Origin of the sequence: Acetobacter sacchari (assembly GCF_017377715.1) — a bacterium.
GTDB lineage: Bacteria > Pseudomonadota > Alphaproteobacteria > Acetobacterales > Acetobacteraceae > Acetobacter > Acetobacter sacchari.
Genome location: NZ_JAFVMF010000004.1, coordinates 57,068 through 114,497 on the forward strand (window position 1 = coordinate 57,068; position 57,430 = coordinate 114,497).

General features: G+C 62.3%; 48 protein-coding genes and 2 tRNA genes. 23 read left to right on the forward strand and 27 right to left on the reverse strand.

Annotated elements, in window-relative coordinates:
- Nucleotides 1-599 precede the first annotated feature (599 nt).
- Nucleotides 600-1,862: an adenosylmethionine--8-amino-7-oxononanoate transaminase gene (locus J2D73_RS04455; protein ID WP_207879801.1), complete on the forward strand. Its 1,263-nt coding sequence runs from the start codon at nt 600-602 to the stop codon at nt 1,860-1,862.
- A gap of 4 nt (nt 1,863-1,866) precedes the next feature.
- Here J2D73_RS04455 and J2D73_RS04460 read toward each other — a convergent pair whose 3' ends face one another.
- From J2D73_RS04460 to J2D73_RS04485, 6 genes are all read right to left on the reverse strand, one after another.
- Nucleotides 1,867-2,313 (reverse strand): molybdenum cofactor biosynthesis protein MoaE, encoded by a 447-nt coding sequence (locus J2D73_RS04460; RefSeq protein ID WP_207880054.1) that lies wholly within the window; start codon nt 2,311-2,313, stop codon nt 1,867-1,869.
- 69 nt (nt 2,314-2,382) lie between these two features.
- Nucleotides 2,383-2,637 (reverse strand): molybdopterin converting factor subunit 1, encoded by a 255-nt coding sequence (moaD, locus tag J2D73_RS04465; protein WP_207879803.1) that lies wholly within the window; start codon nt 2,635-2,637, stop codon nt 2,383-2,385.
- 54 nt (nt 2,638-2,691) lie between these two features.
- Entirely contained in the window at nt 2,692-3,282 is a 591-nt protein-coding gene (locus J2D73_RS04470; RefSeq protein WP_243429642.1) for a hypothetical protein, read from the reverse strand.
- Nucleotides 3,283-3,449: 167 nt separating this feature from the next.
- The gene (gene pgsA / locus J2D73_RS04475; RefSeq protein WP_207879805.1) at nt 3,450-4,052 is read right to left on the reverse strand and encodes a CDP-diacylglycerol--glycerol-3-phosphate 3-phosphatidyltransferase; all 603 of its coding nucleotides are present in this window, start codon (nt 4,050-4,052) and stop codon (nt 3,450-3,452) included.
- Nucleotides 4,053-4,152: 100 nt separating this feature from the next.
- Nucleotides 4,153-6,237 (reverse strand): excinuclease ABC subunit UvrC, encoded by a 2,085-nt coding sequence (gene uvrC, locus J2D73_RS04480; protein WP_207879807.1) that lies wholly within the window; start codon nt 6,235-6,237, stop codon nt 4,153-4,155.
- Between the two features lie 317 nt (nt 6,238-6,554).
- Nucleotides 6,555-7,601 carry a dipeptidase gene (locus J2D73_RS04485; protein ID WP_207879809.1) on the reverse strand — a complete coding sequence of 349 codons (1,047 nt, stop codon included), beginning with the start codon at nt 7,599-7,601 and terminating at the stop codon, nt 6,555-6,557.
- Nucleotides 7,602-7,812: 211 nt separating this feature from the next.
- Between J2D73_RS04485 and J2D73_RS04490 the strand changes: the two genes are divergently transcribed.
- The gene (locus J2D73_RS04490; RefSeq protein WP_207879811.1) at nt 7,813-8,607 is read left to right on the forward strand and encodes an exodeoxyribonuclease III; all 795 of its coding nucleotides are present in this window, start codon (nt 7,813-7,815) and stop codon (nt 8,605-8,607) included.
- 151 nt (nt 8,608-8,758) lie between these two features.
- Here J2D73_RS04490 and J2D73_RS04495 read toward each other — a convergent pair whose 3' ends face one another.
- Nucleotides 8,759-9,475, reverse strand: coding sequence for a response regulator transcription factor (locus J2D73_RS04495; protein WP_026398222.1), 717 nt, complete (start codon nt 9,473-9,475; stop codon nt 8,759-8,761).
- 30 nt (nt 9,476-9,505) lie between these two features.
- Nucleotides 9,506-9,694, reverse strand: a complete 189-nt coding sequence (locus J2D73_RS04500) for a hypothetical protein (RefSeq protein ID WP_026398223.1) — start codon at nt 9,692-9,694, stop codon at nt 9,506-9,508.
- Between the two features lie 28 nt (nt 9,695-9,722).
- Here J2D73_RS04500 and J2D73_RS04505 point away from each other — a divergent pair, with 28 nt between their 5' ends.
- Entirely contained in the window at nt 9,723-10,241 is a 519-nt protein-coding gene (locus tag J2D73_RS04505) for a L,D-transpeptidase family protein (protein WP_207879813.1), read from the forward strand.
- 301 nt (nt 10,242-10,542) lie between these two features.
- Here the strand turns inward: J2D73_RS04505 and J2D73_RS04510 are convergent, their stop codons facing one another.
- Nucleotides 10,543-12,417 (reverse strand): cation:proton antiporter, encoded by a 1,875-nt coding sequence (locus J2D73_RS04510; protein WP_207879815.1) that lies wholly within the window; start codon nt 12,415-12,417, stop codon nt 10,543-10,545.
- An 837-nt stretch (nt 12,418-13,254) separates the two neighbouring features.
- Between J2D73_RS04510 and J2D73_RS04515 the strand changes: the two genes are divergently transcribed.
- Nucleotides 13,255-13,545, forward strand: a complete 291-nt coding sequence (locus J2D73_RS04515) for a putative quinol monooxygenase (RefSeq protein WP_207879817.1) — start codon at nt 13,255-13,257, stop codon at nt 13,543-13,545.
- Between the two features lie 4 nt (nt 13,546-13,549).
- Nucleotides 13,550-14,758 carry an MFS transporter gene (locus J2D73_RS04520; RefSeq protein ID WP_207879819.1) on the forward strand — a complete coding sequence of 403 codons (1,209 nt, stop codon included), beginning with the start codon at nt 13,550-13,552 and terminating at the stop codon, nt 14,756-14,758.
- A 188-nt stretch (nt 14,759-14,946) separates the two neighbouring features.
- Here the strand turns inward: J2D73_RS04520 and J2D73_RS04525 are convergent, their stop codons facing one another.
- The gene (locus J2D73_RS04525) at nt 14,947-15,864 is read right to left on the reverse strand and encodes a LysR family transcriptional regulator (protein ID WP_207879824.1); all 918 of its coding nucleotides are present in this window, start codon (nt 15,862-15,864) and stop codon (nt 14,947-14,949) included.
- Between the two features lie 137 nt (nt 15,865-16,001).
- Here J2D73_RS04525 and J2D73_RS04530 point away from each other — a divergent pair, with 137 nt between their 5' ends.
- From J2D73_RS04530 to J2D73_RS04545, 4 genes are all read left to right on the forward strand, one after another.
- Complete coding sequence (locus J2D73_RS04530; protein WP_207879826.1) at nt 16,002-17,015, forward strand: alcohol dehydrogenase catalytic domain-containing protein; 1,014 nt, start codon at nt 16,002-16,004, stop codon at nt 17,013-17,015.
- Between the two features lies 1 nt (nt 17,016).
- On the forward strand, nt 17,017-18,126 hold the full coding sequence (locus J2D73_RS04535) for an NADH:flavin oxidoreductase/NADH oxidase (protein WP_207879828.1): 1,110 nt from the start codon (nt 17,017-17,019) through the stop codon (nt 18,124-18,126).
- A gap of 114 nt (nt 18,127-18,240) precedes the next feature.
- Entirely contained in the window at nt 18,241-18,777 is a 537-nt protein-coding gene (locus J2D73_RS04540; RefSeq protein ID WP_207879830.1) for an SRPBCC domain-containing protein, read from the forward strand.
- A 192-nt stretch (nt 18,778-18,969) separates the two neighbouring features.
- On the forward strand, nt 18,970-20,181 hold the full coding sequence (locus J2D73_RS04545; RefSeq protein WP_207879832.1) for an L-dopachrome tautomerase-related protein: 1,212 nt from the start codon (nt 18,970-18,972) through the stop codon (nt 20,179-20,181).
- A gap of 208 nt (nt 20,182-20,389) precedes the next feature.
- On the opposite strand, the gene J2D73_RS04550 is transcribed toward J2D73_RS04545, so the two are convergent.
- The 5 genes from J2D73_RS04550 to J2D73_RS04570 form a co-directional block, all read right to left on the reverse strand.
- On the reverse strand, nt 20,390-20,686 hold the full coding sequence (locus J2D73_RS04550; protein ID WP_207879834.1) for a helix-hairpin-helix domain-containing protein: 297 nt from the start codon (nt 20,684-20,686) through the stop codon (nt 20,390-20,392).
- A gap of 123 nt (nt 20,687-20,809) precedes the next feature.
- A complete protein-coding gene (exaC, locus tag J2D73_RS04555; RefSeq protein ID WP_279380893.1) occupies nt 20,810-22,321 on the reverse strand; it encodes an acetaldehyde dehydrogenase ExaC in 1,512 nt (503 codons plus the stop codon).
- 168 nt (nt 22,322-22,489) lie between these two features.
- Nucleotides 22,490-25,591 carry a hypothetical protein gene (locus J2D73_RS04560; RefSeq protein WP_207879838.1) on the reverse strand — a complete coding sequence of 1,034 codons (3,102 nt, stop codon included), beginning with the start codon at nt 25,589-25,591 and terminating at the stop codon, nt 22,490-22,492.
- A gap of 140 nt (nt 25,592-25,731) precedes the next feature.
- Entirely contained in the window at nt 25,732-26,385 is a 654-nt protein-coding gene (locus J2D73_RS04565; RefSeq protein ID WP_456304357.1) for a D-sedoheptulose 7-phosphate isomerase, read from the reverse strand.
- 222 nt (nt 26,386-26,607) lie between these two features.
- On the reverse strand, nt 26,608-28,833 hold the full coding sequence (locus tag J2D73_RS04570) for a glycosyltransferase (protein WP_207879840.1): 2,226 nt from the start codon (nt 28,831-28,833) through the stop codon (nt 26,608-26,610).
- A 264-nt stretch (nt 28,834-29,097) separates the two neighbouring features.
- Between J2D73_RS04570 and J2D73_RS04575 the strand changes: the two genes are divergently transcribed.
- Nucleotides 29,098-30,798: a glycosyltransferase family 4 protein gene (locus tag J2D73_RS04575; RefSeq protein ID WP_207879842.1), complete on the forward strand. Its 1,701-nt coding sequence runs from the start codon at nt 29,098-29,100 to the stop codon at nt 30,796-30,798.
- Nucleotides 30,795-32,342: a glycosyltransferase family 4 protein gene (locus tag J2D73_RS04580; RefSeq protein ID WP_207879844.1), complete on the forward strand. Its 1,548-nt coding sequence runs from the start codon at nt 30,795-30,797 to the stop codon at nt 32,340-32,342. The genes J2D73_RS04575 and J2D73_RS04580 overlap by 4 nt, the downstream gene beginning before the upstream one ends.
- Here the strand turns inward: J2D73_RS04580 and J2D73_RS04585 are convergent.
- Nucleotides 32,339-33,328 (reverse strand): adenosine kinase, encoded by a 990-nt coding sequence (locus J2D73_RS04585; protein WP_207879846.1) that lies wholly within the window; start codon nt 33,326-33,328, stop codon nt 32,339-32,341. The two genes, J2D73_RS04580 and J2D73_RS04585, sit on opposite strands and share 4 nt — an antisense overlap.
- 293 nt (nt 33,329-33,621) lie before the next feature.
- Here J2D73_RS04585 and J2D73_RS04590 point away from each other — a divergent pair, with 293 nt between their 5' ends.
- On the forward strand, nt 33,622-34,314 hold the full coding sequence (locus J2D73_RS04590; protein WP_243429643.1) for a bactofilin family protein: 693 nt from the start codon (nt 33,622-33,624) through the stop codon (nt 34,312-34,314).
- Between the two features lie 730 nt (nt 34,315-35,044).
- On the opposite strand, the gene J2D73_RS04595 is transcribed toward J2D73_RS04590, so the two are convergent.
- Both J2D73_RS04595 and rnd read right to left on the reverse strand, forming a co-directional pair.
- Complete coding sequence (locus J2D73_RS04595; RefSeq protein WP_207879850.1) at nt 35,045-35,818, reverse strand: GcrA family cell cycle regulator; 774 nt, start codon at nt 35,816-35,818, stop codon at nt 35,045-35,047.
- Between the two features lie 169 nt (nt 35,819-35,987).
- The gene (gene rnd, locus J2D73_RS04600; protein WP_207879852.1) at nt 35,988-37,190 is read right to left on the reverse strand and encodes a ribonuclease D; all 1,203 of its coding nucleotides are present in this window, start codon (nt 37,188-37,190) and stop codon (nt 35,988-35,990) included.
- Nucleotides 37,191-37,351: 161 nt separating this feature from the next.
- On the opposite strand from rnd, the gene queF reads away from it, so the two are divergent.
- The 3 genes from queF (at nt 37,352) to J2D73_RS04615 (ending at nt 41,303) form a co-directional block, all read left to right on the forward strand.
- Nucleotides 37,352-37,822, forward strand: a complete 471-nt coding sequence (gene queF / locus J2D73_RS04605) for a preQ(1) synthase (protein WP_207879854.1) — start codon at nt 37,352-37,354, stop codon at nt 37,820-37,822.
- Between the two features lie 639 nt (nt 37,823-38,461).
- Nucleotides 38,462-40,483 (forward strand): FAD-dependent oxidoreductase, encoded by a 2,022-nt coding sequence (locus tag J2D73_RS04610; RefSeq protein WP_207879856.1) that lies wholly within the window; start codon nt 38,462-38,464, stop codon nt 40,481-40,483.
- 292 nt (nt 40,484-40,775) lie between these two features.
- Nucleotides 40,776-41,303, forward strand: a complete 528-nt coding sequence (locus J2D73_RS04615; protein WP_207879858.1) for a PadR family transcriptional regulator — start codon at nt 40,776-40,778, stop codon at nt 41,301-41,303.
- A 38-nt stretch (nt 41,304-41,341) separates the two neighbouring features.
- Here J2D73_RS04615 and atpC read toward each other — a convergent pair whose 3' ends face one another.
- The 7 genes from atpC to J2D73_RS04650 all read right to left on the reverse strand — a co-directional run bounded on the left by atpC (nt 41,342) and on the right by J2D73_RS04650 (nt 48,213).
- Entirely contained in the window at nt 41,342-41,752 is a 411-nt protein-coding gene (gene atpC, locus J2D73_RS04620; RefSeq protein ID WP_207879860.1) for an ATP synthase F1 subunit epsilon, read from the reverse strand.
- Between the two features lie 25 nt (nt 41,753-41,777).
- Complete coding sequence (atpD, locus tag J2D73_RS04625; protein ID WP_207879862.1) at nt 41,778-43,250, reverse strand: F0F1 ATP synthase subunit beta; 1,473 nt, start codon at nt 43,248-43,250, stop codon at nt 41,778-41,780.
- A 51-nt stretch (nt 43,251-43,301) separates the two neighbouring features.
- Nucleotides 43,302-44,186 carry a F0F1 ATP synthase subunit gamma gene (locus J2D73_RS04630; RefSeq protein ID WP_207879864.1) on the reverse strand — a complete coding sequence of 295 codons (885 nt, stop codon included), beginning with the start codon at nt 44,184-44,186 and terminating at the stop codon, nt 43,302-43,304.
- A gap of 15 nt (nt 44,187-44,201) precedes the next feature.
- Nucleotides 44,202-45,737 carry a F0F1 ATP synthase subunit alpha gene (gene atpA, locus J2D73_RS04635; protein WP_207879866.1) on the reverse strand — a complete coding sequence of 512 codons (1,536 nt, stop codon included), beginning with the start codon at nt 45,735-45,737 and terminating at the stop codon, nt 44,202-44,204.
- The gene (locus J2D73_RS04640; RefSeq protein WP_207879868.1) at nt 45,737-46,330 is read right to left on the reverse strand and encodes a F0F1 ATP synthase subunit delta; all 594 of its coding nucleotides are present in this window, start codon (nt 46,328-46,330) and stop codon (nt 45,737-45,739) included. The genes atpA and J2D73_RS04640 overlap by 1 nt, the downstream gene beginning before the upstream one ends.
- 245 nt (nt 46,331-46,575) lie before the next feature.
- Nucleotides 46,576-48,018: an MFS transporter gene (locus J2D73_RS04645; RefSeq protein WP_207879870.1), complete on the reverse strand. Its 1,443-nt coding sequence runs from the start codon at nt 48,016-48,018 to the stop codon at nt 46,576-46,578.
- Nucleotides 48,019-48,139: 121 nt separating this feature from the next.
- Nucleotides 48,140-48,213 (reverse strand) — tRNA-Gly (locus tag J2D73_RS04650).
- 306 nt (nt 48,214-48,519) lie between these two features.
- Here J2D73_RS04650 and J2D73_RS04655 point away from each other — a divergent pair.
- The 3 genes from J2D73_RS04655 to nusG all read left to right on the forward strand — a co-directional run bounded on the left by J2D73_RS04655 (nt 48,520) and on the right by nusG (nt 49,492).
- Nucleotides 48,520-48,596, forward strand: a tRNA-Trp gene (locus tag J2D73_RS04655).
- Between the two features lie 161 nt (nt 48,597-48,757).
- Nucleotides 48,758-48,952, forward strand: a complete 195-nt coding sequence (gene secE, locus J2D73_RS04660) for a preprotein translocase subunit SecE (protein ID WP_026398248.1) — start codon at nt 48,758-48,760, stop codon at nt 48,950-48,952.
- Between the two features lie 9 nt (nt 48,953-48,961).
- Nucleotides 48,962-49,492, forward strand: a complete 531-nt coding sequence (gene nusG / locus J2D73_RS04665; protein WP_026398249.1) for a transcription termination/antitermination protein NusG — start codon at nt 48,962-48,964, stop codon at nt 49,490-49,492.
- A gap of 528 nt (nt 49,493-50,020) precedes the next feature.
- Here nusG and J2D73_RS04670 read toward each other — a convergent pair.
- Entirely contained in the window at nt 50,021-50,497 is a 477-nt protein-coding gene (locus tag J2D73_RS04670) for a DUF2501 domain-containing protein (protein ID WP_207879874.1), read from the reverse strand.
- A gap of 140 nt (nt 50,498-50,637) precedes the next feature.
- On the reverse strand, nt 50,638-52,185 hold the full coding sequence (gene zwf, locus J2D73_RS04675) for a glucose-6-phosphate dehydrogenase (protein WP_207879876.1): 1,548 nt from the start codon (nt 52,183-52,185) through the stop codon (nt 50,638-50,640).
- A gap of 266 nt (nt 52,186-52,451) precedes the next feature.
- Here zwf and J2D73_RS04680 point away from each other — a divergent pair, with 266 nt between their 5' ends.
- The 5 genes from J2D73_RS04680 to J2D73_RS04700 all read left to right on the forward strand — a co-directional run bounded on the left by J2D73_RS04680 (nt 52,452) and on the right by J2D73_RS04700 (nt 57,344).
- On the forward strand, nt 52,452-53,474 hold the full coding sequence (locus J2D73_RS04680) for an aspartate-semialdehyde dehydrogenase (protein ID WP_207880058.1): 1,023 nt from the start codon (nt 52,452-52,454) through the stop codon (nt 53,472-53,474).
- 256 nt (nt 53,475-53,730) lie between these two features.
- On the forward strand, nt 53,731-54,201 hold the full coding sequence (gene sdhC / locus J2D73_RS04685; RefSeq protein ID WP_026398253.1) for a succinate dehydrogenase, cytochrome b556 subunit: 471 nt from the start codon (nt 53,731-53,733) through the stop codon (nt 54,199-54,201).
- A gap of 4 nt (nt 54,202-54,205) precedes the next feature.
- Nucleotides 54,206-54,625 (forward strand): succinate dehydrogenase, hydrophobic membrane anchor protein, encoded by a 420-nt coding sequence (sdhD, locus tag J2D73_RS04690; protein ID WP_026398254.1) that lies wholly within the window; start codon nt 54,206-54,208, stop codon nt 54,623-54,625.
- A gap of 88 nt (nt 54,626-54,713) precedes the next feature.
- Nucleotides 54,714-56,525: a succinate dehydrogenase flavoprotein subunit gene (gene sdhA, locus J2D73_RS04695; RefSeq protein ID WP_026398255.1), complete on the forward strand. Its 1,812-nt coding sequence runs from the start codon at nt 54,714-54,716 to the stop codon at nt 56,523-56,525.
- 36 nt (nt 56,526-56,561) lie between these two features.
- Nucleotides 56,562-57,344, forward strand: coding sequence for a succinate dehydrogenase iron-sulfur subunit (locus J2D73_RS04700; protein ID WP_035376583.1), 783 nt, complete (start codon nt 56,562-56,564; stop codon nt 57,342-57,344).
- The last annotated feature ends 86 nt before the right edge of the window (nt 57,345-57,430 follow it).

Consider the following 57,430-nt stretch of genomic DNA (forward strand, 5'->3'; position numbering starts at 1 on the left):
AAAATGCACTTTTTACACGGTGATTTTTATAAAAAAAGACGCACGAATAGGACCATCCAACACGGAAGTCTTTTTTCTGACACTCGCATCGATCCAAGCGGAGCATCGCCCTCAAAAAAGCGTCTCAAACACGTCTAGGATAATCTGGCCCCTTAACAGACCTTGGTAAATGTCAGAGCCATTCTTCCTTACCGTGATCCATAGTCAACGCACTGATCCACTTCCTGTATCTGGATACCAGCCACATGGATGAATGGCCCGATCACATGCAGCGATCACATTCCGTATCGCAATTTTTAAGCAGGATGCCATTCTGACATCTCTCACCGCCGTGACGTTAAGTATGCAAAAAAGGGAGTGAGAAGGCCACCACGGCGCTGGTCTCATCAAACCGTCACACGCATTCAGCCCCTGACAACCAGCCGCGCACCACCCCTCGGTCAGCTCGCTCGCCAATTCGAGCATTCGAGCCGAATCACGCTCCCTAATTTAGGAACTGCCGGAACGCAGGTTAATGATGCTAGAGGGTCTCGACGCGCCTGTGCGGCGCAACCCGAGCGGTCACATGACCGCAGCCAGAACAAAAGGAAGACAAACCCGTGCCGTCATCGGAGTGGTATGAAACCGGCCTTCCACATATCTGGCTCCCCTACGCCCAGATGAAAACTGCGCCAGCTCCCCTACCCGCACGCTCGACCCAGGGCAGCGTCATAACGCTCCATGACGGAAGGGAACTCATCGACGGCGTCGCCGCATGGTGGACAGCCTGCCATGGATATAACCACCCCCATATCCGCGCCTGCGCCGAAGCACAGCTTGCGCGGATGCCGCATGTCATGTTCGGCGGCATGGTTCACGAGCCCGCGCTATGTCTGGCCGCACGGCTGGCCGCCATCTTGCCGGGAGACCTTGAGCGGGTCTTCTACACGGACTCAGGCTCCGTCGCGGTCGAAGTCGCGATGAAGATGGCGATCCAGTATCGCATCAACCGGGGTGAGCCGGAGCGGCGACGGCTGCTGGCCTTCAAGGGCGGCTATCATGGCGACACTCTGGCGACGATGGCGATCTGCGATCCTGAAGAAGGTATGCACCATCTGTTTTCCGGCGTGATGCCGGAGCAGGCCGTTATCGACCTACCCCGCGACGATGCGACCCGGGCAGCGTTCGAAAACTTCCTGCAGGCACATGCATCGACTCTTACCGCCATTGTCGTGGAGCCGCTGGTGCAGGGCGCGGGCGGCATGGTGTTTCATGACCCGGAGACACTGTCGTTCTTGCGAAGCGCGGCCGACCGGCATGGTCTGCTTTTGATTCTGGACGAAATATTCACCGGCTTCGGCCGCACGGGAACGATGTTCGCCTGTCAGCAGGCAAACATCGTTCCCGATATCGTCACCCTGTCCAAGGCGCTGACCGGTGGAACCATGGCCCTCGCCGCGACGGTTGCCCGGAGGCATGTCTACGAAGCGTTTCTCTCGGACGATCCTGAGAAGGCGCTGATGCACGGGCCAACCTTTATGGCGAACCCGCTCGCCTGCGCATGCGCGAACGCGTCTCTCGACCTGTTTGAACGGGAGCCGCGTCTGGAGCAGGTCGCGACCATCGCGGCTCAACTCAGCACGGCGCTGGAACCCTGTCGTACCTTGCCTGGCGTGCGCGACGTGCGTGTCATGGGCGCTATCGGCGTCGTGGAAATGGATCGTATCGCCGACCCAGCCAGTTTGCGGACGCGTTTTGCGGCGGAAGGCGCGTGGATCCGGCCGTTCAGGAATATCGTTTACCTGACGCCCGCATTCACAATCAGCGAACAGCAACTCGACTTTCTCGCGAACGCCATACGCCGTGTGCTGAAGGACGGGTAGACCTTCACCACCCAGCGGCGGCCGCGTCATCCTCGGCGCAGCTTTCTACCCAGACAGAACTACCGTCGGAGAACTCTTCCCGCTTCCAGAACGGCGCGCCCGTCTTGAGGCGGTCGATCAGAAAGCGTGTCGCATCCAGTGCTGCGGCCCGGTGCGCGGCGGAGGTCAATACGAGCACGATCGGCGCGCCGACAGGAAGACGCCCGACACGGTGGATAACCGTGCACCCCGCCAGATCGAAACGCGCGACAGCCTGCTCCGCCAAGTCGTTTAGCGCAGCCTCCGACATCCCAGGATAATGCTCCAGACACAGCGCCGTCAGGCCGCCCCCACCCCGCACCACGCCGAGGAATGAACCCAGGCCACCCACCTCGTCGCTGTCCGCAAGCAGGCGAGCAGTTTCAGCGCCCACATCGAACGTCTCCTCCTGAACGAGGACACGCACAACGATCTCACTTGTTTGCGGAGTGACAGTCATATCGCGTGCGCTCCCGAAACGTCAGGCGCGGCCTATCCCGCCCTAACCACCCGTCATTGGCGGAAACAGAGCCAGCTCGTCACCGTCAGTCAGGGGAGCATGCAAATCGGCCAGCGTCTTGTTAACCGCCACACGGATCGCACCCGGCCCCGCGAAAGCATCCGCCAGCGCAGGATCAACGCGGCCTTGCGCAGCGATCCATTCGCCCACGGTGGTGGCGTCATGCAGCGACGCGGTCTCGGACGATTTACCCAGCCGTTCGCGCAATGCTGCAAAATATAGGACGGTGACGCTCATGCGCCACTCTTAGCCAATCGCCTTCGGGTCGCCAACTGTGGCTGAGAGTCCTTCTTATGGCTGCTTCGCCGGGGTCGCCGTCGATTCCGCAGCCTTGGCGGGAGCGCCAGCCTTCTCCTTGTGAACTTCGCCGTTCTTCAACGTGGCGATCGAACCGTCGGGGTGAATGACGGTGGTCGTGCCGTCGCCATTCGGGATTTCAATGTTGGAGCCGGAGGCCTTGCCAGCGCCGTATTTGGCCGCCACGTCAGGCTCGCTGCTCGGCAGTCCGGCACCGGAGAAACTGGCGCCAGCGTCCGGAACGTCGTCGCCGATGGCCATATCGCCGCCATCATGCAGGTCGTGGCCGGGCACAACGCTGGAACGCTCGGACGCCACGTCCGAGAGCGACGGAAGAGGCTCGGGAGCGCCCGGCCAGATATTGCCATTTTGCGGAAGCATCGGCGTCTCCGCCGTGCTGTAGCCGCGTACGCGGCGCATGGTCTCGGAATCGCCGTGAGGCGCATTCGGATTCGCGCCCGGAAGCGTGGCTGTATCTGAAAGCCATTCGCCGAACCCGGAACAACCGCTCAACAGAAGAAGAAACCCAACAAGAGCGGCATTCCGCATCAGTTCTACCTCGCCGATATCGGTCCCGCGCGACATGAGCGTCACCTAACTATCGGGTCCTATTGATACCGTTGTCGCGTGATCAGGTAAATTACCGCTTAGCAGAAGAACGAAGTATTTGCGTTTTTACCAAGCCGTCAGGTTCCCGCGCAGCGAAAGAGCCTGCCTGCCCGGCACCACGCGGTCGCGTCGAAAGAGACTGGTTACCCTGCCGAATCGACAGCCCCCTTGGGCGTAGCGCGACCGACGTGACGCAATCCGGCGCTAAGGTAATCCCACCCGGTGATAAGCGTCAGGATCGCCGCGATCCAGAGCATCACCGCTCCGCACATCCCAACATGCAGCCACAGCATCCCCAGCAACTCTCCGGTGCTGTCCCCCGCCAGCAGAAAACCGATCGCAGTCATCTGAAAACCTGTCTTCCACTTGGCAAGACGTGTCACGGGAAGGCTGATGCGCGTCGCGGCAAGATATTCCCTCAACCCGCTGACAAGAATCTCCCGACACAGGATGACGATCGCTGGCCAGAGCGAGTCGAACGGAAGCCTGCCCATTCCGGCGAGCGTCATCAGCGACGCGCCGACAAGCAGTTTATCGGCGATCGGGTCCATCATTCGCCCCAGATCGGACTGCATCTTCCATGATCTGGCGAGTTGTCCGTCGAAATAGTCCGTGACCGCCGCCGCAATGAACAGAAGGCACGCAGCGGCGTCCGCGCCGGGCCGGGCCATCGCCACAAGGGCGACCAGAACCGGGATGGCGACGATCCGCGACAACGTGAGCAGGTTCGGCAGATCGGTGATCATGGCGGCAGGCTACTCCACTTCGCGTCTCCCCGGAACGGTAACTACCACAAAAGTGTTATTACAAAGGCTATGGAAGACGATTTCATCGCCCCGCGCTCCCTCACCCGCCGGTCCATCCGGGATGGAAATGACCGTAGATGGACCGGGCCGTTTCCCGGTTGATCCCCGGAGCGGCCTCCAGTTCGGTCAAACCCGCCTGACTGACGCCCCGCGCGGACCCGAACCGGTTCAGCAACGCCCGCTTTCGCGCGGCCCCGATGCCCGGAATGTCGTCCAGCTCCGACTTCACCAGCGCCTTGGACCGCCCGGCCCGGTGTGTTGTAATGGCGAAGCGATGCGCCTCGTCCCGCAGGCGCTGGAGATAGTAGAGCACCGGATCGCGTGGCTCGAACTGAAACGGCGGCTGGTCGTCGGTGTGAAACCATTCGCGCCCTGCGTCGCGATCTGGCCCCTTGGCGATCGCCACCAGCTTCACCCCCGAGACGCCCAGAGCGTCCAGCACGCTGCGAACGGCCGAGAACTGCCCCGCGCCGCCGTCGATCAGCAATACGTCGGGCCAGTCGGCGCCTGCGCCCGCAGGCCTGCCCGCGCTGGAGGGAGCCACTGACTTCGCCTCACTCACCACAGCATTGCTCGACGTCTTTGCTCGCGACGACAATCCCGGCGAAGCGTCCTCCGCCTCAGCTTCGCCTGCGACGTCCTCTCCCGACACCGCACCCGCCTTCTCCGCCGCCTCTCGCAAGGCGCGTCCAAACCGGCGTTCGAGCACTTCCCGCATCATCGCGAAATCGTCTCCGGGCGTGATCGGTCCCTTGATGCCGTATTTTCGGTAAGCGCGACGCTCGAAGCCCTCCGGGCCGCCCACGATCATCACGCCATAGGGGTTGGTCCCCATGATATGGCTGTTGTCGTAAACCTCGATCCGCAACGGCGGCGCGGACAGCCCGAACGCCTTCGCCACGCCCTCAAGCAGCTTCGCCTGACCGGCGCTTTCCGCCAACTTGCGCTCCAAAGCCTCCCGGGCGTTCGTTTCGGCGTGCTCGACGACCTCCCGCCGCTCGCCACGCTGCGGCCGCAGAATTTCCACCTTGCGGCCGCGCCGGATCGACAGGGCCTCCGCCAGAAGCGTTTCTTCCGGCATCTCGCAATTGACCAGAACAAGTGGCGGCGGCGGTTTGTCGTCGTAGAACTGCGCCAGAAACGCCTGCAGGATGTCGGCGTCGGTTTCGTCGCGCGTGTGCGCGGGGAAGAACGCCCGATTGCCGTTGTTGCGGCCGCCACGAATGAAGAACACCTGGATGCAGGCCTGTCCGGCGTCCTGCCAGACCGCAATCACGTCGCCGTCGCCGATCGACGCCGGGTTCACCACATTGGAATCCTGCATCTGCGCCAGTGCGCGAATGCGATCGCGCAACATGGCCGCGCGCTCGTAGTCGAGCGCCTCGGCCGCGCGCTCCATCTCCGCAGCGAACTCCGCCTTGATCTCCTTGTCGTTTCCCGACAGGAACTCCCGCGCCTGCGTCACCAGATGCGCGTAATCCTCCTGACTGATCCGGTCGACGCAGGGGGCCGAACATCGCTTGATCTGGAACAGCAGACATGGACGAGTCCGCGATGCGAACATCGAGTCCGTGCAGGTCCGCAGCAGGAACACCCGCTGCATGATCGCCACCGTCTGATTCACCGCCCATGCCGACGCAAACGGCCCCCAATAGCTGGCGCCCTTCTCCATTTTGCCGCGATGCTTGGCGATCTGCGGGAACGGATGCTGCTCCGTCAGCACCAGCCATGGGTATGTCTTGTCGTCGCGCAACAGGATGTTGAAGCGCGGCTTCATGCGCTTGATGTAGTTGGCCTCAAGCAGCAGGGCTTCGGCTTCGGTATGCGTCGTCACGATCTCCATCGCGACGGTTTCCGAAACCATCCTGCGTATTCGCTCGGGCAGGCGCGAAAGCTGCGTGTAGGACGTGACCCGCTTCTTCAGCGCGCGCGCCTTGCCGACGTAAAGCACCTCTCCAGTCGAGCCGATCATCCGGTAAACGCCGGGCGACAACGGCATTGTCTTCAGCGCTTCGGCGATGACCCCGACGCCGCGCTGAGTCGGCACGCCGCCCGTTTCCTCCACAGGAAGCGAGGCCTCCTGTTCATGCGTTTCCGTAGCGGAAAGATCGGAGGGTTCAGGCATTCGAATTCATCCACCGAACTTGTGGATAAGTCTGTGGAATCAAAGATGACAGATTTATGGAGGTCCCGGTCTTCCTCGCCATCCCTCGGATTGCATAAAATTTAGCCAAGAATACTAACCCTTTGAAATATATAAATTTAACCACTTATTAGTCGCCCAATCTCGACGACGTCTCCGAAACCTTCTGAAAAAAACTCGTGTCAATCCCGGGAGTGGACAAAATTCACAGAGCTTGGTCGAAAAGCTGATCCTGATTTGTTCCAGCTCCCCACACCAGAACGTTCCAGGGCCTTTTCAGCCGGCCCAGAGAGCCTAGGTCAGGCCGCCGTAGCGGCGCGCTCGGCGGCACGAAGCACGCGACGGAAATTCCCTCCCCAGAACGCCTCAATCTCGCTTCGGTCGTAGCCCCGGCTGACCAGTTCGGCCGTCAGGGAGAGCGACTCGCCCGCGTTCCGCCAGCCGTCCAGCTCTCCACCGCCGTCGAAATCGGATGAGATCCCGACGTGCTCCGGGCCTATGCGGCGGACGACATAATCGAGATGATCCATGTAATCCGCCACGGTCGCTCTACGGGAGCCAAGTTCCGCACGCGGACGCAGGAACCCGCCCACGGCGGTGATCTGAATCACACCGCCGCTGGCCTTCAGCGCGTCAAGCTGTGCGTCATCCAGATTGCGCGGATGGTCGCACAAGGCCCGCACACACGCATGCGTCGCAGCGACCGGCGTCGCTGAAACTTCCACCGCCTGCAGCATCGTGTCGCGCGACGTATGCGACACGTCCACCACCATCCCCAGCCGGTTCATCTCCGCGATGGCTTCCCGCCCGAGCGCCGACAGACCTCCATGACGCGCCTCCGGATCTCCGAGCTTGCGGCTCGGCTGCCCCGAATCCGCAAGAGCGTTGTGTCCGTTGTGAGTCAGCGTGACATAGCGCGCGCCAAGGGCGCGGAAGCGGGCGAGCATGCCGATGTCGTCACCCATGCCGTAGCCGTTCTCGACACCCGGCATGACCACGAGAACCCCCTCTTGGAACGCGGCCTCCATCTCGTCCACAGTGTCGCACACGCGCGCTTTCAGACCGTCGCGCTCGCCCTGCATACGGTCGATCGCCGCCAGCATCTCCAGCGTCTGCGCCTGAGCCGCCGCATGCCCGCGCGCGTCGACCGCATCCTGCGCGATGTAGGCGACGAAGCATCCCGCCGCGAGATGTCCCCGCCGCATCTTCGGGAAATCGACGCAACGTCCGGCCGTGTCGAGAAATGCGTCGTCCCGATCAGGCCACGGAATGTCGATGTGGCTGTCCAGGGTCAACAACGACTCGTGCAAAGCGCGGACGTCATCCGGAATAACAGCCTTCAGCATGGGGCATCCTTGGAGGGCTTCGTTCGCCGGGCGCGAGGAAGCGGGTGAAAATCATGAACAGAAAATCGGCGCAGACGCCGCAGTTTACAAGACAGGAACGCGATCGGCGGGACCACGCGGCCTCAAACCCTGCGCGGCGCGAAGGGCGTGCACACGACGCAGCCACGAATTGCTCTTGCCGCGATCCGCTCGATAGGCGATCCCGATCCTCATGCGCATCGTGACCTGGAACATCAACTCCCTTCGCCTTCGACTTCCCCTGCTGGCGGAGGTGATCCGGCATCTTGCCCCGGACGTGATCTGTCTGCAGGAGACGAAGGTCCCGGACCCGCTGTTCCCGGAGAAGGCGCTGGCCGAACTCGGTTACCCCTACTTCGTGCGCAAAGGCATGAAGGGGTACAACGGGGTCGCGATCCTCTCGCGCTATCCGCTCGTGGCGTCAGAAGACACGCCCGACTGGTGCGAAAAAGGCGATTGTCGTCATGTCGCCGCGACGATCGCCACCGACAGCGGTCCCGTCGAGATTCATGATTTCTACGTCCCCGCAGGCGGGGATATCCCGGACCCGGAAGCCAATCCGAAATACGCGCACAAACTCGCTTTCGTCGACGAAGTGACGGCGTGGTTCGCCAATCACCACAAGACGCGCTCGGTCATCGTCGGGGACCTCAACATCGCTCCGCTTGAGCACGACGTCTGGAGCCATAAGCAGCTTCTGGACGTCGTCAGCCACACGCCGCCGGAGACCACACGCCTCAACGCCTGGCTTGAGACCGGCTTCGTCGACGCGATGCGCCATTTCGTGCCGCCCGGCGAGAAGCTCTACACATGGTGGTCGTATCGTAATCGCGACTGGAGCGCCTCCAATCGTGGCCGCAGACTGGACCACGTGTGGATCACGCCGGATCTGAAGCCGTCGCTGACCGGGATGACAGTGGTGCGGGAAGCTCGCGACTGGGCCTCCCCTTCCGACCATGTGCCTGTTGTGGTCGATCTGGCGGTTTGACGCATCTGCCTACGGCCTGACGCCTAAAGGCGTCGTAGCGTCACGGAGTGTCGTCGGCCGAGCCGCCTGCCTCCGATACGATATATCAAAATTTTCGCTCAGGAATCACAAGGGCCGCACAAGGCGGCCCCACGCGATCGAGATGTTATTTTCAAGACTGCGGCACGCCGCCTTCCGGGTCGAGCCTGTAGCCGCCGCCTTCCGTAATCAGAAGACAGGCGTTGGAGGGGTCCGGCTCGATCTTCTGACGCAACCGGTAGATGTGCGTTTCGAGCGTGTGCGTCGTCACCGCCGCATTGTAGCCCCAGACCTCGTTCAGCAGCACCTGGCGCGGCACCGGCCGGGTGCCGGCGCGATACAGGAACTTCAGAATCGCGGCTTCTTTCTCGGTAAGGCGGACGCGACGGTTGCGCGCAGCTTCCTGAAGCAGCTTGGCCGATGGGCGGAACGTGTAGGGACCGACCGTGAAGACAGCATCTTCGCTGTTCTCGAAAATACGCAGCTGGGCCCGCAGTCGCGCCAGTAACTCCGCGATGCGAAAGGGCTTGGCCACATAATCGTTGGCGCCGGCGTCGAGGCCACGCACCACATCGGCCTCATCATCCGAACCGGTCAGGATGATAATCGGCATCCGCACGCCTTCGCGCCGCAATTCCACGCAGAAATCGCGCCCGTCGCCGTCCGGCAGCGTGACGTCCAGAATCACGGCGTCAAATCGTGACTCCGGCTTTCGTAGCGCAGCCCACGCTTCGGCCACAGAAGCCGCCTCTACAGGCTGGAACTCGCCCTCGACCTGCAGCTGTTCGACAAGCATCTGTCGGAGCGTCTGGTCATCGTCGACAATTAAAACAGGACGTGCACCCGACATCGTCACCTCACCATCTCTGTGGGGGGCTCACTAGCCCTCCACCACCGCCGCGACAATATCCGGTCGCGTTTTTTCGGCGTCGTCGCCAGTTCCGCCATCCTCGGCAAAGAGAACGGAGGGGCCATGCGCGGCGCCATCTATTCCGCTATAGACCACCGATCCGGCGACGGGAAAAGGCGCCGACGGCGAAACGGACCATCCTGTCGATTTTCGTCGCAATGACAGCAAACCTCCGAGGCATAGTCTGATGATACATGCGACCCTCATGCCTGAAAGCGGTAGCGACGCACGACTGCATTGCGCCGACAGGGTTTATCGCGCCGTGATCGGGGCCGCCGGAGTGAGCGCCAGCAAGGAAGAGGGCGATCACGCCACCCCGACAGGAACGCTCGCGCTCAGACGCGTTCTCTACCGCGCGGACCGCGTGAAACGCCCGGAAGTGGGCGGATTGCCGCTCGAACCGATCGCGCAGTCCGATGGATGGTGCGACGACGTGACGCACGCCGACTACAACACGCAGGTGGCGTTGCCTCACCCGGCTCGTCACGAGGAATTGTGGAGAGAGGACCATCTGTACGACATCGTCGTGGTCCTTGGTCACAACGACGCGCCCATCGTCCCGGGACGCGGGTCTGCGATCTTCATGCATCTGCAATCACCGGACGGAAAACCCACGGAAGGCTGCATTGCGCTGACTGAAGCCGATCTCCGGGCCGTGCTGGCGTCAGGCGTCGCCGCGATAGACGTTTCGAAACCGCAATCCTGATCGACCGCCTCTCGGGGAGCACAAGCCCGATCGCTCAAATTGGAGAACCCAGGCCCGCGAAACGCTGGCCCCGTTCGATGCGCTGGCTCGACGGCCTGAACCCCGGCTTTACATAAAGTCGCAGTGGCACAGCATTGTGCGGAGGCCCAGACGTCATACGACCATATTGAGCCGATTTACCTCCCGGCATCATCGACACCCCACCGCATACTGACGCCCACATTCGCGAAGACGTCAGAAGCGCGCCCATGAGTCGTCATGAGCGCATGCAGATCCGAACCTTACTTTCGCCGAAACACATTTATACGGCCGGGGCGTTGCTTCCGGCGATCTCAATCGCTTTTACCGGTTGAGCACCCGCCACCGCCGCATCTGGCTCACTCGGCGGCACGAGCGAAATCACGACATCCCCCGCCGAGGGCGGCGTCCCTGCAGAATCTTCAGCAGAGTGGATCGAAATCCCGGCGCCCGGCCGAAGCGTGATGAAATCCAGACGATCGCCCCTTGTGTGCAGGAAGGCGTCGAGCGTCGCCATCGTCACCTCAAGCGCCTGAAACCGCCACCCCTCCTGATGCAATGTCTCCAGCAGGGTGAAATTCCACTCCGGCAGCCCGAACACCTTGCCGCGGGCATCCCGGCTCAGCCCACGATACTCGTCGAGCCGCGCGACGCCCGGACTGACCTGATAAACGCGCGCACGGCCGAAATGCGGCGCAAGGTGTGCGCAAACCATGCCATTATAAATCGCATCAGGCGTCGTCGCGATCAGGTAGTCCGCGGGTCGCTCCTCCAGACTCTCGGCCCCAGCCTCGGAAAGCATCTCCGCGCGGAGAACGGGCACCCCCGCCCGCCGGGCAGGAATCAGAGGACGGGCCGCAGTATCCACCAGCGTCACCGGCGTACCGGCGCGGAACACCGCCTGCGCCAGATCCCGCGACCACGGATTGGCCCCCACAATGGCCAGCGCAGGAACGTCAGACAGCGTCAGCTTCAGCCGCCGCGCCAGAGGACGCAGCGAGAACCCATGCAGCAACATGGTGCTGCCGATCACGGCGAATACAGCCGGCATGACCAGTTGCGCGGACTCGAACCCCGCCTCGCTGAGACGTATGCCCGCGACGCCCGCGACGGCGGCGGCGACGATGCCGCGTGGCGCGATCCAGCCTACGAAAACGCGCTCACGCCAGCTCAGCGCGCTGCCAAGCGTGGCCAAATAGATGCCCAGCGGGCGTACGACGAAAATCACCGCGCATGTCAGCGCGAGAATCGACCAGGACAGGTGCTGCAACACAGCGCGCTGCAAATCGGCGGTCAGCAGGATGAACAGCAACGACACAATCAGAACGACGAGGCTCTCCTTCATGCGCTGCAATTCGCCCAACCCCGGCACCCGCATGTTGGCGAGCGCCATGCCGAACACCGTCGAAGCCATCAGCCCCGCGCCGTCCATGAACAACGTGCCCAGCGCGTAGACCGCCATAGCCAGCGTCAGCAGCAAAGGCATCTTCAGCGGCTCGGGCATCAGATCATGGATAAAGAGCTGCTTGACGCCCCACCCCCCGGCGACCCCCAGCCCAATCGCCACAGCGGAGCTGACGACCAGATGCGGCAAAAGCGCGGTAAAAAACGCGCTCGAACCCTCATTCGGCTTCATCAGCAGGATTTCCAGAACCAATGTCGCGAGAATCGCACCCACCGGATCGTTCACAATAGCTTCCCAGCGCAGGAAAGCCGCGACACGCGGACGCAGCTTCGCATGACGCAGAAGCGGCAGCACCACGGTCGGCCCCGTAACGACGACGATCGCGCCGAAAAGGCAGGCGGGCCCCCATGACAGCCCGCCGACGTAGTGCGCCGCCAGAGCCCCCAGCCCCCAGTTGATCGGCAGCGCCACAAGCGTCAGTCGCAGCACGCCCTCGCCCGCGCTCTGCCACTGTCGGAAGTCGAGCGCGAGACCGCCTTCGAACACGATCAGCGCCACGGCGAGCGAGACCAGAACGTGAAACAGCGGCCCGATCAGGTCGGACGGGTGCAGAAGCTCAAGGCCAGGGCCGAGCAGCAACCCGAGAGAAAACAGCAGGACGATCGCAGGCAGCTTGAACCACCACGCCACCCACTGCGCCAACATTCCGCCACAAAACACAAAGAAAATCAGAACGATAGCATCTTCGTTCATCGGCGACGCACGCGAAATTCGGCCGTCATGGCATCTCCGGTCATTGAAATACGATCCTGCAAACGCAGCAGCCTGCAATTTCGTTTTGAAAAAAGCCCGCCACAGGCGGTCAGCCCCATGGCCCCCACGCCCCGCCTCCTTCGTCCCCGAAGCCGCGTCGCGCCGGTATTGGAAGGCAGCCTGAGGCGCAGTCTGGGCGGCCGCCCAGGCCCGGCGCCGAACTCTCCTAGTTGTCCCCGATTACATATGGGGGTCCGTGATTCCAGCGGCAACGCCTCCGGATGAAATGACCTCGGAAAAACGTCGCAGAGGGGACGCCCGCCGTACGTACGTCCAGGCCGGCCAAAGACGCTGCAGCCTCTTTCACGATCCAAAAAATTCGCCAGGTTAACCCGCAAAACGAAGCCTCCGGACTGCCGCTCCCCCTGGATTCACACTATCCATGCCTTGGCGGAGCCCTGCTCATCCAAGTCCAGCGGCCCGTGGCGAGGTCGATTACTCGCCCCAATTCACGCTCCCGCACGTCTGGCCTAGCCGCTACGACTCCATATTCTTCCTTGAGCCGTTGCTCTCGGGCCAGGCGATCCCGGCCCGCCGAACGCCATCGCGCGTAATGCCGGAGCAGATCCGACGCCGCACTCCCTGCGCCATGAAATCTCCGTCAACCTCCGCGACGCGGGTAGGAGAAACGCGGGAACCACGTTATTCGGAACGACGCCGAATATAAAAGCGGCCTCAACCACTACCCTCTGACGCGCCGCACGGGACGCGCGCAACCGCGCCCCGACGCCCGCATGTCAAAACGCCAACCGGACGAACAGGACTGGAGAAGACCTCATGTCGACCATCGACGTCGTAGCCATCGTCAAGGCCAAACCGGGCAAGGTGGAGGAAGTCATTGCGGCGATCACGCCGTGCGTCGCCCTGTCCCGCGAGGAAGAGGCGAATCACGCCTACACCCCCCATCGTGACCTCGACGACCCGGAGACGATCGTGTTCATCGAGCGTTGGGCCAGCCGCGACGCTTTCAACGCGCATCTGGAGACCGAGCACTTCAAGACGATGGCGGACAAGCTTGGGGACCTGCTCGCCCAGCCCATCGCGATCCATCTTCTCAAGCCGATCTGACCCGATGAACGCTCCTCCCGGAAACGGACAGGCGACCGGGCAGGAGTTCGGAACAGACACCCTGGCGCGGCTCAGCGCCGCGCTGTTCCTGTCATACATGGCCGTGGCGCTATCGCTGCCGGTGATCCCCGTCTTCGTCACGGGATTGCCGGGCTTCGGCAACATGTTCGCCGGGCTCGCCGTCGGGATCGCGTTTCTTTCGACGATCCTGACCCGCAACTACGCAGGCGGCGTCGCCGATCGGCTCGGCGGCCATGTCTGCAAACGGCGCGGCCTGATTCTCTATATCGTTGCAAGCGCGCTTTGCGCAGCCGCGGCGCTTCCCACGCTGCCTCCTTCCCTCGCCTATGCGGTGCTCATCGCCGGACGCCTGCTGCTCGGCCTTGGGGAGAGCCTGACCATCGTCGGAATGCTCGGCTGGGGCATCGGCCTTATGGGCCAGCCGCGCGCGGGGAAGGTCATGGCGTGGACCGGCGCTGCGATGTACGGCGCCTTCGCCATAGGCGCACCAGTCGGCCTCGCCCTGTTTCATCATTTTGGCTTTGGCGGCGTCATGGCCGTCGGTGCGGCAACTCCGGCGCTGGGGCTGCTGCTCGTGCTCGGCGTGGCGCCCGCGCCCATCGCCGCCGGACGGCGCGAGTCATTCTGGCGCGTGCTCGGACGCATCTCCGGGCAGGGCGCTGCGGTTGGCCTGCAAGGCGTCGGGTTCGCAGGCCTCGGCGCGTTCATGACGCTGTATTTCCTGCACCGTCACTGGCCCTACCCCGCATTGGGCCTGAGCCTGTTCGGCGGCGCCTTCGTGCTGACCCGCGTGTTCTGCGGCCACCTGCCCGACAGGATCGGCGGCTACCGTGTGGCCGTCGCCTCCCTCGCCGTGGAAGCCTGCGGCCAGTGGCTGCTCTGGACCGCGCCGAACCCATGGTTCGCATTCGCGGGCGCGCTGCTGACCGGGGCCGGATGTTCGATGGCCTTCCCGTCTCTGGGCGTAGAGGTCGTGAAGGTGATCCCGCCACAACTGCGCGGGGCGGCGCTAGGCGGCTTCGCCGCGTTTCAGGACCTCGCCTACGGCGCCACCGGCCCGATCGCCGGTCTTCTTGCCGACCATACGGGTTATGGGTCCGTTTTTCTGCTCGGCGCGCTCTGCGCCAGTGCCGGGTGTGCGCATACGGTCGTGTTGCTGAGGCGCAGCCGGAGCGAGGAGGTGATGGGCTGAGGCCTTTTCCGCAGATTTTCTTGCTCTGGCAGTTACCGCTGTGGGGTCCGCAGATTGGCGCAATCAAATGCAGTTCTATTATTCTTTAAAGTGGGCGATTACGCCGCACGCTGGTGTGGCCGGTTTCGCCTCTCATATCGGTCATTCAAATACCCAAATAATTTTCCGTTTGCAGACATCAAGTCTCGTCAAGCATGCCCTGAAACGCATTTGGTGTTGTCTGCTACTTTACTACGTAGCCACTGATAACGGGGGTCGCTCTCGGTACGGCAGTGCCAGGCGAGAATTTTGTTAAAGCCAGGCACAGTCAGGGGACTGGGTGGACTGAACAGCACAAGATCCTCACGTCCATGCAGCAATCTGCGGGGCGCCATCGTGATCAAGTCCGTCTTCTGAAGAATATCCGGAAGCGCAAGAAAATTTGGCACGGACAGGGCAACATGACGCTTGCGTCCAAGGGATTCGAGCTGTCTGTCTGTCGCGCCGCAGAACTGTCCGCCTTCATACGAGACGATGATGTGGCCGGCGGTGCAATATTGGTCCAGCGTCATGTGCATGCCTGCAGTCGGATGGTTCTTCCGCGCCGCGCAGATATACTCTTCATGAAAAAGCTGCGATGATAGCAGATCAGGCGGGCAGGTCTCGGGTGTGACCAGCGCAATGTCGATCTGACCTTTTTCCAATTGCTCCTGAAGTCGGTCATCATCAAGCGGGTGAACCGCAAGTGTGATTCCTGGCGCCTCTTGCCGCAATCTGGCGATGAACGGCAGCAGGACAACTTGGAGCGCATAGTCGGTTGCGGCGATCGAAACCGTAAATGACGCCGAAATCGGGTCGAAAGCGTCTGGCTGACAGAGTGTTCCGATCTCGCACAGAATGCGCTTGAGCGGCGCGACAAGATCAAGCGCGCGTGTCGTGGGCGTCATGCCGCGCTGTGTCCTGACCAGCAGAGGATCGTCAAAATTCTCACGCAGGCGGGTCAGCATGTTGCTGACCGCAGGCTGCGTTACGCCAAGCCGTTCGGCCGCCCGCGTCACACTGCCTTCTTCAAGCAGCAAATCGAGGGCACGGAGCAGATTGAAATCCAGAGTTTTGATATCACCCATATTTATGGGATCCATATTTTGTGATTATTGGATTTATTCTGAACGCAATGCCATCCTGACGCAAATCATGATTTCTACGGGGAAAATTGCCATGCCTAACTGTCGGCTCAGGGTAATGATGGTCGGGACCTCTCACAATGACTGACTATGTGGTTCCTGATCATTATCGGGCATGGTGCTGGGAGCAGGGAACATCTGCCCTGGGTCTCGTGCTGAAGACTGTATCCCGCCCTGTGCTTCAGCCCGATGAAGTGCTGGTGCGCAACCATGTTGCCGGACTGAACCCGGTTGACTGGAAGGCCCTCGGTGCGCGTCTGGCGCCGTGGGAGCCGGGATGGGTGCCCGGTGTCGATGGCGCTGGCGTCGTGGCGGCGGTCGGGCAGGATGTCGGAGTCGAGTGGCTGGGACGGCGCGTGGCGTATCATCAGAGCCTGATGCGCCCTGGCAGTTTCGCCGAGTATACGCCTGTCCGCCTTCGAGCCGTCAGCGGCCTGCCCCCAACGCTGGATTTCGAGACGGCGGCCAGTATGCCCTGTCCTGCGCTGACGGCGTGGCTGGCGCTTACCAAACTGCCGAGCCGAGCGGATGCGACACTGCTGATCGCTGGCGCGGGCGGCGGTGTAGGGCATTATCTCGTCCAGCTTGCCGTGGGGCGGGGGTTTGCCGTGACGGCGATGTGCAATCAGCGGCACTGGGCACGGCTACGGGCCATGGGCGTGCAGGACTGCGTTGCCGGGCCTCTGAAAACCGGCGAGGCACTACACGATGCCCTGAAAAACCGTTTCCACGCGGTGATCGATTGCGTGGGCGCGGACCATGCGGCGGCTTTGGCCCCGGCACTGAAGGCAAACGGGCATATCGTGTGCATTCAGAACCGACTGCCGGAGTGGCCTGATCCGCCATTCACCCGGTGTATTTCAGTCCATGAAGTCGCTCTTGGAGCGCTTCATCAGTATGGCGACGATGCTGACTGGCACGATCTCATGACGGTCGGGCATCGACTCCTGACCCGTCTGGCAGAGCGGGCACTCGTTCCTGAAGAGACCATTATTCGCGATTTCAGGGATCTACCTGCGGTTTTGAATAACCTTGAACATCGCCAATTTTTCGGGAAGGCGCTGATCCGCGTCACCTGTGTTGAGGAAGAGTGATATGAATCCAGCGCTTTTTACGACCTTCGCCCTCAAAGACGCACACCTGCGCAATCGCATCGCAGTTCCACCGATGTGCCAGTATGTTGCGGTCGACGGATTCACAACCGATTGGCACAGGGCCCATTATGCAGGCCTTGCCCGCGGCGGTTCCGGCCTTGTCATCGTGGAAGCGACGGGCGTTTCGCCCGAGGGACGGATCACGCCCGGATGCACCGGGTTATGGGATGACCGGCATATCGCGGGCATGGCGACCGTTGCGCGTGAAATCAAGGCCGCTGGCGCCGTCGCAGGGATTCAGCTTGCCCACGCGGGCCGAAAGGCGAGTGCCAACCGTCCGTGGGAGGGCGACGATCATATTGCCGAGGGCGATCCGCGAGGATGGGAGACGATTTCACCGTCCGCCATCGCCTATGGCGCCAATCTGCCTCAGGCGCCACGGGAAATGACGCATGAGGACATCGCGCGGGTGCAGGCGAATTTTGTCGCTGCGGCACGCCGTGCCGTGGAGGCCGGGTTTGAATGGCTGGAACTGCATTTCGCTCATGGCTATCTCGCGCAGAGCTTTTTCTCGGTCCATGCCAACCATCGTACTGACGAGTATGGCGGCGATCTGGCAGGACGAAGCCGCTTTCTGCTGGAAACGCTTCGTGCGGTTCGCAAGGTCTGGCCGGAGACTTTTCCCCTGACCGCCCGCTTCGGGGTCATTGAATTCGATGGGCGGGATGAAGAAACGCTTGAGGAAGCCATCACCCTGACGCGTCAATTCAAGGCCGAAGGGCTGGATATGCTCAATGTCAGTGTCGGTTTCTCGACGCCGGCAGCACAGATTCCGTGGGGTCCGGCATTTCTGGCACCCATCGCCGAGCGGGTCCATCGTGAGACGGGCCTGCCTGTGGCGTCGTCCTGGGGGATCGATACGCCGCTGCTGGCAAATGGTGTCGTGGAGAAGAAACAGATGGATCTGGTGATGGTGGGACGGGCGCAGCTTGCCAATCCGCACTGGCCCTACGCGACGGCATTGAAGCTTGGCCTAGAGCGGCCCTCCTGGGTTCTGCCGCCTTCCTATGCACATTGGCTTGAGCGTTACCGCCCGGCCTCTTCAGAGTAATTACAACCCAAGTATTCACATGAGTTATGATTAATATCATAACTCATGATTGGGCTTTATCAGCAGGATCGATTATCCAGTGAGCCTGTTTTTCAGCACAGGGCAAGAATAGTTATGGCGAACGAAATTTTTTGGCCGCAGGGCTATGCTCCAGGTTTTGCGGATAATTTCGTCTCAAATGAAGTGATCGTAGCAGGCCTTACGGCTGCTGAAATCTGGCCGTTGTTGAGCAACCCAGCACAGTGGCCGACATACTACGCCAATTCTGCCAATCCTCGTCTTTATGATGACAAGGGGCACGAGCTTGCGCAGGGGCGCCGGTTCTACTTCGAAACGTTTGGGTTTCCGGTTGAGGCCGAAGTTACGGAATACGTAGCACCTGTGTCCGGTCAACCGGGGCGGATCGCATGGCATGGATGGTCAGGTGAAGAAAAGTCTTTGAACAGGCTCGATGTTCATCATGCCTGGTTAATTGAGGACCTGTCCGAAGGGCGCGTCAGAATTCTTACACAAGAAACCCAGAATGGTGAACCGGCGAAAGAATTGGCGACTACGCGTCCCAATCCAATGCTCAATGGTCATCAGGAATGGCTCGATGGACTGGTGTCAGCGGCTCGAAGTTCATTGGTAACGACATCACTCAAACCATGAACATTGGTTTTAACGGAACTGTCATTGAACAGAATGTCCATACTCTGCCGCTCATGCTCAGAAGCGGACATTCTGCTTTCCCCCAAGGCGGCCCCTCACCATCCGCACGCACGGGGCGACACCTCCGCCCCTACCGCGTAAGGTCAGGTCATGACCTCTCGAACCCGGCGCCGCCGTGAAGGGAAAAGCCCCATGCCCCGCCAATCCGCCGGTTTCGGCCGCCGCTCCCTGCTGGCCAAAGCCGCCGCCGCGCCTGCGCTTCCCATCGCCCTCACCTCTGTGAAAGCGGCGAACGCGGCCCCCGGCGTCAATCCGGACGCACAGGGGGTGGCAGTGGCGCAGGACATGCTGCCAGCGGGGCAGATGGAGGTGATCGCAGCATTGCCTGACCCGGGGCCGTCCGGCATCGCCGTCACGCCCGACGGGCGCGTCTTCATCAGCCTGCCGCGTCATGCGCAGGATCATGACCAGCCGACGCTGAACGAACTGCGCGACGGGCGTCTGACGGCGTTTCCCGATGCCGAGGCGACACGCCCGAGCGCCCTGCCGCCCGAAGAAAAGCTGATCTCGCTCCATGGCCTGACCACCGACACGCGCGGGCGTCTGTGGGGCATTGATGACGGCAAGATCGCGGGCAAACCGCTGCAACCTGGCGCCGCGAAAGTGGTCGGCTTTGACCCAGCTTCCGGCCGACGTATCGCCAGTCTCGTTCTCAAATCGCCTGTGCTGCTTCCCGACAGCCATATGAACGACCTGCGGGTCGATCTGACGCATGGCGCGCAGGGCGTCGTCTATGTCGCGGACTCGTCGTTCGGAACGTCGCCCGCGCTCGTCGTGATCGACATCGCGACGGGGCGGCAACGGCGCGTTCTGTCGGGCCATCCTTCGATTGTCGCGGAGAAGGGTTTCGTCGCCGTGCTGGAGGGCAAGCCGCGCCGGTATCAGGAGCAGCATGCGCAGTTTCCGACCGGCGGGGTCGACAGTATTACGCTGAGCACGGACAGCGCGACGCTCTACTACTCCCCCCTGACCAGCCGCCGCCTTTACAGCCTGCCGACTGCGCTTCTGGCGAACTTCGACGCGACGGAGGAGCAGCTTGCCGCAGCCGTGGTCGATCTGGGCGAGAAGGTGATGACGGACGGTCTGGCCACGGATCCCTGGAACCGCATTTATCTGACCGCCGGAGAGCACGACGCTATCATGCGTCGCAACGTCGACGGCTCCATCGACGTGATCGCCCGCGACCGGCGCATTGTCTGGCCAGATGGAATCTTCGCCACGGACCGGCATGTTTACTGTGTTCTGGGGCAGTGGAACCGCCTGCCCGCGATGAACGGCGGGCATAACCTGCGCCAGCCGCCCTATCTTATTGTCCGTTGCCCCATTACGCCGCCAGTCGGGTAGCCTCGCTCCTTCAAACGGTATCGTCCAGGCGCATAAGCATACTCACAACGATACCGTTATGAATATTTCGATTGCACCGGAGCGGAACGAAATTTTCTCAGGCACGCAATAACCTTGCGACATAGTTTAGCTGATAATGGAAACCCCAAAACGAGCAACGCGAAAGCCATTGATGAGCTTGCGCGAACAGACGTAGTCTGGCCTGCGATTACGAAGAAGCAGCAACGACCGGAAACGTTCCTTCCGCCTGACGCGCCTTGCGGGCGGGCGTGAATTTCCACCAGTCGAGAGCTTCCCCGGTTTGCGCCTGATGGATTGCTGCGGCGAACACGTCATGGACGCAGGGGTCGTGCCGTTGCCCGGTCTGGCGGCATAGCGCGACATATAACGTGTCTGCGTCTTTCGATTTCAGATCGTCGACCGTTTCGATCCCCAGAACGCGAAAATCGGCAAGGGCAGCCTTGCCGATATTACGAAGCCGTCCGAGCGACTGCGCTTCCTGCATTGAACGCCCCCTTTCAGCCACCCGGCGGCTACGCCGTTTTCGGCTCGAATGACGAGTGTTCTCCTGCGCAACGCATGAAAGCAAGTCCGCCCCCGACGTTACTCCTCGCCGGGGGCGCGCCGATCAGAAGAAGCCCAGCTTGCTCTCGCTATAACTGACGAGCATGTTCTTCGTCTGCTGGTAATGATCGAGAACCATCTTGTGGGTTTCACGACCGATGCCAGATTCCTTGTAGCCGCCGAACGCTGCGTGCGCCGGATAGGCGTGGTAGCAGTTCACCCAGACGCGGCCCGCCTGAATGCCACGCCCCATGCGGTAGCAGGTGTTGGCGTTGCGCGACCACACGCCGGAGCCGAGGCCATAGGGGGTGTCATTGGCGATGGCCAGAGCCTCGGCCTCGTCGCGGAACGTCGTCACGGCGAGGACAGGCCCGAAGATTTCCTCCTGAAATATCCTCATGCTGTTGTCGCCCGCGAACACGGTCGGCTCGACATAGAACCCGTCATTGAACGCCTTGCCCAGATCCGGCCGGGAACCACCGGTCAGAAGACGCGCGCCCTCGCTCTTGCCAACGTCGATGTAGCCGAGGATCTTGTCCTCCTGCATTTTCGAGTTCTGCGCACCCATCATCGTCATCGGGTCGAGCGGGTCGCCCTGACGGATCGCCTTCACGCGCTCCAGCGCGCGTTCGATGAAGCGGTCGTAAATCGACTCATGCACCAGCGCGCGGCTCGGACAGGTGCAGACCTGCCCCTGATTCAGCGCGAACATCGCGAAACCTTCAAGCGCCTTGTCGAGATATCCGTCATCTTCGTTCATGATGTCGGCGAAGAAGATATTCGGCGACTTGCCGCCAAGCTCCAACGTGGCCGGAATCAGGTTTTCCGCCGCCGCGTGTGCTACGCCGCGCCCGGTGGCCGTAGAGCCTGTGAACGCGATCTTGGCGATGCGCTTGCTCGAAGACAGCGCCGCGCCGACTTCACGTCCCACACCGTTGACGATGTTAAGCACGCCCGGCGGAAACAGGTCGCCGATGATTTCCATCAGCACAAGGATGCTCGCGGGCGTCGTCTCGGCCGGTTTCATGACGACGCAGTTTCCGGCGGCGAGAGCCGGCGCCAGTTTCCATGCGCCCATCAGGATCGGGAAGTTCCACGGAATGATCTGCCCGACCACGCCTAATGGTTCGTGGAAATGATACGCGACCGTGGTTTCGTCGATCTGGCTGATGCCGCCTTCCTGCGCGCGCAGACATCCGGCGAAATAACGGAAATGGTCGATCGCGAGAGGAATGTCGGCGGCCATCGTTTCGCGAACCGGCTTGCCATTGTCCCAGGATTCCGCAACCGCGATGCGTTGCAGTTCGGCCTCCATGCGGTCCGCCGCCTTGAGAAGGATGGTGGAGCGATCCCCATGGGACGTGCGCGCCCAGCCTTCCTTCGCCTTGTGCGCAGCGTCGAGCGCAAGCTCGATATCCGCCGCGCGGGAGTCAGGAACCTCACACAACACCTGACCGTTCACAGGCGAGATGTTCTTCATATACTGGCCGCCAACAGGGGCGACCCATTCTCCGCCGATATAATTCTCGTAACGGGACTTGAAGGGCGGTTTGGACAGGGAGGCCTGCTGCGACATGATGTTCATGAACGGTCTCTCTTTTATAATTATGTGTCTTCGAGGTCCCCGGCGACATGTGCAGTCAGCCCCCGGCAGAGGACTGGCACTGTAAAAAATGGAATACTGTAATGCACGTCACGTTCTGGCGCCTCACGCAAACATGTGCGTACGCGCCCGAATGGCGATCTATCGCAAAGCCTCAGCGATAAACCTGAAGGCGTCGCCTTCTGCAAAATCGGCTCCTGCCAGAATCACGGTCACGCCGGCATCGGCCGCCTGCATTTGAAGCTCGACCACGTCGATCGCCTCAGACGCCAGAACAAGATCAATCCCTGCCAGAGCGCTCACAGCCGCATCCGGCTTCACGTCATTCCAGAACAACACGAGAGGAGCGCCGCTTGCGCCCCTCAGCGTAGCGAGGACGTCCACCGCAGCGGCTTCCGGCCCAACCAGTATAGCCGCCACGTCCCGGCCTCGACGCTCCAGCCAGTCGTCCAGACGTTCGCCATCGTCAGCGCGCGGCATGCGGCCATGCGCCGTATCGTCAATATAAAACACATACCCGCGCCCCGCCTCACCTGCGAGACGTCGGCCCAAAGTCGAACCCGCCCTGTCGATCACGACAGCCACGAACGCAGGCTCCGTAACCACACCTCTCGCCATCGAAGCTGTCGCCCCGGCGTCTGGCCCGGATTCGTCGATCGGCTGCGGAACATCGCTGAGCAGGGAGCGGCGAACGTATCGGATCGCCTCAACGTCGCGGCGCTGCACGACATGCCCCCCGGATTCTCGCATATGCGACGACAGAGCGTCCCTCCACTCAGTCAGCGAACGCCCGGCGAGATCGCCGACATGATCGAGCGCCGCGTCGAGACATGCGTCTACTCCACCGCCGGTCGTCGCCACGGAGCGACGCACGACGAAGCACCCGCCATCAAGCAACGCAGCCTTGCTGGTTCCCTCGTATTGTCCGGAGACCCCCGCACCCGACGAAGCCTCCTCCGAAATCGGCGCTCCCGCTGCCTCGACAATCCCGGGGGCGACCAGCACGACGCGCTCGTCCTGCACAAATGACGTAGCCATAGCGTCGAGCGCACCCGATCCGAGCCAAAGGTTGCTTTCCGTCACAACCGCCAGATCGCCCATAGCCCATAACAATCCAAGCCTGACCGTGGGGGCCACACGAACCGGCAGGCTCGCCAACAGAGTCGTCACGATGGCGTTCTTTACGCCGACCACTATGACGTCAACATTCGCCTGAGCCGTCAGCGCGTAGATGCAGCGCCATAGCGCGTAAGGCGAAGAATTATCGACAATCACGGCGGAATACAGCGCGACTGTCGCTCCTAAGCCCTGAACGGGAGCGGGCGGCAACGCCGGGTCGTCCTCTCCGGCGCCTCGCGTAACTCGCGTAGACAGGAGATATCCGGTTAATGCGCCGATTTCGGTGAATTCCGGATGCTCGGCCAGGTAATTGCGGGGATCAAACAGCGGATGCGGCGCCAATCCGAGCCTCTCCCCGACCGTGACATAATGAATGAGCGGATTGATTTCGAGCGCCGCCGCAGCAAGATATTCGACGCGATACCAGCCGGGGAGGAAGCCGGGATTCGGCCGCACGTCGCCATTTCTGTCGAGAAAATCCTCCAACAGAGTCGAACCATGCAGTGGGCCGGGCAGCCCCCCCTCGCAATACAGCGCCCCCTCGAACAGGGGATGCGGATCGGGCGCAGCATAAGGCGCAGCACGCAGATAATGCGCCAGAGGATTGCTCTGGGCGCCGTATCCGTTCTCCTCGGCGATATTTCCTGCTGGGGAACGACTAAGAAGGCCCGCCAGATAATAAACCGAGTCAAACAGTGGATGCGGATCAATCCCTAGCTGACACCCCACACGGCAATAATGCTCGACAAGGTTCGCGTCGGGCGTCAGTTCAGCTCGGTCAGGCCGCGCGTCGCATTGGGCGCGATACCACTCCGCGTCGAACAACGACGATCTGGAAATCAGCGCCACATCGTCGTCAAATTCGCCCCTGGGCGTGAGGGCAGGCGATGCGGGCGGCGGGGTCTCCGGCGCCGATTCCACTGCGGCCTCATGCATCACAGGCTGCTGCGGTTCTGCATCCGGACCGGATTCACGTTCGCTGTGGAGAAATACAGGCGCTCGAGCCTCCAGACCGGAAGCATCTGATGAGGGCGTCTTCTCGACAGATCGCTCGGGCGAAGTAGCGGCCTGAGGGGAAGACAGCGGCACCGGGCCAGACGACTGGGCCTGGAGCCGCTCTGAAGGTAACGGCGTCCGGCGGCGCAGCATGCTTCCCACAACAGGAACCCGCCGCAACAATCTTGTCAGCGCGCTGGAAAAGTCAGGGGGTGGAACCGCGTTCGCTTCGTGGTCCGCACCTTTATTACCACGTTCCGGCACGTCATCATGCACGACCGCCATAACCGTGGCTCCGTCGCCACTGCCGGGCGGACGTTCGCGCGCAACGACCACGCCGTGCTGAGCCACGCCACCATGCTTGGCCGCTTCGTCCGCCGGACCCACGCACTCCTGCGGAATCACTTCGCTAGAGCGGCCTGCATCGTGAGATGCGTCCGCGCGACCGGATTCCACCGCATCTCCACATCCGACCTCATCATTGGTTACGCCAGCATCGGCGGACATACCGACATCGCCACACTTCACCACCTCGGACGAAGGATGCGCGCCACCACACGCGACTTCATCGCACACGCTTGAGCAGTCGTCGCCGTCAGCAAGATCGTCCGTATGTCCGTCGTCAAACACAGCTCCGTTGCGGCGCACCAGTGTGTCGTTCTCCAGAGGTGCGTGGTCGCCTACATCCGCGGCGACATGCGCCGTCACGCCGTTTTGCTGCGCTTCAGCCCCGGGCGCCGCCGAGCTCTCCCCAGCAGAAGCATCGGAAACTCCGTGACCGCCGCCCGCAGTGACGCCAACTTGCCGAAGAGAGTCGATATCCTCCTTCGCACGACGCAGTTGCGCCTCGAGCCGCACGATCAAGGCGGTCAGTCCACGAACGTGACTATCCTGTGCATGAATGCGTTCGATCAGCTCAGCAAAACGTCGCTCCAGAAACATCTCGGCAACCTCCTGATCAACAGGAGGAAAACGGTCGACGCCCGAAGCCTCGTGCGGGAAATCGGCGTGGCCGAAATCGGGCGCACTCACTGGCTCGCTCCCATTCAACCCGAACGCGCCCAACCGCGATCGCAACCGCTGGAAAGCGCCTCCTGACGTATGGTCGGCGTCATCAGTGGCTGTCATGGGGCCATGCCATCGATTTTTCCGACATCTGCTGCTTTAATGATGCGTACCTCCGTCGGATCAGTCCGCCAAGGAGAACACCCTGCCGACGCATGGCGTCCTATCGAGAACCTCTCCAGTTCTCCGCCCGGATGCAGAGTTCAACCTTCGACGTGCCGTGGGCATAGCGTGCGCTCGACGAGGCCACAAACGATATGCCCGGCTGTGATGTGCATCTGCTGGATAAGCGGCGTCCACGCCGAAGGAACAGCCACGGTCACGTCGCATGTCGCGCCAACGATTCCGGTTTCACCTGAGAACGCGGCCGTGATCACGCCAGCTTCTCGCGCCGCCTCGAAGGCGCGCAGGATATTTGGCGACTTCCCCGAAGTCGAAATCCCCAGAAATACGTCGCCCGGGCAACCCAGAGCCGAAACCTGTCGCGCGAACACCTCTGCAAAACCGTAGTCGTTGCTGATGGCCGTCAGGCTCGAACTGTCCGTGGTCAAAGCCACGGCGCTCAATGGACGGCGATCATACATCAAACGCCCGGTGAACTCCGCAGCGATGTGCTGAGCGTCCGCCGCACTGCCTCCATTCCCTGCGACCAGCAGTCGCCCACCCGCAGCCAGTGACGTGGAGACGCGCTCCGCAAGCTCGAGCATGGCCGCCTGAGCCGCCGCGTCCTCAGCGAACGCGGCCATCGTTTCGGCCGAACGTCGCAGATAATCGGCCATGAAGCCGCGATCCTCGACCTTGGGCTGGGCGGACGTAACGGAAAATTCGGCGGCCGCCGTCAGGTCTATGGAGATCATCGTACACGTTGTCCTCATCCCGACCTGCACTCGAACGTCCCGTCCGCCCGACCGTTGTCGGCCGCGCGGCTGAAACCCGTACGTTTGAACTTCAGAGCCAAACGTCCCGGAAAGCACCGGCATTGAGTCGCATTATAAACTTTCGGCGCACTGGGCAAGGATGCAGAGCAAGCACGCACTGCGTGGAAAAGAAAGCTCCACTGACTAGACAGGGCGCGATCACTACGCCTTGACGCCCAGCCCCGCCACCTCCCCCTCATCCGGACGGCCATATTGATCAGTCGGAGGCGTCAGCAGAATGTCCCGATCGGTTAGTTTCAGGTTGGGATTTATCGTCGCGTCCGAGGCGACGAGCGCGCTCCAGCGACCGATCAGCCGCGCCGTTTCCCTGAAGAAGCGCACCTGGCGCTCCGGCCTATGGTCCCTTCCCCGGGTTGCGCCATCTATGTGCGTCAGCACGGCGTGAGGCGTCCACACAACGCGCCTCCCCGTGGCGACGACGCGCAGGCAGAGGTCGACGTCGTTGCACGTCACGTGAAACTCTTCGTCCAGTCCGCCCAATTCCTCAAATAATGCGCGATGGATCAGCAGACAGGCTCCCGTCACCGCCAGCATGTCGCGTTGCCAGGCGATCTGACCGAGATATCCTCCCTCCCCGGGCGAAGCGGAACGCAGGATATGCGTCGCCCCGTCTGGCGTCAGCGCCATGCCGCCATGTTGTAGCGCCCCATCCGGATAGAGCAGACGCGCGCCGACGACGCCGACGCCCGGGCGAAGCGCCTGACGGACCAGTTCATCCAACCAGTCGCGACGCAGGATTTCTATATCGTCGTTGAGCAGCAGCAACAGCTGGCCGTTCGTTCCTCGAGCCGCCTCGTTGTTCAGCGCCGCCCAGTTGAAGGGAGTATCGATCCGTCGCACCATCACACGTGGATCGACAGCGAACTGCCGCAGTAGCTCCGCCGCCTCAGGTTCGACGCCGCCATTGTCGACGATGGTCACGTCAAAAGCCGGATAATCCGTCTCGTAAAGCAATCCGGAAAGACAACGTGCGAGCAGATCCGGGTTATCACGTGTCAGAATGACAATCGACACCGTCGGCCTGACTGTCGGCAACGGATAGAGAACGCGGGGCCACAGCATGCCGTGTGCGGCCGAAGCCGCGACGTCGAGAGAGGTCTCCGTCAACCTCAGGCCTGGCCGACAATCGGCGATATGGCGCGACACGACCGCCTGTTCCACTGGAACAGGCGCCTGAGGAGACACTCGAGCCGCCACCATCGGCGACGGTCCGGAAAATCCGCGCCCGCGATGAAACAACACGCGTGGCAAATGCACGATCCGGTCGGTCGTCGTCGCCTCCGCAACGCGCAACTTCACCGCAAGCTGAAACGCCCGCTCCCGCTCCTCCACACTCCACGGCCTAACGTCGTCGGCCTCCGCCACACTGACGCACGCACAAGCCGCATCCAGACCGCCACTCGCAATAATCCGCTCACGCGCCATGACGGCGAGTTGCCCAATCGTGTCGCCGCCCAGCAGTTGATCGTCACTCCATCCAGGCTTGAACCGCGCTCCCCATCGACGTCCGTGTGCGTCAATCCTGTCCTCGTCGGTATAAAGCAGGGCCGTTTCCGGCAATTCCGCCAAGACTTCGGCAATAAACTGCACAGCCGACGCCATCAGACGATCGCCGGGTTCGATGAAGGCGATAAACGGCGTCTCCGCTGCCTGAAAGGTAACTTGCCGAGCGTCGACGTCGGGCAACACCGGGAAAACCCGCACACGTGGATCTGTACGCGCCGCATCGAGCAGTCGCTCCACGGTACGAAAGTCGTCAACGCTCGCCGCGACGCATGCCGACCACCCCGAATGGGTCTGGGCCAGCAAGGAGACGAGCGTCTCTTCCAGAAGATCAAAACGCCAGGCTGGCACATTCAACAGAAAGGTGATCGACGGTTTTTGACCTGCGGCAAGCCGAACGTTTTTCAGGCCCGCTTCGCTATCATATCTCTCTGCCCACAAGGCGTAGGCGCGATCATCCTGCACTGGCGCGCCACGCGGATAAAGCCACTCGAACGGATCGAAACGCCCCATAATTTCCGGCGCAACGGCCACCTCCGCCAGCACCGAAGCTCGGCCCGACTGGCGGGCGAAGCGCATATATTCGAGCGCCGTGGCCTCGCGACCTAACGCGTCCAGAAACAACGCTCGCACGAATGGCACATCAGATTCGTGCTTGTCGCCGTATCGTTGGCGGAATTCGTCAGAACCGACGATCATGTCCGCCATACGTTCCACCGCTGTGACGTCCGCAAACGGCGCATCCAGGGTTTCCAGCACCGAAACGAAATGCTCCACCGCAGATCGTTCGGGCAAGCGCCCCAGGCCGGCGGCGAAGACCTGAACTACGGCGGCTGCCTTGTCCGCGTCACGACGTGAGTTCATTGCACGAAAGAAGCCCCATTCCTGACGATGGTCCAATACAAAATGGAAAACGGAAGGAGGAATCTCATGCTTCAAGAGGTGCCCGCAAAGCGTCCGGCGTGCAAGATTTCCCCCGGCTTCCGCCCCTCGAAACACAGTTTCCACATGCGCTTGACGCTCATATGAACATATGGTCCATCGAAACGTTCATGATGTACAACAGTATCGGCATTGGCGTGTATGTTGCGTCTGCCGGAAACCAGACTTGCTACGGAACGCTTGTATATGGCTCGCCCCTCTTCAGACAAAACGCCTGCCTATACACTCTGGGTCGATGTAGACGATCTCTTCCAATATGCAATTTCCAACCCTCGCCCGAGCGGCATTCAGCGTCTGGTATACGAAATTCTGAGGGTTCTTGAGCAAAGAGCCACGACCAGACCCGATGGTCCACGCGTTGTTTTCGTTCGACGCGGCGCTGACGGTTCGGCGCTTTCCAAGGTCGCGTTTCGCGACATTCAAGCCATCTTCGATCGCCTTTCCGGCGACACCGCGCATACTCAATCCACGACCGCGCCGCGTACCGACCGCCCGACGCAGAAAGTAACTCGTCCGACGCCCACCCCGACATCATCCGCTCCTGCCGACAGACGCGTCAAGCGCGTGCTCAAGCGGCTTTTGGGCAAGCTCACCCCTGTGGAGCTGATACAACATGCGCGACACAGCGCTATCCGACGTCTGGAGGCATTACCCCCCAGCGTAGCCAACCCGTTCATTACCGCAGGCGTGATGCAGGTCCGCACAGCCAGACTGGCGCGACGATACTGGAGCCTTAAGCGCGCACGGCGGCTTTATGAAACTGCACATGGCGACGACGCCAATCATATCTCTGCTGCGACGCCGACCGCACACTGCGCCGAGCAACCCGTTATCGCTGCCATCGATTCTCTCTCTCGGCCTTCTTCGGCCATCTCGACCCACGACACCGCGCCAAGCGATATCTTCCTCGTTCTGGGCGCCCCCTGGTCCGATCCGCTTTTCGGCGAACGCCTGCGGGTAGTTCGTGAAATTCACGGGCTGCGACCGGTCCTGCTACTTTACGATCTCATCCCCGTTCGCCGCCCCGAGTGGTGTGCACAGTCATTGGTCGAAGTTTTTCGCCACTGGCTCGACTCTACCTTACCCCAGTGCACGCATCTTCTGGCGATCAGCGACGCCACCGCGCGCGACGTGGAACGATACGCGGAAGAGGAAGGATTGCATCTGGCCGACAAGGTGCGCACCATTCGCCTCGGCACCGGGTTCGGCCTGACGGCGCAACAAGATGAGCCGAAAGGCGCCACGCCGCCGGGCGGATTGCCCAAACCCGGCACCTACGTGCTCTTCGTATCGACAATGGAGGCACGCAAAAATCATGCGCTGCTATTCCGGGTCTGGCGTCGCCTCATCGCTGAATTGGGCGCCGACGCCGTGCCGACTCTTGTCTTTGCGGGACGCGTCGGTTGGCTGGTCGCGGACCTGATGCAGCAGCTTGAAAACACGGACTGGCTGGATGGCAAGATCCGTCTTCTGCGCGACCCGAGCGACGAAGAGCTGCGTTGGCTCTATCGTGGCTGCATGTTCACCGTTTTCCCTTCCCTGTTCGAAGGCTGGGGGCTTCCGGTGACGGAAAGCCTTATGATGGGCAGCCCTTGCGTCGCCTCGAACGTAACATCCGTTCCGGAAGCTGGCGGAGCCTTCGCCCGCTATTTCAATCCAGAAAGCGCCAAGGATGCGACCACCGTGATCCGTGACGTGATCGCCGACCGCGCAGGACTCGCTCTCTGGCGGGAGCAGGTCACGAAGGACTTCCCGCGCGTTTCCTGGGAAGCAACGGCCGACGCCGTGCTGGACGCCTGCGCCGCTGCCCATAAACCGGAAGGCGCAGACAACGTGTCCGCCGACAAACTCCTGACGCCTGCCCTCGTCAAGGGAGACGTGCAATGACCGGCCGCACGCTATGGGTCGATATCGACGACCTGCTTTATCACCTCTCCCACCACAATCGCCCGAGCGGCATTCAGCGTGTCGTGTATGAACTGAGCCGTGCTCTGGTGACTATGGCGCCAGACCATGTCCGCTTCGTGCGCCGCGGTCATGGCCCGTGCGACTTCGTAACCGTCGACTGGACCTATATCCACGCGCTGTTCGACAGCGTGACCGGCGCCGCGCCGACGCAGGCGCCCCCTCCTGCAGCGCCTCCGCCGCCGAGACTGGGCGTTCCATTTGCGCCGCCCGCCGACAATGCCGCGCTATTGCCCGCCATACTCGACACGCAGCTGGAGGTCGTAAAACAACTCGCGGTAGCGCCCCTTAACGCCATTCAGCATGCGTTGCGCATGATTGACGTCAAACGCCGCGCCAATATCGAACGCGAGGCTCTGCTCGCGGAAGTCGGCGAAGACGCCGTCGTGGTGGAGGAAGGCGTTCGCCTGGTCGACGCCGCGCGCCCGGGCGATGCGTTCTTCGTTCCTGGATCGCCCTGGCGTCATGCGGACTACGGACGTTCGGTGCGCTGGCTCCGTGATGAATTGCGGATGTCTTTCGGTCTGCTCATGTACGATCTCGTGCCGATCAGGTGCCCGGAATGGTGCGATCGCGGCATCATCTCCACATTCTCTCAATGGCACCGCATGATCCTGCCGCTCGCGGACCGGATTTTCGCCATCAGTGACGCGACACGGCGCGACGTCGAAGCACATGCTGTTGAACAGCGCCTGCTCCTTAACGACGCCGTGCAGTCGATCGGCATGGGCTCGGGCTTCGGCCAAACGCCGCCGCAGGACGCTGGCCGCCCAAAATTGTCAGGCAAGCGCTGGCCCAGCGCCCAGCGTTCGCCTCACCTGCCGCCAGAAGGCAGCTACGTCCTGTTCGTCTCGACCATTGAGGCCCGAAAGAACCACGCATTGCTCTTTCGGGTATGGCGGCGTCTTTTGGAAGAACGTCCTGCAGAGGATGTCCCTACACTGGTATTTGCCGGTCGGGTCGGCTGGCTTGTCGCCGATCTGATGCAGCAACTGGAAAACGCCAACTGGCTTGACGGAAAAATCAGGCTGATCAGCGGCCCGTCCGACGCGGAACTGGCCGAACTTTATCAGGGCTGCCTGTTCACCGCGTTCCCCTCGATCTTTGAGGGATGGGGGCTGCCGGTCACCGAGAGCCTCAGCTTCGGCAAACCTTGCGTGGCGTCCTCCACCACATCGATCCCGGAGGCCGGCGGGCCTTTGGGGCGTTACTTCGATCCGGAGGACATCGACGACGCGCTCCGCGTAATCGGTGAGGTTCTCGACGACCCTGCTGGGTTAGAGCAGTGGCGACGACAGGTGGTGCGGGAATTCGTCCCCACGCCATGGGAGACACAGGCCCGCAGCGTGCTGAAGGCCTACGGCGTCGAGTTCGGCGCGACGCCGCATTCGACGGCGAAATCCCAGGACACGTCTTCCGGAAAGAGCTCTCTCCGAAAGACGTCCATGCATAAGGCCTCGCCCTAAAGGGCGATGTCCTTCCAAAGCGAGGTCAACGGCCGCGCTCCGAAATGCGAGATCACCTCCGACGCCGCCACGGAGGCGAGACGCCCACTTTCCTCCACCGAACGCCCGGCAGTCAGCCCTGCGAGGAACCCGGCGGCGTAAGCGTCTCCTGCTCCTGTCGTGTCGACAACTGTCGTGGGAACGGCCGCGACATTCGTTCTTTCGCCGTCGCGGATAATGACGCTTCCCTTCTCGGAGCGCGTCAGCACCACGAAACTCGCGTCGCGTGAGGCCTGCATCGCCGCATCCTCAAAACTTTCAGTCTGATACAGGGAGCATATCTCATCCTCGTTCGCGAACAGGATATCGATATGGCCATGCACCAGATCGCGGAATGCATCGCGATGGCGCGCTACGCAGAACGGGTCCGAAAGCGTCAACGCCACGTTGCGTTGCGCCTTGTGCGCGATCGTAGCTGCGCGACGAAACGCCTCCTGAGCCTGCGGCGGATCGAAAAGATAGCCTTCGAGGTAGGCGACCTTCGCCGCGCCAACGACATCGGCAAGCACATCGTCCGGTGAGAAGTGCGTGCAGGCGCCAAGGTAGGTGTTCATCGTCCTTTGGCCGTCCGGCGTGACGAGAACGACGCAGCAGGCGGTGGACAGATTCACGCTCTCCCGCCCGTCCAGAGGACGCGAGGGAAATGTAATGCCGCTTGCACGAAGATCTTCGGAGAAAGCGCGTCCAGCCTTGTCGTCGGCGACTTTGCCCAGGTAGGCGACCCGCGCTCCGAGTTCCGCAGCGACGGCGCATGTATTGGCGGCCGAGCCGCCGCCCGACTCTTTCTCCGGGATGATCTGCGCTCGGAGCGTCGCCGCACGATCTGCGTCGATCAGGGACATTGATCCCGGCGTCAGCCCGTGCTGCTCAAGAAAATCCGCATCCACCCGAGCCACTATGTCCGTGATCGCGTTGCCGATCCCGAGGAGGTCGTAAAGCGTATTCATAACTCTTCCCTATGTATCGCGGTCATCCCTTATCCGCATCGGTCGGACCGCGCCACGTATGCCTTGCAGAACAGGGAGCAGGCAGGGCGAATTTAACTCAAATTTACAGCAAATGCCTTGTGGCGAACACATTGATGCGTATAACCGAATCAAGCACGTGGACGCTCGCGCAGGTTGCGTGAAGGTCATTCAGGTCGCGTCGGTCAAGCCGCCGGCCTGACGTCTGCGTGAACCCAGAATCCGGCTGCGTCGTGTGACCTCTAGCACGCAGCCACAAGAGTGACGGGGTTTTCTTGTTCAGAAGACGTAAGCCAGACGAAAGTCAGACCGGCCAGTCCGCTCCCTCCCCTAGCGCGGCGCCAGCCGCGCCGCCGTCTGGCGCCCGCCCCCCAGCGCCAGACAAAAGCGGCGCGCCCTTATTTCCTCCACAAGCAAAGGATACCCCATCTATGGGTCGTGCTCCGTTCCCGCCTGCTCCTGGCTCCACCCCTTCGCCCAACCCCGTGCCGGCAGGCGCGCCGGGCGGAGCCCCCGCCGGAGCGCCGGGCCCCATGGCGCAGCGTCCGCAGGGTCCTGCGCCTCGCCGTGAGGAAGAGCAGCGCCGCACCCTCGTGGTCGGACGTGGCATCAGCGTTCAAGGCTCTGTGCAGGACGCAGAACGCCTCGTCGTCGAGGGCACTGTTGAGTCGAGCATGATCGTGGCGAAGCAACTTTCCGTTGCGCCCGGCGGCCTCTTCCGCGGCGGCGTCGAAGTCGAGGACGCAGAAATTGCCGGCACGGTCGACGGCACCCTGACCGTGCGCGGCAGCCTGACGGTCAGCGCGACCGGACGTCTGCTTGGCAAGGCGACCTGCAAGCGCCTGCGTGTTGAAGACGGCGGCCAGATCACCGGCCAGCTTGAAATGTTGACCGATGGAGCGAGCCCCTCCTCCAGTTCTCCCGCGCAGTCGACTCCGACGCCCGCTCCGGCGTCCAGCGCCGCCTGATTACAGCGGCAGGCGGGCGATTTTGTCCGCTTATCCTGAAGATAAGCCCTGTATTGCGTTCGCGCATGCAGGGTTTTCTTTTTTGGAGACGAGGCCATTCGTTCCTGCCCGAACCTGCCGGATAATGGTCTTCAAAACTGCGCCCCGTTCCCCCAAAGTCAGCGTAGAACCTCGAACGGGAAGTCGCACGCAGTCCTCGCCTTCGACGTCCCTCTTCGTGATGTCCCGAAGATCGAGCGTTAGCGGCTCGGCGCCGCAAAAAATGAAGTGCCGCCTACTTCTCCTGCACCCGTCAGAATAAGGCAGGGCAATCGCGATTCTCTTGCCGCCCATCCTCCTGCGCAACGAGAATGACAATCTGGCTGCCTGCCAGTGCGATTAATCGGTCAGAGCACGACGCGCTCCGAGATTCGTTCTTCAGGAATCATCCTCGGAGCTTTCCCGACAGCAGCAGCGCGTAGGTTGGCCCTTACAAGTATGGCCAGACCGACCCAGCGGCCTTCGTTTTTGAAGGAAAATCGAGCCTATCTGCGCGGACTATTACCGCCGGCGGCTTCGACGCGAAGTTCATCGCACGCCAAATCACGACGTCGAATCAATCTGTTTTGCAAGGAAAGGAGGACACCGACCGCAGGCGTCAAAACGCCATCCAGACCGCCCCAAATGCGCACAGCGCGTAAACTGACAAGTCCGGCCATATAATAAATGGCCGAACTTGCGAACGCCCTTGTCAGGCTACGTTGTCGCGACGATCACGCAATTTTACGTACGCCAAAGACGCGTGCTCCGCGCAGTAGGGCTTTCCCGCCAGAGGCGCGGCGCCGCAAAAGCGAAAACCCGGCGTACCCGGATCTCCAAGCGGCCAGCAGCAGCTTGGCCCACGCCTGCGGGACTCGGCAGGCGGGTTGACGACGTTACGGAAGGCGGCGCGCGGCGCTGCCGCTTTGACCGGCACCGGAGAGGGCGTGGCGACCTGCTCGCGAGAAACCGCGTTCGCAGTCGCCGGACTCGACGCCGCAGGCCGCGCTTCCGCAGCTTTGACCGGCGCTGCGGCGGCGGAGCGTGGAGCCTCCATCACAGTCTCAGCGGCGATCGAAACTTGCGTCGTCTCGACCACCAAGACGGCTTCCGCAACCTCGGCGGCAGGCGACGCTTCCTGGATCGGCTCCGCGGCAATCGGCGGCGCAAGGGCGTTCTCAACGGAGACAGCCGCCGGAGCAGGGGCTGTCGTCACAACGCTCACCGAGGGCTCAGCCACGACTTCCGCGGCTGCAACCGTGCGCTCCGCAGGCGCCGAAGACTTTTCAACGTCCGCCGCCTTGGCGCTGGCGCTCTTGCCGCCGGGACGACGGATCGGCGACGGGCGCGCAGGCAGGCCCAACCTGTGCGCCTTACCGACGACAGCGTTCTTCGTGATGCCGATCTGTCGTCCGATTTCGGCCGTGGAGAGCCCTTGCTCCCACAGCTCTTTCAGACGAGCGATCGTCTCTTCCGTCCAGTCCATGACATTGGCCTCCCTTTGACGGAACGGTCCTCGCCACTCCGAGTTTGGCGGAAAATAGGATTATATTGTGGTCGGCTCAAGGAAGGCGCCACAAAATCTTGGGGACAAAGGGCTGGATAACCCTATGGATAACCGGTGGAACGCTCTGTATGAACGAATCGGCCCCCGGTTATGTCGGGGCGTCGCCCTTGCGGATCAGTTCCACCCGATCGCCCTTGACGCCCAGCGCCAGCCTGCCCTCGCACAACGCCAGCGCTTCTTCACCGAACACATCGCGACGCCACCCTGTCATGATGGGGCCCGCCGGGTCCTGTTCAAGAGCGAACGCGTCCAGTTCGTCGGACGTCGCCACCAATTTCTGCGCAACGTCGTGCTTTTCGCACTGATGGGCAAGCAGCACTTTCAGCAACGCGACAAGAGCCGGAGACGCCCGCGGGCCGTCGACGCCCTTGCCCCGCGCAGGCCTCGGCAATTCCGCGTCCGGAAGCTCCAGCGCTATTTCGACGGCCTCCAACAACCCGGCGCCGCTCTTCCCCTCGGCAAAACCGCGCGTCACGCCGCGTACGCGGGCCAAAGCCTCGACGGTCCGAGGCGCCGTAGCCGCGATCTCCAGCAGGCTCTCGTCCTTGAGCATCCGCTGGCGCGGGATGTTGGCGTTCTGGGCCTCGATCTCGCGCCAGGCAGCGATCGCGCGCAATACGCCCAGCATCCGACGGTTGCCTGTGCGCGCCTTCAGTCGCTCCCACTGCCTCTCCGGATCGACCCGCAGGCGCTCCGGGTCGGACAGCGCCGCCTGCTCGGATGCGACCCACGCGCCACGCGCCTCTCGGGCGAGGATGCGCAGCAGATGTTCATACACATCGCGCAGATGAGTCACATCCGCCGCCGCGTATGTCAGTTGCGCCTGCGACAAGGGTCTTGCCGACCAGTCGGTGAAGCGATGGCTCTTGTCGATGACTGCGCCGGTAAGCGCCCCCACCAGATTGTCGTAGCCGACCTGTTCACCGTAACCCGCCACCATCGCCGCGACCTGCGTGTCGAACATTGGCGTGGGCAGGCGGTCGAAGAGATGGAGAAAAATCTCCAGATCCTGCCGTGCGGCGTGCAACACCTTCACGACCGACGCATCGTCGAACAGCTCGGCCAGCGGCGTAAGGTCCAGACCGGGCGCCAGCGCATCCACCAGAGCGACCTCGGAGGCGCCCGCAAGCTGCACGAGGCACAACTCCGGCCAGTAGGTGCGTTCGCGCATGAACTCCGTGTCGACGGTGACGAACGGCTCGTTACGAAGACGGGAGACGGTCTCGGCGAGATCCTCGGTCCGCACGATAAGGCGCGGTTCCGGAAAGCTGTGTCGGGCGGGTTTGGCCATGAGCCACTTCTTACACAGGAGCCCGCAGGAACAAAAGCTGCCACCGTAGCCATAACGGATACGCTTGACGCAGGCGGCTGCGCTCTGACACACCCGGCGCGCTTGTGCGCCCACAGGATCGGCGCGTCCCCTTCTCCCGAATTTTCTATCGGAGCCACCCGATGACAGAACACGACAACGGCGCCGCGGCTCTCACGCAGCTCGGTCAGGCGACCGCCATTCCTGAGTCGCCAGAAGCCGCCCATCTGGAACGCGTGCCGGCTCCGCATCAGGATCGCCAGTACGTAGTGCGCTTCACCGCACCGGAATTCACCTCGCTTTGCCCGGTGACGGGTCAGCCGGACTTCGCCCATATCGTGATCGATTATATCCCGCGCGAGTGGATCGTCGAAAGCAAGTCGCTGAAGCTCTACCTCACGTCCTTCCGCAACCACGGCGCCTTTCATGAGGATTGCTCAGTCACGATCGCTCAGAAGCTGGTGGAGACACTCGACCCGATATGGCTGCGCATCGGCGCCTACTGGTATCCCCGCGGAGGAATGCCGATCGACGTATTCTGGCAGACCGGCGAGGCTCCGGCCGGAGTGTGGGTTCCCGCGCAGGACGTGCCGGGATATCGTGGGCGCGGTTGAGCCGTTAACCGCCGCGGCGTCGACATCAGGTGGAGCCGCCGGAGAAACGCACAGACGCGCCGTCTTCCGGTGGCTCCCGGCTCTCTCCGCCAGCCAGCTTCGCCGTTCGCTCTCTTCCGTTTCAAGAGCGAGACGCACGCGGTTGATTACGACAGGTTAGGCAGCCGGTTCTTTGCCCTGTCGCCTCTACCTGTTCATGTCAGCACTGCTCGAAGCTGCGCCGCGGAGCGTTCAGGCCGCCCCCATACAGGCTACGCCAGATAGCGATCCAACATCTTGATTCATATCTATAAAAACCCGCCGCCGTGGCGAGTTAATCTTGCATCGGGCGTTAACAAAACTCGGCTCATTGCGAGAGAACCACGCTACGCGCTCCTGCTGAAGCCCACGCGCGAAGCAGGAAACATGATCGGCGTGGGCTCGACACTTAAAAGCAGAAGAGCTGTCGCAGCATCGGCCAGTCACACCCCGGCCACATGACAACGGTGAGGATCTCCGTCCTCTGGCTACCTGAACGCCCCTTCTCGGATCGCCATCAGATCCGTGCCTTCGCCCTGTCGACGACGAGATCAAACGTCATTGCCATCATTAATTAATCGGATTATTGATATGCAACTTGTTGCATAAAGGATCAGCGCCATGCAGCGCTACCCGTCGCTCCTCTCGCCGCTAGACCTCGGTTTCACCACCCTGAAAAACCGCGTCATCATGGGATCGATGCATCTCGGGCTGGAAGAAGCGCCCGACGGCTTCGAACGTCTGGCCGCGTTCTACGCCGAGCGTGCGGCAGGGGGCGTCGCGCTCATCGTCACCGGCGGTGTCGCTCCAAACGACGCAGGCAGGACAATGAAACACGCCGCGCGCCTTACGACGGAGACCGAGGCGGCGCCACACCGGCAGATAACAGACGCGGTTCATCGCAACGGCGGCAAGATCGCAATGCAGATCCTGCATTGCGGCCGATACTCCTATCAGCCGACCCTGGTCGCTCCCAGCGCGCTTCAGGCGCCGATCAACCCGTTCACACCGCAAGCCCTCTCCATCGAGCAAATCGAGCGGACGATCGAAGACTTCGTCCAATGCGCGGCGTTGGCGCAGTCCGCCGGTTACGACGGCGTCGAGATCATGGGGTCAGAGGGTTACCTCATCAACGAATTCATAGCCGCACGCACCAATGCTCGCGATGATGAATGGGGCGGTTCCTACGAAAATCGCATCCGCTTCCCGGTGGAAATCGTGCGTCGCACGCGTGAGCGGGTCGGCCCCGATTTCATTCTGATCTACCGGCTGTCGATGCTGGATCTGGTGCCCGGCGGTTCGAGCATCGACGAGGTCATTCAGCTCGGCAAAGCCATAGAGGCCGCTGGCGCCACCATCATCAACACCGGCATCGGCTGGCACGAGGCGCGTGTGCCCACTATCGCGACCAGCGTTCCGCGCGCCGCCTTCGCCTGGGTGACGCAGCGTCTGAAGGGGCACGTCTCCGTACCGCTGGTCGCGACCAACCGCATCAACGCGCCCGACGTGGCGGAGGCCCTGCTTTCAGACGGGTTCTGCGACCTGGTCTCCATGGCCAGACCGTTGCTCGCCGATCCGGCCTTCGTTCTCAAGGCCAGCGAGGCGCGCGCCGACGAGATCAACACCTGCATCGCCTGCAATCAGGCGTGCCTCGATCACGCCTTCGCCGGGAAAATCGCGTCGTGCCTTGTGAACCCACGAGCCTGCCACGAAACCGACCTGAACCTTCAACCCAGCCCTAACCCTCGTCGCATCGCCGTAGTCGGCGCTGGACCGGCCGGGCTGAGTTGCGCCGTCACCGCCGCAGCGCGGGGCCATGACGTGACATTGTTCGAAGCGGGATCCGAAATCGGCGGTCAGTTCAACATCGCCCGCCGCATTCCCGGAAAAGAGGAATTCGCCAATACGCTCCGTTATTTCCGCCGCCAGATCGACCTGACAGGCGTAAAGCTGGCGCTGAACACGCAGGTCGATACCGAGCGACTGCTCGCGGGGTCGTTCGACGAAATCGTCCTGGCCACCGGCGTCCGGCCGCGCATGCCGGAGATAGAAGGCGTCCACCTGCCGAAAAGCCTCAGCTATGTCGACGTCGTGCTGCACGGTGCGCCCGTCGGCCAGGTCGTCGCAATCATCGGCGCAGGAGGCATCGGCTTTGACGTCGCCGAATTTCTGTCCCAGCCGGCCACCGGCGTCGCCACGGAACCTGCCCAGTTCTTCGCCGAGTGGGGGGTCGACACTGAGTACCGCGAACCCGGCGGCCTGCGCGTTCCGTCGGTCGAACCCTCCCCTCGCCACATCGCGCTGTTGCAGCGCAAGGAGGGGAAGACCGGTGAAACGCTCGGGCGCACCACTGGCTGGATTCATCGGGCCGCACTCAAGGCGAAAGGCGTCGTCTCGGTGTCGGGCGTCACATACCGGCGCATCGACGAAGAAGGGCTGCACGTCAGCATCGGTGGAGAAGACAAGTTGATCCCGGCGGAGACTATAGTGATCTGCGCCGGGCAGGAATCCCGGCGAGAGCTGGAAGCCCCTCTGCGGCAGGCAGGAGCCCCCGTTCACCTGATTGGCGGCGCGGACGTGGCTGCCGAACTGGACGCCAAACGAGCAATAGATCAGGGGGTGAGGCTAGGCGTCATCCTGTGAACTGAACTGCCGCGTGAAGCGTCTCCGCCTTGTCTGAGCGGAGCAAGCCTCAGACAGAGGGCACGATCACCAAGCCGTGTCATGGGGGATCAGACGCCGGAATGAGTTTGAGACGTAGTTTCCGCAAACCGGCCGTCGTCAAATGTACCGGTGGGATTACTTCACGTAAACCTGACGGATGTCTTCGTAGAAATCCGGCTCGGCGCCGCTGCCCCGTTTTACTGTTCCAGCAAATACTTTTCCCATTCGAACGCATTCATTTGAACTAACCCAGCTTCAGGACCACTCGAGCATGTCGCTAGCCCACGCCTTGCTGACCGCGCTGGTGGAGCGTTCCTGCTGCGGCGCAGAACTGACAGATCGCTTCAACCGCTCCATTGGCTATTTCTGGCCCGCGACGCACCAGCAGATCTACCGGGAACTCGCCACCCTGAAGGCGTCAGGCTGGATCGAACCTCTACCGATCGCAACCGGTCGCGGACGCAAGCGCGCTTACAAAGCTTCTCCCGCAGGCGTGTCGGAATTGAAGCGGTGGGTCGGAGAATTACAGCCGCCGCGACCCGTCCGTGACGAATTAATGGTCCGTCTGCGCGCCGCTGCAATTCTCGGTCCGACAGATTTAACGGAGGGCGTCGAAAGGCGCCTGGCGACGCATCGCGCAACGCTCGACCATTATCTGGCGCTTGAGGAAAAGGATTTTTCTGATCTGGATACGACACGCAAACAGAAACTGCGCCATCTCATCCTGCGGGCGGGCATCGAATCCGAAGCGCACTGGATCGACTTCTGCCAGCGCGCTCTCGCCCTGCTGGATGAATAGAATCCGGAAGACCCAAACGGTCTTCCGGGCCCCCGGTCTTACTCGGGGGGAAGACCGGCTTCGATTTCGGCTCGAACCGACTGGATTTTCGCCATCAGACCATCAAGGCGCGTGACGTCGGATTTGTCAGCCGCGTCCCACGCTTCAGTCAATTCCTCAAGGCGAGCCGTTGCGGAGTCGATGGATATCTCCGTCACGGGCACAGCCTGATCCGCCAGGATCGTGCAACGGGTCGGCGTCATATCGGCGAAGCCTCCCGCGACGAAGTAGCGATCCGTAACCGTTTCGCCTTCGTAGAGGGACACCGTGCCGCCACGCAGCAGCAGCATCATCGGCGCGTGCTCGGGCATGGCGGCGATATCGCCTTCCTCACCCGGAATCACGGCCATATCGACGTCACGGGACACCAGAACCTTCTCGGGGCTGATGATTTCGACCTTGATCGGCATCTGAACTGTCCCTTCCGGTCTCGGCTTACGCCGATTCCTTCATCTTCTCGGCTTTCGCCACCGCTTCCTCGATCGAACCGACCATGTAGAACGCGCCTTCCGGCAGATCGTCATACTCGCCCGCGACGATCGCCTTGAAGGAACGCACGGTGTCTTCCAGCGCGACCAGCTTGCCCGGCGCTCCGGTGAACACCTCGGCGACGTGGAACGGCTGCGAGAGGAAGCGCTGGATGCGACGTGCGCGCGCAACGATAAGCTTGTCGTCCTCGGACAGTTCGTCCATGCCCAGGATGGCGATGATGTCCTGCAGGGACTTGTATGTCTGCAGGATACGCTGCACGTCGCGCGCCACCTTGTAGTGCTCTTCACCGACGATCTTCGGATCGAGCGAACGCGAGGTGGAGTCGAGCGGATCGACTGCCGGGTAGATGCCCATTTCGGCGATCGAACGGTTAAGAACCGTCGTGGCGTCAAGATGGGCGAAGGTCGCGGCGGGCGCCGGATCGGTAAGATCGTCAGCGGGAACGTAGACGGCCTGCACCGAGGTGATGGAGCCCTTCTTCGTGGAGGTGATGCGCTCCTGAAGCGCGCCCATCTCGGTCGCCAGCGTCGGCTGGTAGCCCACGGCGGAGGGGATGCGACCCAGCAACGCCGAGACTTCCGAACCGGCCTGCGTGAAGCGGAAGATGTTGTCGACGAAGAACAGGACGTCCTGACCTTCTTCGTCACGGAAGTATTCAGCCTGCGTCAGACCGGACAGCGCGACGCGTGCGCGGGCGCCCGGCGGCTCGTTCATCTGGCCATAGACCAGCGCCACCTTGGAGCCGTCGGTCGAGCCGTCCTCGTTCACCTTGATCACGCCGGCGTCCTGCATTTCGAAATACAGGTCGTTGCCTTCACGCGTACGCTCGCCGACGCCCGCGAACACCGATACGCCGCCATGAGCCTTGGCGATGTTGTTGATCAGTTCCTGGATGATGACCGTCTTGCCGACGCCCGCGCCACCGAAGAGGCCGATCTTGCCGCCCTTCAGGTAGGGGCACAGCAGATCGACGACCTTGATGCCGGTGACGAGAATTTCCGACGCCGATGCCTGCTCTTCGAAAGACGGAGCCTGACGATGGATCGGAGCGCGGCGTGTGGCGCGGATCGGACCTTTCTCGTCGATGGCCTCGCCGATCACGTTCATGATGCGGCCGAGCACTTCCGGTCCGACAGGCACGGAAATCTGCGCGCCCGTGTCGATCACTTCCTGACCGCGGACGAGGCCGTCCGTCGTGTCCATGGCGATGCAGCGGACTTCGTGTTCGCCGATTTCCTGCGCGATTTCGAGGACGAGCGTGTTCTCGCCGTTCTTCACATGCAACGCGCCGAGGATCTTCGGCAGGGCGCCGTCGAACTGCACGTCAACGACCGCGCCGCGGATCTGCGTGATACGGCCCACGTTGTTCGAAGCCCCGGAAGCTGAGGCCTGGGTCTGATTAATGGTGTCCGACATGAGGTCAGCTCCTGGGGGAAATTTCGTCTACGCGGTTGGAAGAGAAGTCTGTCAGACCGCCTGAGCGCCCGACATGATCTCGATAAGCTCGTTGGTGATGTTCGCCTGACGCGTCCGGTTGTAGGTCTGCGACAGACGATCGATCGCCTTGCCCGCGTTGCGGGTCGCATTGTCCATGGCCGTCATGCGCGCACCCTGCTCGCCTGCAGCGGATTCCAGCATCGCGGCGTAAAGCTGCACCTGCAGGTTCCGGGGCAGAAGACGTTCAAGCAGCGTCTGTTCATCAGGCTCGAATTCATACTGCGCTGCGTTTGCGTCGGGCTCAGCAGCGGCGGCGTCATCAAGACCCAACGGAATCAGTTGCAGCGGCGTCGGAACCTGCGACATCACGTTGCGGAACTGATTGTAGATCACAGTGCAGACATCGAACTCGCCAGCTTCAAGCAGCGACACGATCTTGTCGCCGAGATCGCTGGCGGCGGAAAACGGAAGTTCCTTGCCGCCAACGCCGATCACGCGGTCGACAATCAGATCGGAGAACTCGCGAGCGAGATAGTCCGCGCCCTTGCGTCCCACCGGCAGAATCTTGACGATTTTACCCTCAGCCTGAAGTTTGCGGATCGTCTGACGCGTGCGGCGGTTGATGTTCGAGTTGAACCCGCCTGCAAGACCGCGATCACTGGTGATCGGGACCAGAAGATGCACGCGATCCCCGCCCGTCCCGGCCAGAAGCTTCGGCGCGCCGTCCTGCCCCGCCATGGCGGAGGCGAGTTCGGCCAGCATCCGACGCATCGCGACGGCGTAAGGACGAGCGGCCTCAGCCTTCTGCTGTGCACGCCGCAGCTTGGCCGCGGCGACCATCTTCATCGCGCTCGTGATCTTTTTCGTCGATTTGACGCTGCCGATCCGAGCGCGGAGTTCCTTCAGGGAAGCCATGGGAGATGCCCCTGATCAGCCGACGAAGCGCTTGTTGAAGTCGGTCAGCAGCTCGGTCAGCTTCGCTTCGCTGTCCTTGCTGATCTGCTTGTCCGCCCGCAGCGTGTCGATGATGTCCTTCGCCGGACCACGCAGTTCGCCGAGAAGCTTCGCTTCCCATGCGACGACCTTGTCGACCGCAATGCCATCAAGAAGACCACGCGTGCCAGCGAACAGCAGAACAACCTGCTCTTCAACGGACAACGGGGAGGACTCCGGCTGCTTCAGCAGCTCGACCAGACGAGCGCCGCGAGCGAGCTGCTTCTGCGTCGCAGGGTCCAGATCGGAAGCGAACTGCGCGAACGCCGCCATTTCGCGATACTGGGCGAGGTCGAGCTTAATCTTGCCCGCGACCTGCTTCATCGACTTGATCTGCGCGGCGGAGCCGACGCGCGAAACCGAGCCGCCGACGTTCACCGCCGGGCGAATGCCGCGATAGAACAGATCGGTCTCGAGGAAGATCTGACCGTCGGTGATCGAGATCACGTTGGTCGGGATGTAGGCCGCAACGTCGCCAGCCTGCGTCTCGATGACCGGCAGCGCCGTGAGCGAACCTGCGCCATTGGCGTCGGACATCTTCGCGGCGCGCTCCAGCAGACGGGAGTGCAGGTAGAACACGTCGCCCGGATAAGCTTCGCGAGCTGGCGGACGGCGCAGCAGCAGGGACATCTGGCGGTAAGCAACTGCCTGCTTCGACAGATCGTCGTAGCAGATCAGGGCGTGCATGCCGTTGTCGCGGAAGAACTCGCCCATCGCGCAGGCGGCGTAGGGAGCAAGATACTGCATCGGAGCCGGGTCGGAAGCCGTAGCCGCCACGACGATGGAGTACGCCATCGCGCCGCGCTCTTCGAGCGTGCGGACGAGTTGCGCCACGGTGGAGCGCTTCTGGCCGATCGCAACATAGATGCAGTAGAGCGACTTCTTGTCGTCGCCCAACGCGTTGACTTCTTTCTGCGCGAGGATGGTGTCGAGCAGAATGGCTGTCTTGCCCGTCTGACGGTCGCCGATGATCAGCTCGCGCTGACCACGCCCAATTGGAACCAGCGCGTCGATCGCCTTGATGCCGGTCTGCATCGGCTCGCCGACGGACTGGCGCGGCATGATGCCGGGAGCCTTCACTTCGGCGGGCGTGAGCGTGACGTCGGAGAGCGGCCCCTTGCCGTCGATGGGGTTACCGAGGGCGTCGACGACACGGCCCAGCAGGCCACGACCAACAGGAACCTCGACCACCGCGCCGGAGCGTGTGACCGTGTCGCCTTCGCGAATTTCCGAATCGCCGCCGAAAATAACGATGCCGACGTTGTCGTTCTCGAGGTTCAGGGCCATGCCCTTCTGCCCGGCGCCGGGGAAGTCGACCAGCTCGCCGGCCATGACGTTCTGCAGACCATAGACGCGGGCGATGCCGTCGCCGACGGACAGAACCGTGCCGGTCTCAGCCGTCTCGGACGCTGTGTCGAAGGACGCGATCTGCTGCTTGAGGATATCCGAAATCTCGGCGGGACGGATTTCCATCACGCGGCTCCCTTCATGGCGTAGTGCAGGCGGACAAGGCGGGATTGCAGGCTGTTGTCATAGAGGCGCGGACCGACCTGAACCACCAGACCACCGAGGATGGTGGGGTCGACCCGCTCCTGAAGCGCGATGCGCGTGTAACCGGCTTCGGCGAGCTTGCCTTGAAGCTGGGCGCGCTGCGCAGTGGTGAGCGGCTGGGCGCTGACGACCTCAGCAGCGATCTCGCCACGACGCGCGGCGGCGAGCGCAACAAAAGCCCCCAGAATTTCGCGCAGACGCGAAAGGCGGCGATTGTCGGCCACGACGCCGACGAAATTATGAAGGGTCTCGCTGAAGCCCTGAGCGGAAAGGACAGCCAGAACGGCTTTACGGGAGTCCCGAATATCCAGACGGGCGTCGCCCAGCACGCGCTGCAGATCTGAGCTTTCGTCGATCAGACGAATCAGGGCGTCGACCTGAGGCAGAACCTCGTCGAGCTTCCAGCGATCTGCGGCGATTTCATACAGCGCGGTCGCATAGCGTCCTGCGAGACCGCCGCCTGTCCCAGTCGGGGCGCGCACGGCGGATCGGGCGGTCGTTACGGCGGTGGCCACTCTTCAGGCTCTTTCCTTCTGCGTTGCCAAGGCGCGTTCGCAGGCGAGATCGTTTCGGCCCATCGTCGCGGGACCAGAAGCGCACGCCAGGCCGCTTTCATTGTTGGCGCGGCCTCTAGCATGGAGATTCGGGCCGCGCAACAGAAGGCGTCTGCAGTTTCAGGCCTTAATGACAATTTATCCATACAGCGCGCGGGGAGAAAACCCTCCTCATTGCGCGCTTTGCACCCGGCAGGGAGGCGGCGTCAGCCCGGCCGATCGTGCGCGTCGAACGCGCTGGCCACCCGCAGAGCCGAGTCGTGCGCGCGTTTTCCTGTCGCAATGAACCCGCAGACGCCGATAGCGATTCCGAGCCCGACAGACAGCCACCAGACCGGATGCGTCGCGGCGAGGAACGCCGCCGCGGCTTCTGCTCCTGAACCGACGTGTTCGCCGCTGCGCACGGTTCCCGCGATAGCGACCCCCAATGCGGCGCCGATCTGGCGACTGGTCGATGCAACCGCAGCCGCCACTCCGGCGCGCGATCGCGGCATTCCGGACACGGCGGCATTGGTTATCGGCGCGTTGCACATCCCGAAACCACATCCCGCGACCGCGTAAGCTATGGTCAACAACCAGTCAGGCGTGCCCGCACTCAGCCCGGTCAACAAAACCGCACCCAACGTCAGTCCCAAGGACGCCAGAAGGAAAGGTAAGCGCGAACCTCTGGCTGCGATCAGGCGCCCCGCCAGAGGCGCACAGATCATCACCGAAAGCGCAAAAGGCATTAGCCTGATCCCTGCCCTCGCAGGAGAAAGCCCCCGCACGTCCTGCAAGTAGATCGTATTGAGGAACAGCAGGGCGGAAAAAACCGCGAAACACATAACGGCCGACACAGTGGCGAGGGCGAACGGCAGCGACCGAAAAAAACGAAAATCGAGCATTGGCCGAAGCTGTCGGGTTTCGATCACGACAAAGCCTGCAGCCGACACGAGGAAGAGTCCTTCCAGCGCCAGCGCCAGAGGACTCCCCCAGCCGACATCGGGCCCCTGAATCAACGCCGCAGACAACGCAACGACGGCGGTCGCAATGGCGGCCTGCCCGAAGGGATCGAGGGGCGGAGAAACAGGCGCTCGCGACTCAGACACGAAGCGAATCGTCATCAACAGGGCGATCAGCCCGATTGGGAGATTGATCCAGAAGACGGCGCGCCAGCCGATGAATTCGCTGACGAAGCCGCCCACCATCGGTCCAAGCGCCAAAGCAGCCCCGGACGTCATCCCCCAAACACCAATAGCGCGGGCGCGCTCTTTTGGCTCGACGAAGACATTCGCGATGATCGACAGCGCCACCGGATTCAGCATCGCCCCGCCAATACCCTGCATGGCGCGCGCCAGAATGAGGGCGGACATCGAACCTGCACCGCCACATAGAGCCGAGCCTGCGCCAAACATGATGATTCCGGTAAGAAACACCCGCTTGCGCCCGATTCGATCGGCTAGCGCACCTGCCGTCATCAACCCACCCGCGACGACGAGGGAGTAGGCGTCGACGAACCATTGCAGCTCGGAGATGCTTGCGTTCAGGGATCTCCGCACCGAAGGCAGCACGACGTTGACGATGGTGACGTCCATCATCACGAGCGCCAGACTGAGAGAACACGCCACGAGGACGAGATTTCTGGAAACTGCCTTGCTTGCGCCGTTCATACCCGCCCGAATCCCCCAACGGCCACCTGCCGCCCTTCCGACGAAGAGTCGAAAGCACGCAATGTCGGCCACGACCACGCGTCGCGACACATGCCTGTTTTAACGGGATCGGAAGGGAAGATGGAGCGGGCGAAGGGAATCGAACCCTCCTCAGAAGCTTGGAAGGCTACTGCATTACCACTATGCTACGCCCGCGTCTGGAGCCCCATTACTGCACAACCCGCTCGTTCGCAAGACGTCGCCCAACGGTTGCGACGCATAATTCCTCCGCCCCCTGTCGTCGCAATTCGCACACGCCGATTCGAGACGGGCGTGAGCGGAAATCTTTTCTCAATTCGCAAGCGCCCGACGATTTTTCTTCAGGTGTTTCGTGGTTATCGCCCTCCCCCCTCTTGACTTTAAACGCCCGGCATATTCTGTTCCGCCGCCTGCGCCGGGTTAGCCTGGTTGACGGACGGGGAGGTTTTCTTCCACCGCGAGTCATCCGCAGGGCGGTTCCGCAGGGGTGTAGCTCAATTGGCTAGAGCGCCGGTCTCCAAAACCGGAGGTTGGGGGTTCGAGACCCTCCACCCCTGCCAGATCTTCCCGACCAGACATCCGGTGGGTTTTCCCTTCGGCTTGTGCGACAGTGGCGCGGGCGGAGTCGGTTTGCCGACGCCGTACGTGTCCGGGGCTAATGGCGAAAGGCGCTGCAAATGCGGCGCGCCAGGGTCCGAACTCTCTCGATGAAGGGTCATTCGTGTCTGTCAGTCCGGTGAATTTCCTGCGGGATGTGGAAGCCGAGGCCAAGAGGGTCACGTGGCCGTCCCGGCGTGCGACGCTTGTGACGACCGGCGCCGTTCTCGCCATGGCCTCGCTCACTTCCATTTTCTTTTTCGTGGTCGACCAGCTCATAGGTCTGGGCGTTCGCGAGCTTTTCGGGCTGGGAGGCTAGAAGACCGAAATGGCCAAGCGTTGGTACGTGGTCCACGTCTATTCGGGCTTTGAGAAAAAAATCGCCAGCCACATCATGGAGCAGGCGGCCCAGAAAGGCCTTGCCGATCACATCGATCAGGTGCTGGTCCCGTCGGAAGACGTGGTTGAGGTTCGCCGCGGACAGAAGGTCAACTCCGAGCGGAAGTTCTTTCCCGGCTATGTGCTGGTCAAGATGGAACTGACCGACGAGAGCTGGCATCTGGTCAAGGACACCCCCAAGGTCACCGGCTTCCTTGGCACCAAGACCCGCCCGTCTCCGATCCCCGAGGCCGAAGCCGAGCGGATCATGAAGCAGGCGCAGGAAGGCGTGGAACGTCCTCGCGCAGCCGTCTCCTTCGAGATCGGCGAGCAGATCCGCGTCGCCGATGGTCCGTTCACGTCGTTCAACGGCGTCGTCGAGGAAATCGACGAAGAGAAGGGCCGCCTGAAGGTCAGCGTCTCCATCTTCGGCCGCTCGACGCCCGTCGATCTGGAATACGCGCAGGTCGAAAAACTCTGACAGGTTCGCCTGCCTTCATTTGAACCAGACGCGCGATCGGGCGGACCATCCGCCTGATCTGGCTCCGGTGCCGCTTTCAGGCGTCGTCCAGCGCAAGCATGTCACGTCCATCGGCCCCGGTTGAGTCCATCTGCGCCTGGTGACGTGGCCGCTGTGCTTACAGCTTCACAAGAAGCGTCTGCGGCAGCAGAAACACTTTCAATCAGACAAAATTTGTTGGGCGCTTGAAGAATACTGCCGCGATAGGGCGTTAGGGTTCTGTCGCATTTGCCGCGTGATCCAGGCGCGGCTTGAATGGCGCCGCGTCCGGTGAGGCCTTGAGCCGCGATAGATAATCTTCGAAAGAAGCCACAGCGCGGCTTACGTAGCTGCCTCGGCAAATTGCTTTTTTCAACAATTTGGAAAACCGCACCCGTTCCGGCGCCGCCATAAAACAAGCGGGACGCATCTGGGCCTGCAGCTTTCCGCCCCTGGCGAGTCAGCACGCACCGTCCAGCCTTATGGAGGACGGTGCGCGGAATCAGAGGGTCAGAGCAGAGACTGCGAGCGCTGCATGACCTGCTGGCACAGGGCGCTTTTTGCGCTCTGGTTCAAGCTGTTCAGCGAAAGCTGGTTGCCGTTTCCGACCTGCAAAAGACCCTGCTGACCTGCAGAGTAGCCGCTGCCGCCGGTAATAGCCGACTGGCCGTTCAGCGAGTTGAGGGTCGAGGATGCGCTCTGACTGCTGATCAGGTTGTTCTGCACGCAGTAGCCGAGAACGCCCGTCAGATTGCTGGAGCTGACCGAGGACAGATTCGGCAGACTGCCGTTGAGGAGCGAACTGGCGCCGCCCATACGGTTTGTCAGAGAGGACGTGCCCTGGCTGACGGCGCCCTGGGCCGCTCCCTGCGCTGCGCCCTGCAGAATGCCGCCGAAGGATTGGGCGTGTGCGGCAGGCAGGCTGGACACGCCAGCCAGCGAGACAACCAGCGTAGCGAAAGCGCCGCGGAAACGACGAACGTTCATGGGATTTCCCTTTTTAAACTCAGGCCCGGCAAAACGCTTACACCGGGCCACGCGCCAACATCGACGGGCAATGCGGCAGGAAAGCGGCGCCGGAGAGATCTCGATCCGTCACGGCGACGCTTATGGCGTTTTATCGCCCGTCAGCTCTTCTGGTCTATCGGGCTCCACGCACGTCCGTCACGCGCCAGCAACTCGTCGGCCCCGGCCGGACCCGCCGTGCCTGCTTCGTAGAACTCCGGAGCTGTCTTCTCGTTGCGCCAGGCTTCGAGCACAGGCTCGACCGAACTCCACGCCACGTCGATATTATCGGCCCGCTGAAACAGCGTCGCATCGCCACACAGGCAATCATACAGCAGCGTCTCGTAGCCGACGTTCGGCTCGCGACTGAAGAAATCCGGATAGCGGAAACGAGCCTCGACGTCCGAGAGCCGCATCTCCGGCCCCGGCTTCTTTGCGGCGAAACAGAGAGTGACCCCCTGCGTCGGCTGCACGTTCAATACGATTCGGTTCGGCGGCGGAGCGTGCGTGTCGGCTGAAGGAAACAGCGTGAGAGGCGGCCTGCGAAACTCGACGACGATCTCGGTGCGCCGGTTAGACAGAGCCTTGCCGGTGCGCAGGTAGAACGGGACCCCCGCCCAGCGCCAGTTCTGGATCTCGAGCTTCATCGCGACATAGGTTTCGGTCGTGCTGTCGCGCGCGACGCCGTCGGCGTCGCGATACGACGGGACGGATTTACCCTTCACTTCGCCCCTCGTGTACTGGCCGCGCACCACGTTTTCCGGCTCTACCGGCAGAATGGACTCGAACAGCGTCTGCTTGGACGTACGGACCTTCTCGGCGGCGAAACTGGCGGGCGGCTCCATGGCGACCATGGCCAGCATCTGAAACAGATGGTTCGGCACCATGTCGCGCAACGCGCCCGTGCCTTCGTAGAACGAACCCCGGCTTTCGACATTGACCGTTTCGGCGGCGGTGATCTGAACGTTATCGATGTAGTCGCGATGCCATAACGGCTCGAACAGGACGTTGCCAAAACGCATCGCGAGGATATTCTGAACCGTCTCCTTTCCAAGGAAATGATCGATCCGGAAAATCTGCTGTTCCTTGACGACGTCGAGAATCCGCCGGTTCAGTTCCTGCGCGGACTTGAGGTCCGTTCCGAACGGCTTTTCAATCGCGATGCGGCGGAAGCCACCTTCCGGCTCCTTTGTGAGACCCGACGCGCCCAGCGCATCGACTGCCGGAGCGAAGAACCGGGAGGGGATGGCGAGGTAGAACACCGCGTTGCTGTCGATATGCGCGGACAGCTTTTTCAGTTCGTCGGGATTCGTGAAATCCAGACGCTCGTAGCTCAGGCGGTCCTTGAGCCATGTCCATGCCTCTTCATTGAGGGACGGCGTGTAGAATTCGCCTGCGGCATCCCTCGTGAACGCCTCCATCATCTCCGTCAGACCCTCGATCCAGCCTTCGAGCGTGTCGTCAGCCATATCGACGCCGACAATTCTGAAGCCGTCGGACAACAATCCGGCGACCTTGAGGTCGTAGAGCGCTGGCGTCAGCAGGCGTTTCGTCAGATCCCCATGTGCGCCGAAAATAACCAGCGTGCAGTCGGGCGCCGGCTTCCGGCCGGACGGCGCGATCGGTCGATCCGTGCGCGCGAGTGAAGAAATCGGGCGGGCGGTAGCCATAAAGCGTTCCTCCGAAATACCGTCCCGCGCCGTATCTGACGCGCGGGATCGTCGCCGGTCGCTCGGTCGGACCAGCTTTTGCCTTGGAATTTGGCTGACAGCGCCTTATCGCCAGCGGCGAACAGGGCTTGCCTGCTTTTCAGCCGACCCCAATTTGCTCTAGGTGTCACGAGCAAATCCGCGTGACGGTCAACGCGAGACATGCCAGCGCTGCCGGGAATACAACGCCCGCCGGCGCAATGCGTGGAGAGAAGGGAAACAGGACGATGGGGTATCGTGTAGCGGTTGTCGGCGCCACCGGAGCGGTAGGGCGCGAACTGCTCAAAACGCTGGCGGAGCGGAAGTTCCCTGTTGACGAAATCGTGGCCCTCGCCTCCCCGCGTTCGACCGGGCGTGAAGTCTCGTTCGGCGACCGCACGCTGAAGGTCGCGAACCTTGAGACGTTCGATTTCTCCGGCTGGGACGTCGCCCTGTTCTCCCCCGGCGCTTCGGTGTCCGCCGTGCATGCCCCCCGTGCAGCGAAGGCCGGTTGCATCGTGATCGACAACACGTCCCATTTCCGTATGGAGCCGGACGTGCCGCTGGTGGTGCCGGAAGTGAACCCTCAGGCCCTGCGCAAGGCGAAGCGTGGAATCATCGCGAACCCGAACTGCTCGACCATTCAGATGGTGGTGGCGCTGAAGCCCCTGCACGACCTGTTCACGATCAAGCGCGTGGTCGTCGCGACGTACCAGGCCGTCGCCGGCGCGGGCAAGGACGGCATGGACGAGCTTTTCGCCCAGACCAAGGGCAGCTTCGTCGGCGACCCGCCGAAGATCGAGCAGTTCCAGAAGCAGATCGCATTCAACTGCATCCCCCAGATCGACCGTTTCATGGACGACGGCTCGACCAAGGAGGAGTGGAAGATGACGGTCGAGACCCGCAAGATTCTCGATCCCGACATCGCCGTTCTCGCCACCTGCGTCCGTGTGCCGGTTTTCATCGGTCATTCCGAAGCCATTGCAGTGGAGTTCGAGGAACCGGTCGATCTCGAACGCGCCCAGGAAGCGTTGCGGGAGGCCGAGGGCGTCGTGCTGATGGACCAGCGCGAGGACGGCGGCTACGTGACGCCGATCGAATGCGTAGGCGAGGATGCGAGCTATGTGTCTCGCCTGCGAATCGATCCGACGGTGCCGAACGGACTGGCCTTCTGGTGCGTGTCCGACAACCTTCGCAAAGGCGCTGCGTTGAACGCAGTGCAGATAGCCGAAACCATGGTGGCGCTGGGTCTGCTCGACAAGGCCGCCTGATCACGCGCGGGAGGGCGCCGCCCTCCCCGGATGCGCCTCGCTCCCGGCGAGCCAGAGCGAGGCGCCTTCAGGAGCGTTAATCGGAGTCACACCTCCGGCCACCCTGCGGGTTTACCCGCGTGATTGCCGCGCGGCTCCTCTCGGTCTCGTGTCCCGCTCTCGAATTGACCCCCGAAATCCTGCGGCGTAGGACCGATTCCACAACGACGTCGGTTTATTAACCGGCGTTCATGTGTAACGACGCGGGAAGGCGACGATGCAGGATGTCCGGGAAGCGCTTTATGTCGGGAGCCGTAGCGACGGCACTCTAATTCGACGACCAATGTCGCCGCATCTTCAGGTCTACAAGATGCGTCTGTCGATGTTTCTGTCGATCTCCAACCGAATCACCGGTGTCGCCGCCACGGCGGGTTCAGCGCTCGGCGTAGCGTGGCTGGCCTCTTTGGCGAGCGGACCGAAGTCCTTCGCCACGGCGCGGAAGGTGACCGGAAATCCCTTGGGGCAGGTCGTGCTTGCAGGCTGGATCCTGTCTCTGGTCTGGCACACGGTCGGCGGGCTGCGTCACTTCATCTGGGATGCGGGCCATCGTTACGACAAGCAGGAACTCAACGAAGACGGCCCTGTCGCCGTCGGCGTGATCGCGGGATTCGGCCTGACGCTGGCCGCCGCCCTGCTCTGCGTGTCCGGCGTCCGCGCCAGCCGACGCGCCAAGGCGAAGGGGATCTGATTCAATGGATGCTTCGGTTTCACCGCGTCACGAAGTGATGCGCTCCCAGCTCGGCCGCGCGCGCGGCCTGGGCTCGGGACATTCGGGCACCGCACACTGGATCGCGGAACGCGTATCGGCTGCGACTTTGCTGCCTCTTTCGGGCTGGTTCGTCGTCCAGATGTTCCGCCTCGGCGGTGCTGATTACGAAGACGTGACGAAATGGGGCGGCAAGCCCGTCAACGCCACGATGCTCGCGGCGCTGGTCATCTCCAGCTTCTACCACGCCGAAGTCGGCCTGCAGGTGATCGTTGACGATTACGTTCACGGCAAGGCTCATCTTCCGACCAAGCTGCTGGTCCGCTTTGGAACCTGGCTCGTCGGGCTGCTCGGCGTCATCGCCGTGCTGAAGCTCGCGCTGGGCAAATCCTCCTCGCGGTCCTGACCGTATCGCGCCGGGCGGCCCGCAAGCGGGCGCGCGTCGGCTTTCGCAGTACTCTGACTGGTCGCAAGACAACGGGAGCGCCGTCGTAATGAACGCTATTTCCTCTCCCTCGCGGGGAGCCTACCGGATCGTCGATCACGCCTATGACGTGGTCGTCGTCGGCGCCGGAGGCTCCGGCCTTCGCGCCACCCTCGGCATGGGCGCCGCGGGACTTTCCACCGCCTGCGTCACCAAGGTTTTCCCCACGCGCAGCCACACCGTCGCAGCGCAGGGCGGCATTGGCGCGTCGCTGGGCAACATGCAGCCGGACAACTGGCGCTGGCACATGTACGACACCGTGAAGGGGTCGGACTGGCTGGGCGATCAGGACGCCATCGAATACATGTGCCGTGAAGCCGTTCCGGCGGTTCACGAGCTTGAGCATTTCGGCGTGCCGTTCTCCCGCACCGAAGACGGCAAGATCTACCAGCGCCCGTTCGGCGGCCACATGAGCGAATACGGCAAGGCGCCGGTTCCCCGCGCCTGCGCCGCCGCCGACCGCACCGGCCATGCGATCCTGCACACGCTGTATCAGCAGTGCCTGAAGCATAACGTCGAGTTCTTCGTTGAATATTTCGCCGTCGACCTGATCATGGACGATGAAGGCGCCTGTCGCGGCGTGATGGCCTGGTGTCTGGACGACGGCACGATGCATCGCTTCAACGCGAAGACGGTTGTTCTTGCCACCGGCGGATACGGCCGCGCCTACCTGTCGTGCACCTCCGCCCATACCTGCACCGGCGACGGCGGCGGCATGGCGATGCGTGCAGGCCTGCCGACGCAGGACATGGAGTTCGTACAGTTCCATCCGACCGGCATTTATCCGGCGGGTTGCCTTCTGACCGAAGGCTGCCGTGGCGAAGGTGCATACCTGACAAACTCCGAAGGCGAGCGCTTCATGGAGCGTTACGCGCCGACGGCGAAGGATCTGGCGTCGCGCGACGTCGTGTCGCGCGCCATGACCGTCGAGATCAACGAGGGACGCGGCTGCGGCGCGAAGCAGGACCACATCATGATGCATCTTGAGCATCTGGGGTCCGACCTGCTGCATGAGCGTCTGCCGGGCATCATCGAGACGTCGCGCGTCTTCGCAGGCGTGGACGTGACGAAGGAGCCGGTGCCGGTTCTGCCGACAGTTCACTACAACATGGGCGGCATCCCGACGAACATTCATGGCGAGGTGGTTCGTCCGACGGATGACAACCCTGACGCTGTCGTGCCGGGCCTGATGGCCGTGGGCGAAGCGGCATGCGTGTCCGTTCATGGCGCCAACCGTCTGGGCACGAACTCGCTGCTCGACCTGATCGTCTTTGGTCGCGCCGCGGCTCGCCGCGCCGCCGAGATCATCAAGCCGAACGACTTCGTTCGCCCACTGCCCGCCGGGGCTGGAGAGTTCGCGCTCGACCGTCTCGACAAGGTTCGCAACGCCAAGGGCGGCACGCATGTCTCCGAACTGCGTGACCGTCTGCAACGCGACATGCAGGCCCACGCTGCGGTGTTCCGCACCGAGGACAGCCTGAAGGAAGGTTGCGACAAGATTCAGGAGATCTGGAAAGGCTCCAGCGACATGTCGATTTCCGACCGTTCGCTGATCTGGAACAGCGACCTGATGGAAGCGTTGGAGTTCGACAACCTGCTCGCCAACGCCACCGTGACGCTGGAGAGCGGACTCGTCCGCCACGAAAGCCGCGGCGCCCACGCGCGCGACGATTTCGAGGACCGCGACGACAAGAACTGGATGAAGCACAGCGTATCGTGGCTGAATGACAAGGGTGAGACGACGATGACGTATCGCCCGGTCCATATGAAGACCCTGACCGACGAGGCCGAGGTCTTCCCGCCGAAGAAACGCGTCTACTAACCCGCCGTATAATCGGACGAACGAGGGAGGCTGAACATGGTCGAACTGACACTTCCGCGAAACAGCACGGTGGGTAAGGGACAGTTTTTCCCCGCTCCCGCCGGAGCCACGAACGTTAAAAGCTTCAAGATCTATCGCTGGACGCCGGACGACGACCGGAATCCGGTGATGGACACCTATGAAGTCGATCTGGACGCCATCGGCCCGATGGTTCTGGACGCGCTGATCCACATCAAGAACGACATCGACCCGACCCTGACTTTCCGGCGCTCCTGCCGCGAAGGCATCTGCGGGTCCTGCGCGATGAACATCGACGGCGAGAACACCCTCGCCTGTCTGAAGCCGATTCAGGACGTGAAGGGCGACGTCGCGGTGAATCCGCTGCCGCATATGCCAATCGTCAAGGATCTGGTCTCGAACCTCGACGGTGCCTACGCGCAGCTACGCTCCATCGAACCGTGGATGCAGAGCGACAGCGCCCCGCCGCCAGACGGCGAGCGCCGTCAGTCGATCGAGGAACGCGCGAAGCTGGACGGCATGTGGGAATGCATCCTGTGCTTCTGCTGCACCACGTCCTGCCCGTCCTACTGGTGGAACGGCGACCGTTACCTCGGCCCGGCCACCCTGCTCGCCGCCTATCGCTGGATCGCGGACAGCCGCGACGAGCACACAGGCGAACGTCTGGACTCGCTGGAGGACACCTTCAAGCTGTATGCGTGCCGCACGATCATGAACTGCACGCAGACCTGCCCGAAGGGCCTGAACCCTGCGAAGGCCATTGGCCGGATCAAGGAGATGCAGGTCGAGCGCAAGCTCTGATCCCACGCTTCTGCGCCGTAACGAAAAACGCCGGTGGCTGGATCAGCCTCCGGCGTTTTTTATTGGCTACACTTCAGATCGGGAGT

What these genes read in the sequence shown, in the direction of transcription:
- zwf (WP_207879876.1), bottom strand. Translation starts at nt 52,185, where the DNA reads ATGGCTACCGCCCGCCCGATTTCTTCACTCGCGCGCACGGATCGACCG.
- J2D73_RS04615 (WP_207879858.1), top strand. Translation starts at nt 40,776, where the DNA reads ATGTCGCTAGCCCACGCCTTGCTGACCGCGCTGGTGGAGCGTTCCTGC.
- sdhA (WP_026398255.1), top strand. Translation starts at nt 54,714, where the DNA reads ATGAACGCTATTTCCTCTCCCTCGCGGGGAGCCTACCGGATCGTCGAT.
- J2D73_RS04550 (WP_207879834.1), bottom strand. Translation starts at nt 20,686, where the DNA reads ATGCAGGAAGCGCAGTCGCTCGGACGGCTTCGTAATATCGGCAAGGCT.
- J2D73_RS04610 (WP_207879856.1), top strand. Translation starts at nt 38,462, where the DNA reads ATGCAGCGCTACCCGTCGCTCCTCTCGCCGCTAGACCTCGGTTTCACC.
- J2D73_RS04680 (WP_207880058.1), top strand. Translation starts at nt 52,452, where the DNA reads ATGGGGTATCGTGTAGCGGTTGTCGGCGCCACCGGAGCGGTAGGGCGC.
- J2D73_RS04645 (WP_207879870.1), bottom strand. Translation starts at nt 48,018, where the DNA reads ATGAACGGCGCAAGCAAGGCAGTTTCCAGAAATCTCGTCCTCGTGGCG.
- J2D73_RS04630 (WP_207879864.1), bottom strand. Translation starts at nt 44,186, where the DNA reads ATGGCTTCCCTGAAGGAACTCCGCGCTCGGATCGGCAGCGTCAAATCG.
- J2D73_RS04510 (WP_207879815.1), bottom strand. Translation starts at nt 12,417, where the DNA reads ATGAACGAAGATGCTATCGTTCTGATTTTCTTTGTGTTTTGTGGCGGA.
- J2D73_RS04490 (WP_207879811.1), top strand. Translation starts at nt 7,813, where the DNA reads ATGCGCATCGTGACCTGGAACATCAACTCCCTTCGCCTTCGACTTCCC.
- sdhC (WP_026398253.1), top strand. Translation starts at nt 53,731, where the DNA reads ATGCAGGATGTCCGGGAAGCGCTTTATGTCGGGAGCCGTAGCGACGGC.
- J2D73_RS04520 (WP_207879819.1), top strand. Translation starts at nt 13,550, where the DNA reads ATGAACGCTCCTCCCGGAAACGGACAGGCGACCGGGCAGGAGTTCGGA.
- J2D73_RS04535 (WP_207879828.1), top strand. Translation starts at nt 17,017, where the DNA reads ATGAATCCAGCGCTTTTTACGACCTTCGCCCTCAAAGACGCACACCTG.
- J2D73_RS04525 (WP_207879824.1), bottom strand. Translation starts at nt 15,864, where the DNA reads ATGGGTGATATCAAAACTCTGGATTTCAATCTGCTCCGTGCCCTCGAT.
- moaD (WP_207879803.1), bottom strand. Translation starts at nt 2,637, where the DNA reads ATGAGCGTCACCGTCCTATATTTTGCAGCATTGCGCGAACGGCTGGGT.
- nusG (WP_026398249.1), top strand. Translation starts at nt 48,962, where the DNA reads ATGGCCAAGCGTTGGTACGTGGTCCACGTCTATTCGGGCTTTGAGAAA.
- exaC (WP_279380893.1), bottom strand. Translation starts at nt 22,321, where the DNA reads ATGTCGCAGCAGGCCTCCCTGTCCAAACCGCCCTTCAAGTCCCGTTAC.
- J2D73_RS04530 (WP_207879826.1), top strand. Translation starts at nt 16,002, where the DNA reads ATGACTGACTATGTGGTTCCTGATCATTATCGGGCATGGTGCTGGGAG.
- J2D73_RS04595 (WP_207879850.1), bottom strand. Translation starts at nt 35,818, where the DNA reads ATGGACTGGACGGAAGAGACGATCGCTCGTCTGAAAGAGCTGTGGGAG.
- queF (WP_207879854.1), top strand. Translation starts at nt 37,352, where the DNA reads ATGACAGAACACGACAACGGCGCCGCGGCTCTCACGCAGCTCGGTCAG.
- J2D73_RS04700 (WP_035376583.1), top strand. Translation starts at nt 56,562, where the DNA reads ATGGTCGAACTGACACTTCCGCGAAACAGCACGGTGGGTAAGGGACAG.
- J2D73_RS04585 (WP_207879846.1), bottom strand. Translation starts at nt 33,328, where the DNA reads ATGAATACGCTTTACGACCTCCTCGGGATCGGCAACGCGATCACGGAC.
- J2D73_RS04540 (WP_207879830.1), top strand. Translation starts at nt 18,241, where the DNA reads ATGGCGAACGAAATTTTTTGGCCGCAGGGCTATGCTCCAGGTTTTGCG.
- atpD (WP_207879862.1), bottom strand. Translation starts at nt 43,250, where the DNA reads ATGTCGGACACCATTAATCAGACCCAGGCCTCAGCTTCCGGGGCTTCG.
- atpA (WP_207879866.1), bottom strand. Translation starts at nt 45,737, where the DNA reads ATGGAAATCCGTCCCGCCGAGATTTCGGATATCCTCAAGCAGCAGATC.
- sdhD (WP_026398254.1), top strand. Translation starts at nt 54,206, where the DNA reads ATGGATGCTTCGGTTTCACCGCGTCACGAAGTGATGCGCTCCCAGCTC.
- atpC (WP_207879860.1), bottom strand. Translation starts at nt 41,752, where the DNA reads ATGCCGATCAAGGTCGAAATCATCAGCCCCGAGAAGGTTCTGGTGTCC.
- J2D73_RS04470 (WP_243429642.1), bottom strand. Translation starts at nt 3,282, where the DNA reads ATGTCGCGCGGGACCGATATCGGCGAGGTAGAACTGATGCGGAATGCC.
- J2D73_RS04565 (WP_456304357.1), bottom strand. Translation starts at nt 26,385, where the DNA reads ATGATCTCCATAGACCTGACGGCGGCCGCCGAATTTTCCGTTACGTCC.
- J2D73_RS04505 (WP_207879813.1), top strand. Translation starts at nt 9,723, where the DNA reads ATGATACATGCGACCCTCATGCCTGAAAGCGGTAGCGACGCACGACTG.
- J2D73_RS04495 (WP_026398222.1), bottom strand. Translation starts at nt 9,475, where the DNA reads ATGTCGGGTGCACGTCCTGTTTTAATTGTCGACGATGACCAGACGCTC.
- rnd (WP_207879852.1), bottom strand. Translation starts at nt 37,190, where the DNA reads ATGGCCAAACCCGCCCGACACAGCTTTCCGGAACCGCGCCTTATCGTG.
- J2D73_RS04515 (WP_207879817.1), top strand. Translation starts at nt 13,255, where the DNA reads ATGTCGACCATCGACGTCGTAGCCATCGTCAAGGCCAAACCGGGCAAG.
- J2D73_RS04560 (WP_207879838.1), bottom strand. Translation starts at nt 25,591, where the DNA reads ATGACAGCCACTGATGACGCCGACCATACGTCAGGAGGCGCTTTCCAG.
- J2D73_RS04670 (WP_207879874.1), bottom strand. Translation starts at nt 50,497, where the DNA reads ATGAACGTTCGTCGTTTCCGCGGCGCTTTCGCTACGCTGGTTGTCTCG.
- pgsA (WP_207879805.1), bottom strand. Translation starts at nt 4,052, where the DNA reads ATGATCACCGATCTGCCGAACCTGCTCACGTTGTCGCGGATCGTCGCC.
- J2D73_RS04580 (WP_207879844.1), top strand. Translation starts at nt 30,795, where the DNA reads ATGACCGGCCGCACGCTATGGGTCGATATCGACGACCTGCTTTATCAC.
- uvrC (WP_207879807.1), bottom strand. Translation starts at nt 6,237, where the DNA reads ATGCCTGAACCCTCCGATCTTTCCGCTACGGAAACGCATGAACAGGAG.
- J2D73_RS04485 (WP_207879809.1), bottom strand. Translation starts at nt 7,601, where the DNA reads ATGCTGAAGGCTGTTATTCCGGATGACGTCCGCGCTTTGCACGAGTCG.
- J2D73_RS04545 (WP_207879832.1), top strand. Translation starts at nt 18,970, where the DNA reads ATGCCCCGCCAATCCGCCGGTTTCGGCCGCCGCTCCCTGCTGGCCAAA.
- J2D73_RS04575 (WP_207879842.1), top strand. Translation starts at nt 29,098, where the DNA reads ATGGCTCGCCCCTCTTCAGACAAAACGCCTGCCTATACACTCTGGGTC.
- J2D73_RS04570 (WP_207879840.1), bottom strand. Translation starts at nt 28,833, where the DNA reads ATGAACTCACGTCGTGACGCGGACAAGGCAGCCGCCGTAGTTCAGGTC.